A 56,705-nucleotide genomic window follows, 5' to 3' on the forward strand; every position below is an offset into this window, starting at 1 on the left:
TTCCCGGCGGGCGTTTGCATTTCAACCGCAGACACGCTCCAGCCATGACCGCCCAACTCATCGACGGCAATGCCCTCTCCCGCCAACTGCGCGCCGACGTCAGCGCGCGCGTCACCGCCCTCAAGGCCAAGGGCATCACGCCGGGCCTGGCCGTGATCCTGGTGGGCGACAACCCGGCCTCGCAGGTCTACGTGCGCAACAAGGTCAAGGCCTGCGAAGACACCGGCATGCACTCGGTGCTGGAGCGCTGGCCCGCCACCCTCAGCGAGGCGGAATTGCTCGCACGCGTCGATGCCCTCAACCGCGACGCCACCATCCACGGCATTCTGGTCCAGCTGCCGCTGCCGGCCCACATCGACGCCCAGAAGGTGATCGAAGCCATCTCGCCGGCCAAGGACGTCGACGGTTTCCACATCGCCAGCGCCGGCGCGCTCATGACCGGCATGCCCGGTTTCTGGCCCTGCACGCCGTACGGCTGCATGAAGATGCTGGAGAGCATCGGCTTCGAGCTCAAGGGCAAACACGCCGTGGTGATCGGTCGCAGCAACATCGTGGGCAAGCCGATGGCACTGATGCTGCTGCAGCAGAACGCCACGGTGACCATCTGCCACAGCAACACCCAGGACCTGAAAGCCCAGACCCTGCAGGCCGACGTGATCGTTGCCGCCGTGGGCAAGCGCAACGTGCTCACCGCCGACATGGTCAAACCCGGCGCCGTGGTGCTGGACGTGGGCATGAACCGCAACGACGAGGGCAAGCTGTGCGGTGACGTCGACTTCGACGGCGTGAAGAACGTGGCCGGCTGGATCACGCCCGTGCCCGGCGGCGTCGGCCCCATGACCATCACCATGCTGATGGTCAACACCCTGGAGTCGGCCGAGTCACTGGCCGGCTGAGGGGGCCGCCGCTTACTGAGGCTTCAGCTGCACGAAGGGCGTGGCGCCGCCCGTGACCTGAGGCAGCTTGCCGTCCCACTTCCGGATGGCATCGGATTCGTTCTCCAACTGCTTCAACCGCAGCAGGTCGGGCGTGATTTCCAGCCGCTTGGCCTTGAGTGCCTCGGCTTCGCCTCGGGCCCGGGCAAAGGCCTGCTCCGCCTCGACCTTGATCCGCTCGAGATCGCGCTCGGCCGTCAGCTTCTTCTGTTCGGCCTCCACCTTGGCTTCGATGGCCTTGTCGAACACGCTGGAGAAGTCGTAGTTCACCGCGGCCAGCGTGTCCACCACCACACCATGCCGTTTGAGGCGCTGCTCCAGCGCTTCGCGAATCTTGAAACTCACGTCGATGCGCTTGGTCACCAGCTCTTCTGCCGTGTACTGCGCAGCCACCGCCTTGGTGGCCTCCTGGGCGGAGGGTTCGATCACCCGCGCGGCCACGGCTTGCTCGTTGCCGATCTTCTGAAAGGTGTCGGCCACCAGGGCCGGATCGAGGCGCCAGTTGAGGGCCGCAGAGATCTGCACCTGCTGCAAGTCCCGCGAAGCCGCCACGCCCTTGCCCTCGTTCTTCTGCAGGCGCACGTCGATCACGTGGACGCGGCTGATGAAGGGCATGACGAAATGGATGCCCTCACCGAGCGGGACGGGGTCCACCTTGCCAAAGGTCGTCAACACGCCTCGCGTGCCCGCCTGGACGATGCGAATCGGGTTGATCATGAGCACCGCGACCACAAGGGCCACGATTCCCAGGACGATCTTGATCAGCCATGCGGCCGTACCGTTGCCCATCTTGCTCCCCTCCCGTTGTAAACCGATCACCCGGCCGAATCAGCGTTCCAGGCGTGCTTTTGAATCCTTCGACAAGCGCCAGAGCACCAGCCCTGCGCACAACCACTGGCCCAGCACCATGGCACTTCCCACCCCATGCCACAGGCGCAGGTTACCCCCGCTGGCGCGCGCCGTGACGATGTTCTGCGCCACGCCGAATTCCTGCAGCAGCGCCAGCAGCATGCCCAGCACCACGATGCCCAGTGTGGTCATGGTGGCGCCATCGGGCCGGCCACCTTGCTCATTGCCGCGCCGCAGCATGACCAGCAGCGCCAGGCCCAGCAACAGGCCGGCATGACACTGCAGGGAAAAGAGCTTGGCGGCCACCGGACCCGCCACGGCGGGGCTGCCCAACTGGGCGAACAGCGTCGGCACCGCGAGAAAACTCAGCGCCGTGATGCCGCCCCACCAGAGGGCGGCGACGAAGATGGCCACGCGGTGCAGCGGCATCGCCGTCAGGCGTAGCGCACCGCCACGATCTCGAAGCGCTTGGTGCCGCCGGGCGCCTGCACCTCGGCCACATCGCCCTCTTCCTTGCCGATCAGCGCGCGAGCGATCGGGCTGCTGATGTTCACCAGGCCCAGCTTGAGATCGGCCTCGTCCTCACCCACGATCTGGTAAGTCACCGCCGAACCGCTGTCTTCGTCTTCCAGCTCCACCGTGGCGCCGAACACCACGCGGCCGCCCGCGTCGAGCGCAGAGGGGTCGATGACCTGCGCGGCCGAGAGCTTGCCTTCGATCTCGGCGATGCGGCCTTCGATGAAGCCCTGACGGTCCTTGGCGGCGTCGTATTCGGCGTTCTCGCTCAGGTCGCCTTGCGCACGCGCCTCGGCGATCGCATTGATCACCCAGGGGCGGTCCACGGTTTTCAGGCGGTGCAGTTCGTCCTTGAGCTTTTCAGCACCGCGTTTGGTGATCGGAATGGTGGCCACTGTGATGTTCTCCTACTGCCTCCGGCTCTTCGCCGGCACAAAAGCAAACCGCCGGGCGTTGCCGCTCGGCGGTGTTCATGAAAGGGCATTATGCCGCGAAAGAAACCGATGCCCAACCCACCCCGGCCGGCGCGAAAACGCCGGGCCGGGAGGCGTGTCGGGTCAGAGCTGCGCGTGCATCTCCTGCACCGAGATCACGCCCAGCTTGTCCAGGTACTGCATGCCTTCCACCGCGGCTTCGGCGCCGGCGATGGTGGTGAAGGTGGTCACGCGCGCCAGCAGGGCCGAGGTGCGGATGGCCCGCGAATCGGCGATGGCGTTGCGGCGCTCTTCCACCGTGTTGATGACCAGCACGATGTCGCCGTTCTTGATCGCGTCCACGATGTGCGGACGGCCTTCGGTGACCTTGTTCACCGTCTGCACGACCACGCCCGCAGCGGCGATGGCCGCTGCCGTGCCGCGCGTGGCGACCAGCGAGAAGCCCATCTCGACGAGCTGGCGCGCGATCTCCACCGCACGCGGCTTGTCGCTGTTCTTCACGGTCAGGAACACCTTGCCCGAGGTCGGCAGCTTGGTGCCGGCACCCAATTGGCTCTTCACGAAGGCTTCGCCGAAGGTCTTGCCCACGCCCATCACTTCGCCGGTGGACTTCATCTCGGGGCCGAGGATGGTGTCCACGCCGGGGAACTTCACGAACGGGAAGACCGCTTCCTTGACGCTGAAGTACGGCGGCGTCACTTCGGCGCCGATGCCCTGCTGGTCGAGCGACTGGCCGGCCATGCAGCGCGCCGCCACCTTGGCCAGCTGGATGCCGGTGGCCTTGGACACGAAGGGCACGGTGCGCGAGGCACGCGGGTTCACTTCGAGCACGAAGATCACGTCCTTCTTGACGCCGTTCTCTTCCACTTCCTGGATCGCGAACTGCACGTTCATCAGGCCGACCACGTTCAGGCCTTCGGCCATGGCGGCGGTCTGGCGCTTGAGCTCGTCGACCGTGGCCTTGCTCAGGTAGTACGGCGGCAGCGAGCAGGCGGAGTCGCCGCTGTGCACGCCGGCCTGTTCGATGTGCTCCATCACGCCGCCGATGAAGACGCGGCCGGTGGCATCGCGCACCGCGTCCACATCGCATTCGATGGCGTCGTTCAGGAAACGGTCCAGCAGCACGGGCGAGTCGTTGCTGACCTTGACGGCCTCACGCATGTACCGCTCGAGGTCGCGCTGCTCGTGCACGATCTCCATGGCACGGCCACCGAGCACGTAGCTCGGGCGCACCACCAGCGGGTAGCCCAGCGCGGCGGCCTTCTCCAGCGCTTCCGGCTCGGCACGGGCGGTGGCGTTGGGCGGCTGGCGCAGGCCCAGCGTGTGCAGCAGTTGCTGGAAGCGCTCGCGGTCTTCGGCCGCGTCGATCATGTCGGGGCTGGTGCCGATGATGGGCACGCCCGCAGCCTCCAGGCCGAGCGCGAGCTTGAGCGGCGTCTGGCCGCCGTACTGCACGATCACGCCGACCGGTTTTTCCTTGTCCACGATCTCCAGCACGTCTTCCAGCGTGAGGGGCTCGAAGTACAGGCGGTCGCTGGTGTCGTAGTCGGTCGACACGGTCTCGGGGTTGCAGTTGACCATGATGGTCTCGTAGCCGTCCTCGCGCATGGCGAGCGCGGCGTGCACGCAGCAGTAGTCGAACTCGATGCCCTGGCCGATGCGGTTGGGACCACCGCCCAGCACCATGATCTTCTTCTTGTCGGTCGGCTCGGCCTCGCACTCGCCGTCGCCATGGCCTTCGTAGGTGGAGTACAGGTAGGCGGTGTCGGTGGCGAACTCGGCCGCGCAGGTGTCCACGCGCTTGTAGACCGGGCGGATGTTGTCGGCGATGCGGCGCTCGCGCACGGCCTGGTCGTTGGTCTTGAGCAGCTTGGCCAGACGGCGGTCGGAGAAGCCCTTCTTCTTCAGGCCGCGCAGCGTGTCCGTGTCGATCGCGTCGAGGCTGGTCTTCTCCAGCGCGAGCTCGATCTTCACGATCTCTTCGATCTGCACCAGGAACCAGGGGTCGATCTTGGTGAACTGGTGCACTTCCTCCAGCGTCCAGCCGGCGGCGAACGCGTCGCCCACGTACCAGATGCGGTCGGGACCGGGTGCGCCGAGCTCGCGCTCCAGCGTCTCGCGGTCCTGCGTCTTCTCGTTCATGCCGTCCACGCCCACTTCCAGGCCGCGCAGGGCTTTCTGGAACGACTCCTGGAAGGTGCGGCCCATGGCCATGACCTCACCCACGCTCTTCATCTGCGTGGTCAGGCGGCTGTCGGCGGTGGGGAATTTCTCGAACGCGAAACGCGGGATCTTGGTGACCACGTAGTCGATGCTGGGCTCGAAGCTCGCGGGCGTGGCGCCACCCGTGATCTCGTTGCGCAGCTCGTCGAGCGTGTAGCCGATGGCCAGCTTGGCGGCCACCTTGGCGATCGGGAAACCGGTGGCCTTGGAGGCCAGCGCCGAAGACCGCGAGACGCGCGGATTCATCTCGATGACGACCATGCGGCCGTCCTTCGGGTTGATGGAGAACTGCACGTTGGAACCGCCGGTGTCCACGCCGATCTCACGCAGCACGGCCAGCGAGGCGTTGCGCAGGATCTGGTATTCCTTGTCGGTCAGCGTCTGGGCCGGCGCCACGGTGATCGAGTCACCGGTGTGCACACCCATCGGGTCCAGGTTTTCGATCGAGCAGACGATGATGCAGTTGTCCGCCTTGTCGCGCACCACTTCCATCTCGTACTCTTTCCAGCCGAGCAGCGATTCTTCGATCAGCAGCTCGTTGGTGGGCGAGGCCTCCAGGCCGCGCTTGCAGATGGTCTCGAACTCTTCCGGGTTGTAGGCAATGCCGCCGCCCGTGCCGCCGAGCGTGAAGCTGGGACGGATCACCACCGGGAAGCCGACGGTCTTCTGCACGCCCCAGGCTTCTTCCATGCTGTGTGCAATGCCCGAGCGTGCGGACCCCAGACCGATCTTGGTCATGGCGTCCTTGAACTTCAGGCGGTCTTCGGCCTTGTCGATCGCCTCGGGCGTGGCGCCGATCAGCTCCACGTCGTACTTGGCGAGCACGCCGTTGCGCCAGAGGTCGAGCGCGCAGTTCAGCGCGGTCTGGCCGCCCATGGTCGGCAGGATGGCAAAGCCGCCTTTGGCCAGTGGACGCTCCTTGGCGATGATCTTCTCGACCGTCTGCCAGGTGATGGGCTCGATGTAGGTGACGTCGGCCGTGGCCGGGTCGGTCATGATGGTCGCGGGGTTGCTGTTGATCAGCACGACCCGGTAGCCCTCTTCGCGCAGCGCCTTGCAGGCCTGCACGCCAGAGTAGTCGAACTCACAGGCCTGGCCGATGATGATCGGGCCGGCGCCGATGATGAGGACGGTTTGAATGTCGGTTCTTTTGGGCATGGTTCGCTGGGGATGTGCGCCGGCTCAGGCGGTGGCGGGCACGCGGGCCTGCATCAGGTCGATGAAACGGTCGAACAGGTAGCCGATGTCGTGCGGCCCGGGCGATGCCTCGGGGTGGCCCTGGAAGCAGAAGGCGGGCTGGTCGGTGCGGGCCAAGCCCTGCAGCGTGCCGTCGAACAGGCTCACATGCGTGGCGCGCAGCGTGGCGGGCAGCGTCTTTTCATCGACCGCGAAGCCGTGGTTCTGGCTGGTGATGCTCACGCGGCCGTTGTCGAGGTCCTTCACCGGGTGGTTGGCGCCGTGGTGGCCGAACTTCATCTTGAAGGTCTTGGCACCGCTGGCCAGCGCCAGGATCTGGTGGCCCAGGCAGATGCCGAAGGTCGGCACGCCCGCTTCGACGATCTCGCGCGTGGCGGCGATGGCGTAGTCGCAGGGCTCCGGGTCGCCAGGGCCGTTGGACAGGAACACGCCGTTGGGCTTGAGCTTGAACACGTCGGAGGCCGGCGTCTGCGCGGGCACCACGGTGATCTTGCAGCCGCGCTCGCTGAGCATGCGCAGGATGTTGTACTTCACACCGAAGTCGTAGGCGACCACGTGGAAGCGCGGCGCGATCTGCTCGCCGTAGCCGAAGCCGAGTTGCCACTCGGTCTGCGTCCAGGCGTAGGGCGCGGTGGCCGAGACCACCTTGGCCAGATCGGTGCCGGCCATGTTCGGCGCGGCCTTGGCGGCGGCCAGGGCCTGCGCGCGGTGCGCCTCGGTGATCGATTCACCGGCCGGCAAGGCCAGGATGCAGCCGTTCTGCGCGCCGTGCGTGCGCAGGCGGCGCGTGAGCGCCCGGGTATCGAGGTCGGCGATGGCCACGGTGCCTTCGCGCTGAAGGTACTGCGAAAGCGTTTCGTTGCTGCGGAAGTTGGAGGCCAGCAGGGGCAGGTCTTTGATGATCAGGCCAGCGGCGTGGACGCGACTGGCTTCCACGTCTTCGGCATTGACGCCGGTATTGCCAATGTGCGGATACGTCAGCGTGACGATCTGCTGGCAGTAACTGGGATCGGTGAGGATTTCCTGGTAACCGGTGAGCGAGGTGTTGAACACCACCTCGCCCGTGGTCTGACCGGTGGCGCCAATGGAAACGCCTGTAAAGACCGTGCCGTCGGCGAGCGCGAGAAGGGCTTTCGGGTGGACGGGAAGCACGGAATTCTCCAGAGTGGGGTGGCAACGTCCTCGCGCCGGCGGCAGGTGCCGCGCAGGCTTCGCACCCGCCTCGCACCGGCCTGAGCCGGGGCAGAAACGGAGCCAAAACCTGGGGTGATGAGCCGGGGCGCGCAGGTGTTGCGCAGATTGCGGGTAAACCGTGGAATTATAGCCCGGGACCGTCGGCGAACCGGGGATTGACGCAGGCTATCGGGCTGAGCTTGCGTGCAGACAGATCGCGGCGGCGGCGGCCACGTTGAGCGACTCCTCCCCGCCGGGCTGCGCGATGCGCACGAAAGCCCCCGCCTGGGCCATCAGGGCATCGCCCACGCCCTGCCCTTCGTGGCCCAGAACCCAGGCACAGGGCCAGGGCAGGCGGGCCTGGTGCAGCCAATCGCCCTGATGGGAGCTGGTCACCAGCATCGGCACGTCCAGCGCCGCGAGATCGTCCGCCGCCAGGCCTTCGATCAGCCGCAGCCCAAAGTGCGCCCCCATGCCGGCACGCACGACCTTCGGGGACCACAGCGCAGCGGTGCCCTTGATCGCCAGCACCTGGGAAAAACCGAAAGCCGAGGCGCTGCGCAGGATGGAGCCCACGTTGCCAGCGTCCTGCAGCCGATCCAGCACCACGGTGGCCGTGCCGCCCTGCACCGCCGAGGTGGGCGGCAACGCCCACACAAAGCCCACACCGGCCGGCGACTCCAGGCCGCTGATCCCGGCCATCAGGGCGTCCGGCACGGTCACCACGTGATCGGCGGCATCGCGCAGGTCGTGCGGGGCCTGCGGCCAGAAGGACTCGGTGAACACCGCCGTCACCGGCCTGTGTCCGCGCGCCAGCAAGGCCCGGCAAAGGTGATCGCCCTCCAGCCAGACCTGACCCTGCTTGCGGTAGGCCGTGCCGTCCTGCGCCAGCAGGCGCAGGCGCTTGAGCAGCGGGTTGTCGCGCGATGTGATGGCCTGGGGCGAAGCCGTCATGGCTCGGCATCCTTGTCGGCAGCCGGCGTCACCAGGGCGCGGGCCACCGGCGCAAACGAACGCCGGTGCACGGCCAGGGCGCCATGCACCCGCAAGGCCTGCATGTGCTGCGCCGTTCCATAGCCCTTGTGCTGGTCGAACCCGTACTCGGGGTGCTGCAGGTGCAGTTCGCACAGCAGGCGATCCCGCGTGACCTTGGCCAGGATCGACGCGGCCGAAATCGAGGGCACCAGCGCGTCGCCCGACACAATGGCCTCGGCCAGCACGTCCAGCGTCGGCAGGCGGTTGCCATCCACCAGCACCTTGGCGGGCTTCAGGCGCAGGCCCAGCACCGCCCGGCGCATGGCCAGCATCGTGGCCTGCAGAATATTGAGCTGGTCGATCTCTTCCACCGAAGCCTGGGCCACGCTGCAGCACAGCGCCTTGGCGCGGATCTCGTCATACAGCTTCTCGCGCCGCAAAGCCGTCAGCTGCTTGGAATCCGCCAGACCCTTGATGGGCGCACGGTCGTCCAGGATGACGGCAGCAGCCACCACCGGCCCGGCCAGAGGGCCGCGCCCGGCTTCGTCCACGCCGGCCAGCAACCCGGGCACATCCCAGATCAGCGCGGCCTGCTCAGCCTTCAAGAACTTGTTCGATCGCATCGGTGGCCAGTTGGGCGGTATCTCGTCTCAGCGTGTGGTGCAGCTCGGTGAATCGCTGCTGCAGCGACGCGATTTTCGCAGGTGCGTCGAGCCAGTCCAGCACCGCCTGCGACAGCGCCTTGGGGGTGGCCGCGTCCTGCAGCAGCTCGGGCACCACGAACTCGCCGCAAAGGATGTTGGGCAAGCCCACCCAGGGCTGCAGTTGCTTGCGCCGCATGATCTGCCAGGACAGCCAGTTCATGTTGTAGGCGATCACCATGGGGCGCTTGAACAGCGCGGCTTCCAGCGTGGCCGTGCCGCTGGCGATCAGCGTCACATCGCAGGCGGCGAGCACCGCGTGGGACTGCCCCGGGATCACCGTCAACGCATCACCCAGGCCCGCCGCAAGGGCGGCGGCCTCGATGCGTTCACGCAACGCGGGCACCGCCGGCACCACGAACCGGATGCCCGGGCGCTCGCGCTTGAGGTGGGCGGCGGCCGCGAAAAAGCGGCTGACCAGGTATTGCACCTCCGATGCGCGGCTGCCCGGCAGGATGGCCACCACCGTGTCCTCTGCGCGCAGGCCGAGCCGGGCGCGCGCCGCCGCGCGGTCCGGCTCCATCGGAATCACATTGGCCAGCGGATGGCCGACATAGGTGGCGGCAATGCCATGCTGCGCCAGCAGATCGGGCTCGAAGGGAAAAATGCAGAGCACGTGATCGGCACTGCGCCGGATCTTGTCGACCCGGTCCGCCCGCCAGGCCCAGATGGACGGGCAGACGAAATGCACCGTGCGCACGCCACCGGCCTTCAGGCCGGCCTCCAGGTCGAGGTTGAAATCGGGCGCATCCACGCCGATGAACACGTCGGGGCGCGCCGTGGTCAGCAAGCGCTGCTGCAACTGGGCGCGAATGCCGACGATTTCGCGGTAGTGCCGCAGCACCTCGACATAGCCCCGCACCGCGAGCTTCTCACTCGGCCACCAGGCCTCAAAGCCTTGCGCGACCATTTGCGGGCCGCCGATGCCGAACGATTGGAGATCGGGCCAGCGCTGTTGGACGCCGCCCAGCAACAGGCCCGCGAGCAGATCGCCCGACGTCTCGCCCGCCACGAGGGCAAAACGCTTGGACGGGTTCATGCGAAGCTCAGCGGACGATGCCGCGCTGGGGCGACACCTGCCCGAGGAAGTCCAGCATCATGGCCACATCGGGTGCGGCCTCGGGCGTCTTGTCGGTCAGCCCGCGGATGCGGACCACCGCCTCATCGAGCTTGAGATCGTCCCGGTACAGCGCCTTGTGCATGGCCTTCACGGCCGAGATGCGCTCGGCAGAGAAGCCTCGGCGGCGCAGGCCTTCAAAGTTCATCGAGCGCGCCTGCGCGGGTTGCCCCTGGCACATCACGAACGGAGGCAGGTCGGCAAACAGCAGCGAGCACATGGCCGTCATGGCATGGGCGCCCACGCGCACGAACTGATGCACGACGGTGAAACCGCCGAGAATCACCCAGTCGTCCACCACCACATGACCGGCGAGCTGCGAGTTGTTGGCAAAGATGGTGTGGTTGCCCACCACGCAGTCGTGCGCCAGGTGCACGTAGGCCATGATCCAGTTGTCGTTGCCGACCTGGGTCACGGCCCGGTCGCCCGGCGAACCGATGTTGAAGGTGCAGAACTCGCGGATCGTGTTGCGGTCGCCGATGACCAGTTCGCAGGGTTCGCCCGCGTACTTCTTGTCCTGCGGAACGGCCCCCAGCGAGTTGAACTGGAAGATGCGGTTGTCGCGGCCGATGGTGGTGTGGCCCTCGATCACGCAATGCGCGCCGACCGTGGTGCCCGCACCGATCTTCACATGGGGGCCGATCACCGTGTACGGCCCGACGGCCACCGAGCTGTCGAGTTCGGCGGCAGGGTCGACCAGCGCCGTGGGATGGATCAAAGACACAGGCGCCCTCCCCTGCGCTCAGGCGATGGTGCGCATGGTGCACATCAGTTCGGCTTCGCAAGCCACCTGATCGCCCACGCGGGTCACACCCTTGAACTTGAAGATGCCGGCCTTGGCGCGCTCCAGGGTCACGTCCATGATGAGCTGGTCACCCGGCTCGACAGGGCGCTTGAAGCGTGCGCCGTCGATGCCCGCAAAGTAATACACCGTCTTGTCGTCGGGCGTGACGCCCATGGTGTCGAAGGACAGCAGGGCGGCGGCCTGGGCCATGGCCTCGAGCATGAGCACCCCCGGCATGACCGGGCGATGCGGGAAGTGGCCCACGAAGAACGGCTCGTTGATGGTCACGTTCTTCAGCGCCTTGATGCTCTTGCCCTTGTCCAGCTCCAGCACGCGGTCCACCAGGAGAATGGGGTATCGGTGCGGCAGCTGCTTGAGAATCTGGTGGATGTCCATCATGGCTTTGAATTGTTTTGAAGGGCTTGTTCGATCGCCTGCTCCGCGGCCTTGAGGCGCTCGCGCAGGCGGTTGAGCTGCTTGAGGGAAGCAGCGTTCTTTTCCCAGTTCGCATTGTCGTCGATGGGGAACATGCCGGTGTAATGCCCTGGCTTGAGCAGGGAGCGCGTGACCACCGAGGCCGCCGAGACATGCACACCGTCGGCCAGCCGCAGATGCCCGAGCACCACCGCTCCGCCGCCGATGGTGCAGTGCGCGCCGATGGTGGCACTGCCAGCCACGCCGACACAGCCGGCCATGGCGGTGTGCGCCCCCACGTGCACGTTGTGACCGATCTGGATCAGGTTGTCCAGCTTCACGCCGTCCTCGATCACGGTGTCGTCCAGCGCGCCTCGATCGATGCAGGTGTTCGCACCGATCTCCACGTCGTCGCCGATGCGCACCGCACCGAGTTGTTCGATCTTGATCCATTCGCCCTGATGAGGTGCGAAGCCGAAACCGTCGGCCCCGATCACCGCACCGGAATGCACCACGCCGCGCGCACCGATGACACACCGCTCGCCCAGCGTGACCCGGGGATGCAGCACGGTACCTTCGCCCACCTTCGCGCCGTCGCCCAGCACGGCGTGCGCACCGATCCGGGCGCCGCGGGCCAGATGAACATCGCGCCCCACCACCGCAAACGGACCCACGCTCGCGCCCTCGTCGACCTGCGCCGAGGGATGGATGCTGGCCAGGGGGTCAACGCCCGGTGCAGGCGCCGCTTCGTGCTGCCGCCGCCACCATTGGGTCAGCTTCGCAAAGTAGAGGTAGGGATCGTCCGAGACGATGCAGGCCCCACGCGCGAGGGCCCGGTCCAGCAAGGCCGGGGGAACGAGGAGCACGCCGGCGGCGGTGGTGTCGATCTGGCTCGCATAGCGCGCCTGAGCGACGAAGGCCAACTCCCCCGGGCCGGCCGTGGCCACAGGGGCCAGGCGGTGGATCAGCAGATCGGGTGCACCGTGACGTGTACCGCCCAGGGCTTCAACGATGTCGCCCAGTGGCCTCGACACGGGTAACCCTGCTGTGACTTACTTGCCGCCGTTCAAGCCGCTCAGCACCTTGTCGGTGATGTCGTGCTTGGGGTTGATGTACACGGCTTCCTGGATCACCAGGTCGTACTTCTCGGCCTCGGCGACCTGCTTGATCACGCGGTTGGCGCGCTCGAGCACGCTTTGCAGTTCCTCGTTCTTGCGCAGGTTGAGGTCTTCCTGGAACTCGCGTTGCTTGCGCTGGAAGTCGCGATCCTGCTCGACCAGCTGGCGCTGACGGTTCGTGCGCTGTGCATCAGGCAAGGTGGGGGATTCGCGCTCGAACTTCTCGGAGGCGGTCTTGAGCTGTGCGGCGAGGCCCTGGACTTCCTTCTCGCGCCGCGAGAATTCCTGCTCCAGCTTGGTCTGTGCCGCCTTGGCCAGGTTGGCTTCGCGGAAGATGCGGTCGGTGTTCACGAAACCGATGCGGAAGTCCTGCGCCGTGGCGGCAAAGGCCAGCAGGCCCAGCCCCGCAGCCATCAGGAAGCGTCGGTTGAAAATTCGGTAAAAAGTCTTCATCAAAAGGAGGTTCCGATCTGAAACTGGAATTTCTGGATTCTATCGCCTGTGAATTTCCGGATGGGGTTGGCGATGGCGAAGCGCAAGGGGCCGACGGGCGAGATCCAGCTCAGGCCCACGCCCACGGAAGCGCGCAAATCGGTGGCATTCGGACGGGTGTCATTTTCACCGTACACGTTGCCGACGTCTATGAACCCGAACATGCGCAGGGTGCGGTCATTGCCCGCCCCGGGGAACGGGGTGATGAACTCGGCGCTCAATGCCATGCTGCGGTTGCCGCCAATGTTGACCAGTTGACCTGCCTGGGCACCGGACATGATGGGCGAGGTGGGGCCCAGGGTACCCTGGTCAAAGCCGCGCACCGAACCGAGGCCGCCACCGTAGAAGTTCTTGAACAGCGGGAACGGGCGGCCGCCCAGGCCCTTGCCGTAGCCCAGCTCGCCGTTGAATGCGAGGGTGTACTGCTTGCTCAGCGGGATGTACTGCTGGATCTGGTAGCTGGCCTTGAGGTAGCGGGTGTCGCCGCCCACGCCCAGCTCGGTGTTGAAGCGCTGCAAGCGGCCCTGGGTGGGCACCAGGGCACTGTCGCGGCCATCGCGGGACCAGCCGATCGTCAGGGGCACCGAGGTGCTGCTTTCACCGAAGGTGTTCGAGTACAGCTGGTAGGCCTGGGGCAGACCGGTACCGGGCTCGATCTTGGTCTGTTCGACGCCGATGCCGAAGAACACCGTGTCCTGCTCGGTGAAGGGCACACCGAACTTCACGCTCACGCCCGGGGTGACAAGGCGGTAATCACCGCCCTGCTCCGTGTACGGCGTGGTCGTGCGGTAGTAGGCGTCGAAGCTGCGCGACACGCCATCCGGTGTGAAGTACGGGTCCACCGTGCTCACCACGATCTGGCGGTTGTAGTCGCTGGTGTTGACATCCACCCCCAGGTAGTTGCCGGAGCCGAACACGTTTTCCTGGCGGATGCCAGCGATGATCGAGAGCTTGTCGGCCTGGGAGTAGCCGGCACCCAGCGTCAGGTTGCCAGTGGGCTTCTCGGCCACGGTGATGGTCATGTCCACCTGGTCGGGCGTGCCCGGCACCGGCTGGGTATCGACTTCCACCGAGGTGAAGAAACCCAGGCGGTCGACCCGGTCGCGCGACAGGCGGATGCGGTCGCTGTCGTACCAGGCCGATTCCAGTTGGCGGAATTCGCGGCGGATGACTTCGTCGCGGGTGCGGTTGTTGCCTTCCACGTTGATGCGGCGCACGTACACGCGGCGCGCGGGCTGGGCTCGCAGCACGAAGGCCACCTGCTTGTTCACCCGATCGATGTCGCGCGTGGCCTCGACCTGGGCGAACGCATAGCCGAAGGCACCGAAGTAGTCGGTGAAGGCCTTGACGGTGCTGGACTCGTCTTCCGCGTTGTAGGCCTCGCCGGCTCGCAGCGTCACGAGCGACTTGAACTCCTCTTCCCGCCCCAGGTACTCGCCCTCCAGCGCCACCGACTTGACGACGTAGCGATCGCCTTCGGTGATGTTCAGGGTGATGGACATGCTCTCCTTGTCCGGCGAGATCGCGACCTGGGTGGAGTCGACGCGGAATTCGAGGTAGCCGCGCGTGAGGTAATAGGAACGCAGGGTTTCGATGTCGGCGTTGAGCTTGGCGCGCGCATAACGATCGGACTTCGTGTACCAGCTCAGCCAGCCGCCGGTGTCGAGGTCGAACAGGTTGCGCAGCGTCGACTCCGAGAACGCCTTGTTGCCCACGATGCGGATTTCGCGGATCTTGGCCACATCGCCTTCGATCACGTTGAAATTGAGGTTGACGCGGTTGCGCTCGCCCGGGGTCACGGTGGTGACGACCTGCGAGGCGTACATGCTGCGGTTGATGTACTGGCGCTTGAGCTCCTGCTCCGCGCGATCCGCCAGCGCCTTGTCGAACGGCCGGCCTTCGGTCAGGCCGATGTCGCGCAAGGCCTTCTTCAGCACGGCTTCGTCGAACTCCTTGATGCCGGAAAAGCTGACGTCTGCGACGGTCGGCCGCTCCTCGACGATCACCACCAGCACGTCGCCGTTGACCTGCAGCCGCACGTCACTGAACAGCCCGAGGCCGAACAGGGAGCGGATAGCGGTCGAACCCTTGTCGTCGTTGTACTGGTCACCGATGCGGAACGGCAGCGACGCGAACACCGTCCCCGGCTCGACACGCTGCAAGCCTTCGACACGGATGTCACGCAGGGTGAAGGGGTCCACAGCCCAGGCAGGCAGGGCCGAAAGAAGGGCTGTCGCGAGCGCAGAAAAAGTCAGGCCGCGAAGTCCGAAGGATTTTGTTTTCATGGAAAAGAAGCGTTCAGCCAGCCAGGCGGGCCACATCATTGAACAAGGCGACGGACATGAGCGCCATGAGAACCACGACACCCCCTCGCTGCAGGCGCTCCATCCAGACGTCAGACACGCTGCGCCCAGTGACACCCTCCCAAAGATAATACATCAGGTGCCCCCCATCGAGGACCGGCAGCGGCAGCAGGTTGAGCACGCCCAGACTCACGCTGATCAAGGCGAGAAACAGCAGGTAAGAGGTGATGCCGAGGCTGGCCGATTTGCCGGCGTAGTCGGCGATCGTGAGGGGACCGCTGAGGTTCTTGACCGACGCTTCGCCGATGAGCATGCGCCCCATCATCTTGAGCGTCAGCCACGACACCTCCCAGGTCCGGACCACGCCGTTGACGAGGCCGTCGACCGGGCCGTGCCGCACGGTCGTCATCTCCGGCATGGCGCCGATGTAGGCCCCGACACGGCCGATCCAGACACCGGACTGTTGCTCGGGCATGGGCCGGACCACCAGGGTCAGCAATTGTCCGCCGCGCGAGACTTCCCACCGCTGCTCGACCGGCTCGCCGGCCGGGCCGGTGGCCGCACGGATCAGGGCGCGCAGGCTTTGCCCGTCGCCCAGCGGCTGGTCGTTGACCCGGCGCACCAGGTCCCCTTCCCGCAGGCCGGCCGCGGCGGCGGCGCCGCCCTCCATCACTTCGCCCACCACCGGCGCACTCCAGGGGCTGGTGATGCCGATGCGCTGGAACAGGGCCGCATCGGCCTCTCGCACATCCAGCTGGCTCAGCGGCAGCGTCACCGGGCGCGTGGCATCGCCTTCGCGCGAAGACACCCACAGGGTCATGTCCTCGCTCGACAGCGCCGCCTGCGTCAGGCGCCAGCGCAGGTCCTCGAACGACGCGACCGCACTGGCCTCGGCGTCGGCCGCGGCGGTCTGCGCCACCCACTCACCACCCCTCAAACCGGCGCGCTCGGCGATCGAACCCGCCACGGGGCTGGCCAGCACCGGCTTGGGCTCCTCCACGCCGGTCCAGTTGACGAGCGCGTAGATCGCGATCGCCAGCAGCAGGTTGGCGGCCGGGCCGGCCGCCACGATGGCGGCGCGCGAACGCAGCGGCTGGGTGTTGAAGGCCAGGTGGCGCTCGGCCGGATCGACCAGGGCCTCACGCTCGTCGAGCATGCGCACATAGCCCCCCAGGGGCAAGGCGCAGAGCACGAATTCCGTCGGACTGCCCTTCTTGCGCCAGGTCAGCAGCGGTTTGCCGAAGCCGACCGAGAAACGCAGCACTTTCACACCGCAAGCCACGGCCACCCGGTAGTGGCCGTACTCATGCACGGCGATCAGCAGACCAAGGGCCACGACAAAGGCGACGAGTGTGAGCATGGCGGGATCGGTTGAGAGGTGAACGGACGGGGCTCCGACCGTCTGGCCATCAAGCGGCCAGGCGGTCGACCTGGACTTGCGCGATGGCGCGCGTTTCCGCGTCGATCGCCAGCAAGTCGCCCAGGCCCTGGGGCTTCGAGGGGCTCAGGGCCTGCAAAGTTGCATGGTTGACGGCGTGGATCTGGTCGAACCGCAAACGACGGTCCAGAAAGGCCGCCACGGCCACCTCGTTGGCGGCGTTGAGCACCGCCGTCGTGCCAGTCGGGCCTGCCAAGGCATCCCAGGCCAGGCGCAGACCGGGAAAGCGCCGGTCGTCGGGCTTCTCGAAACTCAGCGCCCCCAGCGAGGCGAAGTCCAGGGCAGCCGCGCCGGAAACGATGCGCTCCGGCCAGGACAGGCCGTAAGCAATGGGCCCGCGCATGTCCGGCGTGCCGAGCTGGGCCACCACGGAGCTGTCGGTGTACTGCACCATGGAATGGATCACGCTCTGCGGGTGGATCACCACCTCGATCTGCGAGGCAGGCAATCCGAAAAGATAGCAAGCCTCGATGACTTCGAGTGCCTTGTTCATCATGGTGGCCGAATCCACCGAGATCTTGCGCCCCATCACCCAGTTGGGGTGCGCGCAGGCCTGTTCCGGCGTCACCTCGTGCAAGGTGCCCGGGTCGCGCGTGCGGAAGGGGCCGCCGGACGCGGTGAGCACGATCTTGTCGACCCGGCGCGACCAGGTCGCGGGATCCTCCGGCAGCGACTGGAACACCGCCGAATGCTCGCTGTCGATCGGCAGGAGCGTCGCGCCCCCATTTCGCACCGCCTGCATGAACAGCTCGCCCCCGACCACCAGGGCTTCCTTGTTGGCCAGCAGCAGCTTCTTGCCGGCCTGTGCGGCGGCCAGGCTGGGGGCAAGACCGGCGGCGCCGACGATGGCCGCCATCACGGCATCCACCGCCGGATCGGCGCTGACGTCGCACAAGGCCTGCGCGCCCGACAACACCTCGACCGACAGGCCCAGCTCACGCACGCGGTCGGCCAGCTGCTGCGCGTGGGCCGGGCTGGCCATCACGGCATAGCGCGGCGCAAACCGCTGGCACTGCGCCAGCATCGCCTCCACCTGCGTGGCGGCGGTCAAGGCAAACACGGTGTAGCGGTCCGGATGGCGTGCGATCACATCCAGCGTGCTGACACCGATCGAGCCTGTCGAGCCCAGGATGGTGATGGCTTGGGAGCGGGTCATGGATTCAGACGGTGATGAGCATCATGGCCAGCGGCAGCACGGGCAACAGGGCATCGACCCGATCCAGCACGCCCCCGTGGCCGGGGAGCAGTTGGCTGGAGTCCTTGGCGCCGGCACTGCGCTTGACCAGCGACTCGACCAGATCGCCGACCACGCTCATGGCCACGAGGAAGACCAGCGACAGCACGGCGAGCATGGGGCCCAGCGCCCAGAGCCGCGCATACAGGCTCGCGCCCTGCCCGTCGGCCCAGAGCCAGCAGGCCGCCAGCAGAAACACCCCCAGCAGGCCGCTGATGGCGCCTTCCCAGCTCTTGCCCGGGCTGATGGCAGGGGCCAGCTTGCGCCGCCCGAAGGCCTTGCCGCCGAAGTACGCGGCGATGTCGGCCATCCAGACCAGCAACAGCACCGACAGCAGAAACTCCAGTCCCACGAGACGGGCGTGCACCATCGCGAGCCAGGCACAGGCAATGAGCACCAGGCCCACCGGAAGGCGCAGGCCGACGGGCCAGGCGCCCCACCCTTTGACGCCGCGCCCCAGCATCACCACGGCGAGCAGCACCCAGGCGGCCCCCACGGTCAGCCAGAGCGGGCGCAACGTGAGGCTCAAACCGCCGGCCCACCAGACCAGGGCCATCAGGACCCCCAGGCCGAAGCCAAGACCCAGCGACAGGGAAGAACCACAGCCATTGAGGCGGGCCCACTCCCAGCCGCCCGCCACGATCAGCAGCAGGGTCAGGGCAGCGAACGGCTCGATCGATGGGTAAAACAGGGCGGGAAGCAGGACGGCCAGCAACAGCAAGGCCGTGATGATGCGCTGCTTAAGCATGTCGCTGGCTCATTGCCGCCGCCTCGGGTTCCACCTCGGCCCGTTGCTCGGCGGTTTGGCCAAAGCGGCGCTCGCGCCGCGCGAATTCGACCAGTGCGCGGTCCAGTTCAGCCGCATCGAAATCGGGCCACAGGCAGTCGGTGAACAGCAGCTCGGTGTAAGCCGACTGCCAGAGCAGGAAGTTGCTGATGCGCAGCTCGCCGCCGGTTCGGATCAGGAGGTCCGGGTCGTCCACATGCGCCAGGGCCATCGCGCCCGACAGGCTTTCCTCGGTGATCTCCACCCCTTGCTGGGCCAGGCGCCGGGCCGCCTGGGCGATGTCCCAGCGCCCGCCGTAGTTGAAGCACACGTTCAAGACCAGGGTGCGGTTGTGCGCGGTCTCGCGCTCGGCCGCTTCAAGCCCCTGCACGACCCGCGCAGAAAGGCCGCCCCGGTTGCCCGGGAAATGCAACTGCACGCCGCTCTTCTTGAGGCTGGGCACCTCGCGCGACAGCGCCATGGCCAGCAAGTCCATGAGACCGGACACTTCCTCCACCGGGCGGTTCCAGTTCTCGGAAGAGAACGCGAAAACGGAGAGCACCCCCACACCGCGCTCGATGCACGCCTTGACCACCTCGCGCAAGGCATCCACGCCCTGCTTGTGCCCGGCCGCCCGGGGCAACCAGCGCTTCTGGGCCCAGCGGCCGTTGCCATCCATGACGATGGCCACATGGCCTGGCAGCTTCGCCGGCACGGGGGTGGGTGTTGCAGCAGAAGACGCCATGGCGATCGGTGGGGAGGGGACGGATCAGACCGCCAGGATGTCTTGCTCTTTGGACGCCACCAGACGGTCCACCTCGGCAATCATGCGGTCGGTGAGTTTCTGGATGTCCTCCTGCGAGCGGCGATCGTCGTCTTCGGACGCCAGCTTTTCCTTGACCAGCTTCTTCACGGACTCGTTGGCATCGCGCCGCAGGTTGCGGATCGCGATCTTGGCCGCTTCGCCGTCGCCGCGCACGACCTTGGTGAGTTCCTTGCGCCGCTCTTCGGTCATGGGCGGCATGGGCACACGGATCAGATCGCCCTGGCTCGAGGGATTCAGGCCCAGGTCCGACTCGCGGATGGCCTTCTCGATCTTGGCGCCCATGCCCTTTTCCCAGGGTGCCACGCCGATGGTGCGGGCGTCCAGCAGCGTCAGGTTCGCAACCTGGGACAGCGGCAGCATGGAGCCGTAGTACTCGACATGCACCGTGTCCAGCAGCGCCGGGTTGGGCCGGCCGGTGCGCACTTTTGTCAAACCGTTCTTGAGCGCTTCCACCGATTGAAGCATCTTGTGCTCAGCGGTTTTGCGGATGTCGTCGGTGCTCATGAAAACTCCTAATGCAGCGGGAAATGGAATGCCGTGTCGGGCTCAGACGTGAACTAGCGTGCCCTCGTCGTCCCCCTGCACCACTTTGCGCAATGCGCCGGGCTTGAAGATCGAGAACACCTTCACGGGCAGCTTCTGGTCGCGGCACAGCGCAAACGCGGTGGCATCCATCACCTGCAGGTTCTTGCTCATGGCCTCGTCGAACGAGATGGTGGCGTAACGCGTGGCGCTCGGGTCCTTGTTCGGGTCGGCGGAGTACACGCCATCGACCTTGGTGGCCTTGAGCACGATCTCGGCGCCGATCTCGGCGCCGCGCAGGGCCGCGGCCGTGTCGGTGGTGAAGAAGGGGTTGCCGGTGCCGGCAGCGAAGACCACGACCTTGCCCTCTTCGAGGTACTGCAGGGCCTTGGGGCGCACATAGGGTTCGACCACCTGCTCGATGGCGATCGCCGACATCACGCGGGCGACCAGGCCGGCCTTGTCCATGGTGTCGGCCAGCGCCAGCGAGTTCATCACCGTGGCCAGCATGCCCATGTAGTCGGCGGTGGCGCGGTCCATGCCGACCGATCCACCGGCCACACCGCGGAAGATGTTGCCGCCGCCGATGACGATGGCCACCTGGACGCCCAGGCGGGTGACTTCGGCGATTTCTTCCACCATGCGCACGATGGTGGCCCGATTGATGCCGAAGGCATCATCGCCCATGAGGGCCTCTCCCGACAGTTTCAGCAGAATCCGTTTGTAGGCAGGCATGAGACGACTTTCAGGAATTCAAAAAACAAAGATTCAACCGGCAAGTGTAGCGAGGAGCCCGCGACCACCCGCCGTTTCGAGGCGTAAATAAGCCCCATACGGCACAACGGGCCTTGCGGCCCGTTGTCTCATCCAGTCAAGGCAGGATCAGGCGCCCTTGGCGGCCGCCACTTGCGCAGCAACTTCCGCCGCGAAGTCGTCGACCTTCTTCTCGATGCCTTCGCCGACCACGTACAGGGTGAAGCCCTTCACGTTGGTGCCGGCTGCCTTGAGCATGGCGCCCACGGTCTGCTTGCCGTCGGCGGCCTTCACGAAGACCTGGTCGAACAGCGACACTTCCTTGAGGTACTTCTGCACGGAGCCTTCCACCATCTTGGCGACGATGTCGGCGGGCTTGCCCGATTCAGCGGCCTTGGCGGCAGCGACCGAACGCTCGCGCTCGATCAGCTCGGCAGGCACATCGGCCGAGGTCAGCGACACCGGCTTCATGGCGGCCACGTGCATGGCGACGTCCTTGGCGGCCGCGGCATCGCCGTCGAACTCCACCACCACACCGATGCGGGTGCCGTGCAGGTAGCCGGCGAGCTGGCCACCGTTGGCCCAGCGCTTGAAGCGGCGGAAGGACATGTTCTCGCCGATCTTGCCGATCAGGCCCTTGCGCACGTCTTCCAGGGTCGGGCCGAAGCCGTCCTGGCTGTAGGGCAGCGCGCCCAGCGCGTCCAGATCGGCGGGGTTGTTCTCGGCCACCAGCTTGCTCGCCGCATTGGCCAGCGCCAGGAAGCTGTCGTTCTTGGTGACGAAGTCGGTTTCGCAATTGACTTCGATCAGGGCGCCGGTGGTGCCGCTGATGAAGCTGGTGACGACGCCTTCGGCGGTCACGCGGCTGGCGGCCTTGCCGGCCTTCGTGCCCAGCTTGACGCGCAACAGCTCTTCCGCCTTGGCCATGTCGCCATCGGCCTCGGTCAGGGCTTTCTTGCACTCCATCATGGGTGCGTCGGTCTTGGCGCGCAGTTCGGCGACCATGCTTGCGGTAATTGCCATTTCAGTTTCTCCATTCGCCGTTGCGCCCCGGCGGGCCGAACGGTCAGTTTCAATGATCGGGTTGCATTATGAAAAAGGGGCTACACGAGCCCCTCTTTCATGCAAGAGTCACGCTCAGGCGGAAGCCGCGTCCTTGACTTCCACGAACTCGTCGGCAGCGGGAGCAGCCTTGACCGATTCGGTCACGGCATTGCTGCGGCCTTCGATGATGGCGTCGGCGATGCCACGGGCGTACAGGGCCACGGCGCGGGCCGAGTCGTCGTTGCCGGGGATGACGTAGTCAATGCCCACAGGCGAGTGGTTGGTGTCGACCACGCCCACCAGCGGGATGCCCAGCTTCTGGGCTTCGAGCACGGCGATCTTGTGGAAGCCCACGTCGATGATGAAGATGGCGTCGGGCAGCGCGTTCATGTCCTGAATGCCGCCGATGTCCTTCTCGAGCTTTTCCATTTCGCGAGCAAACATCAGCTGCTCTTTCTTGGTCATGCTGTCCAGGCCGGCTTCCTTCTGGGCTTGCATGTCCTTCAGGCGCTTGATGGAGGTCTTGACCGTCTTGAAGTTGGTCAGCATGCCGCCGAGCCAACGCTGGTCCACGAAAGGCACGCCAGCGCGGCGGGCTTCCTGGGCCACGATGTCGCGCGACTGGCGCTTGGTGCCCACCATCAGGATGGTGCCGCGGTTGGCGGAGAGCTGGCGCACGAACTTGGCGGCCTCTTCAAACAGGGGCAGCGTCTTTTCGAGGTTGACGATGTGGATCTTGTTGCGGTGGCCGAAGATGTACGGAGCCATCTTGGGGTTCCAGAAGCGGGTTTGGTGACCGAAATGGACACCGGCTTCCAGCATTTCGCGCATGGAGATAGACATGAATTCACTTTCCAGAGGTTGAGTCTAAAATCCAGCCCCGATCACCTGTGCATTGGCGGGCCGTTGACGGCCCCGGTGCTTCAGGCAACACCCGGTTGGGCTGGTTTGCGATTTCGCTCTGCAGGGACGACTTGAACGGAATGTTCCAGCCCGTCTTCTGCAAAGCCTGTCGATTATAGCAGTCCGACCGATCCCGTCCTCCTTTCGCATTCTGGAACCGCGCCCGCCCGGGAATCGCATCCAGGGTGCTTCTGCGCCACGTTCCATGCCCGATGCCCCGCTGACTGTCGAGACCCCACGCCTCATGATCCTCGCCGGAGGGATATCTTGAAGATCGCGGTGGTGGGCGCGGGCGTGATTGGCACCACGACCGCGTTCGAGCTGACGCGAGACGGCCATCAAGTCACGGTGTTCGAGCGCCGCAGCACCGTCGCCGAGGAGGCCAGCTTTGCCAGCGGCGCCCTCGTCGCACCAGGGTGGACCGCACCCTGGCTGCAGCCCGAGCGCAGCCTGAGCAAGCCCTGGACCGCCCGGCACGGGGGATTGAAACTGGCCCGGATGCCCCGGGGCGGTGAGTGGCGATGGCTCTGGCGCTGGTTGCAGGCCGGCCAGGGTCCGCGCCAGGCCGAACACCACCGGCAGGTGCACCAATGGGTGCAGTACAGCCAGCAGCGCATGCTCGCGATCACGGAGGAGCAGAGTCTGGAGCACGACCGCAGCCAGGGCATGCTGGTGCTCTGGCGCCATGCGCGCGAAGCGGAGCAGGCCCGCCCCGCCCTGCAGCAGATGAAGGATCTCGGCATCGCCTGCCGCGAGCTCTCCGCCGACCAGGCTCGCGCGCTGGAACCGGCCCTGAACCCTGAAACACCGCTGCACGGCGCCGTCGAACTGGGCGGGGAAGCCGCTGCCAACTGCCGGGAGTTCGCCATTGCGATCCGCGTGGAAGCCCAGCAACTGGGCTGCCACTTCGGGTTCGGCACCACAGTGGAGGCCATTGAAACCCTCGGCCCGACCGGCGGCGTGAACCTGAGGGTCTCCCATGCCGCCACCCCGGGGAGCAGCGAGGTGCAACGATTCGACGCGGTGGTCGTGTGCGCGGGTGTGCACAGTGCGCGCCTGTTGCACCCGCTCAGCCTGCGCCTGCCCTTGCAGCCGGTGTACAGCCACTCTCTCAGTGCCGCCGTGCGCGAGCCGCTGGATGCGCCGCTGTCGGCGGTGCTGGACCCGGCCCACGGCATCTCGATCGCTCGCCTCGGCCAGCGGATCCGCGTGGCGGGCGGCAGCGAGTTCGGCGCCGAACCCGGCCAGCTGTCGAAGCTCACGCTCAAGCGGCTCTATGCGGTGTTGGCCGACTGGTTTCCGGGCGCGGTGCGCCTGGGCGGCCCTCGGGGCAGCGTGCAGGAATGGCAAGGCGCACAGGCCACCCTGCCCGACGGCCCTCCCTTGTTGGGCGCCACCCGCCTGCCAGGCGTGTGGGTGAACGTCGGTCACGGCGCCGCGGGCTGGGCCATGGCCTGCGGCACGGCACGGGCCCTGGCAGATCAACTCGCGGGGCGGGCCACCGAGCTCGACACCGCCGGCGCTTCGCCCCAGCGCCTCGGCCTCTAAGACAGTCGCCAACCATGTTGAAATGCGCATGAAGCGCGCCGGGCCAGCCTGGGCCGACGCCCCATCTTCAAAAGGAGCGAGACCTTGGTCATGCGCAGTTTCACGCCGGCCACTTCCTTGCGCCCGGTGTCCGGCGGCGGCCGCGAAGCCTTGTACGGCTGCGCCGCCACCCGCCAGATCGAACAACAGGCCGCGGCCAGCCTCCCCCACCACACCCTGATGTCGCGCGCCGGCCTGGCGGTCGCACGGCTCGCCCGCGCCCTGGCGCCGCATGCCCGCTGCATCTGGGTCGCCTGCGGCCCGGGCAACAATGGCGGTGACGGTCTGGTCGCAGCCACCCACCTGCATCAATGGGCGCAGGAACGGGGAGCTGCACCTGAAGTGATCGTGACGCACGCGCTGCAGGACGAGGCCCGGATGCCGGCCGATGCACGCCAGGCGCTGCACGCAGCGCGCGCCGCAGGCGTGCCTTTCAGCCCCCAGCCGCCGGCACACTTCGACCTCGCCATCGATGCCCTGCTTGGCATTGGCGCGCAAAGGGCTTTCGAGGGGACGCTCGCCCAGTGGCTGGGCATGCTGCGCGCCAGTGCCCAGCCTGTGCTCTGCGTTGATCTCCCCAGCGGGCTGGACGCCGACACCGGCGTGTTGGCGACCCTGACAGCGGGCGCAACCGGACTGCCCGGCCCGCGCCACACCTTGTCCCTGCTCACCCTCAAGCCAGGCCTGTTCACCGGCGCCGGACGCGACGCCTGCGGTGGTGTCTGGTTCGACGACCTCGGCGCCGAACCTGCGCCCGAGGTGCCGGTGAGTGCCTGGCTGGCCGGCCGGCCCCCCTCGACGGGGGCGCGGCCTCACGCCAGCCACAAGGGCAGCTTCGGCGACGTGCTGGTGCTGGGCGGCCAGGGCATCGCGGCGCAGGGGGCGGGCATGACCGGGGCGGCCGTGCTCGCGGCCCGGGCAGCCCTGCACGCCGGCGCCGGGCGCGTGTTCGTCGGCCTGCTCGAAGGGGACGCGGCCCATCCGACGCATTGGGACCCGGTCTGCCCGGAGCTCATGTTCCGCCGACCGAAGCGGTTGCTGGAGCCCGGTGCCCTGGAGGGGGCCAGCGTCGTGTGCGGCTGTGGCGGCGGCACATCGGTGGCCGCCCTGCTCCCTCGCGTACTTTCGGCCGCACCGACCCTGGTGCTCGACGCCGACGCGCTCAACGCCATCGCCGCCGACAGCGCGCTGCAGACCCAGCTCGGCCACCGCCACAGCCACGGCTGGACGACGGTCCTGACCCCTCACCCGCTGGAAGCCGCGCGCCTGCTGGGCAGCAGCACCCAGGCGGTCATGCTCGATCGCCTGCGGGCCGCGCAGGCGCTGGCCGATCGCTTTGGAGCGTTCTGCGTGCTCAAAGGCTCGGGCTCGGTCCTGGCCACGCCGGGCGAAGCACCGCTGATCAACGCCAGCGGCAACGCCGCTTTAGCCACTGCCGGCACGGGCGACGTGCTCGCCGGCATGATCGGCAGCGCGATCGCGCCCGCGGGCCTTTCAGGGGATCGGCTGCAGGACCGGATCGCCGCAGCGGTGCACCAGCATGGCTGGCTGGCCGATCATTGGGAAGACGACATCGCCCGAGGCCTCACGGCCAGTCGCCTGGCCGCGCGGGTTCGCCCACCGACTTGAAAAGGCCAATCAGCCCAGCAGCATCAGGCCGACCTGCAGCAGGATGATCACCACCAGCACCGACAGGTCCACCCCGCCGATCAGGGGCACCACCCGGCGCACCGGCCGAAGAATGGGCGCGCACAGGCGATCGAGCGTGCCCAGCACCGGCGATTGCGGCTGCACCCACGACAGGATGGCGTAGCCGATCAACAGGATCATCAGGCCCTGCAACAGGGTGCGCACCAGAAGCCTCACGGCCATGGTGACGACGATCGTCACCACGGCGGCGGGCGAGCCGGGCGCAGCGGAAACGCTCGCCGCCAGCAACCACCACAGGACACCGAAGGCCAGTGCGAGCACCAAGGCCGCGAAAAGACTGCCCCAATCGATGCGGCTCTGCGCGAGCGAGCGTGGCAACGCCCGGCGCAACGGTGCCACCAGCCAGTCCGTCACAGCGATCGCGAAACGCCCCGGCTGCCCCGACATGTTGATGCGCAAGTGGTTCATCCAGGCACGCAGCAGCGCCGCCGCCACCAGAAAAAAGAAAAAGGTTTCAAGCAGGAAGAAAAGAATGCGCATGGCGTGGGAACGGCGGAGGACGAAGGAACAGAGTTTAGGCTCAGGCGCCCAGGCGCAACGGCGCCCGTGGCGTGCGCGGATCGGGCTCATACCCAGCGGCCAGCCGCTCCAGCGCCGCAGCCCGCGAGGCTTCCAGGAAATCCAGCATGATCGGCGAGCTGTCGGCCAGCGCGTCGCGCCCATGGTGGAACTCCGGGTGCCATTGCACCCCCCGCGCATAGGTGCCACCGGTCCAGCGGATGGCCTCCACCATGCCGTCCAGCGTGGACACCGCCTCCACCACCACGCCCTTGCCCAGCTCCGCCACAGCCTGGTGGTGGATGCTGGTCACCCGCAACTGCGAGGCGTTCGGGTACAGCCTGGTCAACGCCGTGCCCTGAAGAAAGGTCACGTCGTGCTCCAGTTGGTCGTACAGGTCGGTGTCCACGTGGGCATGGGCGGCCGGGCACTGGGTGGCGATGTCCTGGTACAGCGTTCCGCCGAACGCCACATTGAGCAACTGGGCGCCGCGACACACACCCAGCACCGGTTTCTTCTGGGCGAGAAAGGTCCGCAGCAAGGCCAGTTCATAACGGTCGCGCACCACGTCGCCCTGCCAACGCGGGTCCATCGGCACCTGTCCGTAGGTCTGGGGCGCCACATCGGCCCCGCCTTGCAACACCAGGGCGTCCAGCTCCTGCACCACCTGCTCCACCTTGAGGTGGCGTGCCGCGTGTTTGCTGTCGTGCGCCACGGCCGGCACCATGAAAGCGACCGCCCCGTGCTCCATGATCCAGTGGGCGAGCGACTGTTCGATGTATTGCAGGATCTTGTTGCGAAACCCCAGCTCCTGCGGCGCCTGATGCAGCAGGCGCGCCGAGACGCCGATGCGCAAGGCCCGGTCGATGGGCACCGCCGCGGGCTCGCGCCGGCGCGCCACAGTGGCCCTGGGCGGCTTGTCCGCAGGGCTCTTGGTCAGGGCAGCGGCGCGGGGCATGGAGAGGCCTTGTGCCAGCGGCTCAGCGCCGGTTCTTTCGCGAAGGACTCGCCGTGCCACGGGCGCCGCCGCCCCGCGCGCCCTTGTCCTTTTTGCCGGCCGCCTTGCGCACCGCCGCCTTGACCTCCATGGGCGGCACCTGCGCATGGCGGCCCTGCGGGGCACCCTCGCTGCGGCTGCGGCGCGCCTTGCCCGCCCGTGCCGGCGGCGCCTGGTTGTCAGACGCCGGCGACATGCCCGTCTTGTCGCGCATCGCGCGCAACACGAGGTCGTCGTTGTCACTGACCAGCCGGAAGTCGATGCGCCGGCCATCCAGATCGACCCGGCTCACCTGCACCTTCACCCGCGTGCCCAGCGCATAGCGGATGCCGGTGCGCTCGCCGCGCAATTCCTGGCGCGCCTCGTCGAACCGGAAGTACTCGCCGCCGAGCTCGGTGATGTGCACGAGGCCCTCGACATACATCGCGTCGAGCGTGACAAACAGGCCGAAGCTCGTGACCGCGGTCACCACGCCGCTGAACTCCTCGCCCAGGTGCTCCCGCATGTACTTGCACTTGAGCCAGGCCTCCACATCGCGGCTGGCCTCGTCGGCGCGGCGCTCGTTGGCGCTGCAGTGCAGACCCGCGGCCTGCCAGGCCAGCGTATCGGCCGAGGGCTTCTTCACGGGCTCGCCTGCCACCGGCGGCCGCACGCGGCTGGCCAGGCGCTTGCTGAGCTTGGCATGCGCCTCGCCCGGCGTGGGCAGGTTCGGCAACTCGTAGCGCTTGCGCGCCAGGATGGCCTTGATCACGCGGTGCACCAACAGGTCCGGGTAACGACGGATCGGGCTCGTGAAGTGGGTGTAGGCCTCGAACGCCAGACCGAAATGGCCGCTGTTGACGGGCGTGTAGATCGCCTGCTGCATGGAGCGCAGCAGCATGGTGTGGATCTGCTGCGCCTCGGGGCGGTCCTTCGTGGCGTTGGCGATCGCCTGGAAATCGCCCGGCTTGGGGTTGTCGCCGATCGTCTGCGACACGCCCATGGCTTTGAGGTAATTGCGCAGGATCTCCTGCTTCTCCGGCGTCGGGCCCTCATGCACCCGGAACAGGCCGGTGTGCTTGCCCTGCTGGATGAAATCGGCCGAGCACACGTTGGCCGCGAGCATGGCCTCCTCGATCAGTTTGTGCGCATCGTTGCGGGTGCGCGGCACGATCTTTTCGATGCGGCCCGACTCGTCGCACACGATCTGCGTCTCGGTGGTTTCGAAGTCCACCGCACCGCGTTCGCCGCGCGCGGCGAGCAAGGCCCGGTACACGTCGTGCAGGTTCAGCAGATAAGGCACGAGCGCCTTGCGCTGCGCCGCCTCGGGCCCGCGCGTATTCTGCAGGATGGCCGCCACCTCGGTGTAGGTGAAGCGTGCGTGGCTGAACATCACCGCCGGGTAGAACTGGTAGGCATGCACCTCGCCCTTGGCGTTGACCAGCATGTCGCACACCATGCACAGGCGCTCGACGCCGGGATTCAGCGAGCACAGGCCGTTGGAGAGCTTCTCCGGCAGCATGGGGATCACGCGGCGGGGGAAGTAGACCGAGGTGGCACGGTCGTAGGCATCGACGTCGATCGGCGAGCCGGTCTCCACGTAGTGGCTCACGTCCGCGATCGCGACCAACAGGCGCCAACCCTTGCCCTTGCCGACCTTGGCCGGCTCGCAATACACCGCGTCGTCGAAGTCGCGCGCGTCTTCGCCGTCGATCGTCACCAGCGGCACATCGCGCAGATCGACGCGGTGCTTGTGGTCGGCGGCGCGCACGTGGTCCGGCAGCGCGCGCGCCTGCGCCAGCGCGGCGTCGGAGAACTCATGCGGCACACCGTACTTGCGCACCGCGATCTCGATCTCCATGCCAGGGTCGTCGATCTCACCGAGCACTTCCTTCACGCGCCCCACGGGCTGGCCATACAGCGCAGGCGGCTCGGTCAGTTGAACCACCACGACCTGACCGGGCTTGGCCGATCCGGTCGCGCCCTTGGGAATCAACACGTCCTGACCGTAGCGCTTGTCCTCGGGCGCCACGAGCCAGACGCCGCTCTCCTGCAACAGTCGCCCGATGATCGGGGAATCGGAGCGCTCGACGATTTCGGTCACACGGCCTTCGGGTCGGCCCTTGCGGTCCAGCCGCACGATCCGGGCCTTGACCCGGTCCTTGTGCAACACAGCGCGCATCTCATTGGATGGCAAGTAGATGTCCGCCTGGCCATCGTCACGAATCACGAACCCGTGTCCGTCGCGATGACCGGAAACCACACCCTCATATTCGGCCAACAGGCTATTTTTTTCGTTCACTTTTTTGCTTCGCTTTTTTCTCTGCTATACTTCTGGTTTTCCTGAAAGCCCAGGTGGCGGAATTGGTAGACGCACTAGTTTCAGGTACTAGCGAGTAACATCGTGGAGGTTCGAGTCCTCTCCTGGGCACCAATCATAAAGGCCTTGCAAACGTGATGTTTGCAAGGCCTTTTCTTTTGTCGTCGGAAGATGCAAAACCTGCAAGCAGGCTTTGCACTCAAGGCTGAGTTGCTTCACATTCTGAAGCGTTCGACGAGGCCGGCGAGCATTCGGTCCGGCCATCGTGTTCACCGTCAAACCGGAACCGCCAACAGGTCGTGACCCTGGGCCGCGACCACACGGGCCTTGGTGAATTCACCGACCTTCATGGTCTTGCTGATCTTCTCCGGCGGCAACAGGCGCACGACGCCATCGATCTCCGGCGCATCGGCGTAACTGCGTCCGATGCCACCCTTCTTGCCCAGGCCAGGTGCGGAATCCACCAGCACCTGCATCGTCGCGCCCACCCGCTGCTGCAGCTTCTCGGCCGACACGGCTTCGGCCACGGCCATGAAGCGCGCACGGCGCTCCTCGCGCACCGCATCGGGCACGGCATCGGGCAGCTCGTTGGCCGTGGCGCCGGGCACCGGCGAATAGGCGAAGCAGCCCGCACGATCGATGCGCGCCTCGCGCACGAAATCCAGCAGGTGATCGAACTCCGCGTCGGTCTCGCCCGGGAAGCCTGCGATGAACGTGCTGCGCACCACGATCTGCGGACACAGCTCGCGCCAGCGAGCGATGCGCTCCAGATTCCGCTCGCCGCTGGCCGGCCGCTTCATGCGGCGCAACACGTCCGGATGGCTGTGCTGCAACGGCACATCGAGGTAAGGCAGGCACAGGCCATCGGCCATGAGCGGAATGATCTCGTCCACATGCGGATACGGGTACACGTAGTGCAGCCGCACCCAGGCACCATAGCCCTGGGCCAGCTCACCGAGCGAACGCACGAGGTCGAACATGCGCGTCTTCACCGGCTTGCCGTCCCAGAACCCGGTGCGGTACTTCACATCCACGCCATAGGCCGAGGTGTCCTGGCTGACCACCAGCAATTCCTTCACACCCGATTCGAACAGCTTGCGGGCCTCGGTCAGCACATCGCCAATCGGTCGGCTCACCAGATCGCCGCGCATGGACGGGATGATGCAGAAGGTGCAGCGGTGGTTGCAGCCCTCGCTGATCTTCAGGTAGGCATAGTGGCGCGGCGTGAGCTTGATGCCCTGCGGCGGCACCAGGTCCACGAAGGGGTCGTGCGGCTTGGGCAGGTGCTCGTGCACGGCGGTCATCACCTCGTGCGTGGCATGCGGCCCGGTCACAGCCAGCACGCTGGGGTGCATCTGCCGCACCAGGTTGCCCCCGCCCTCGCCTTCGCGCGCGCCCAGGCACCCGGTCACGATCACCTTGCCGTTCTCGGCCAGGGCCTCGCCAATGGTGTCCAGACTTTCACGGACGGCGTCGTCGATGAAGCCGCAGGTGTTGACGATCACCAGATCGGCACCAGCAAAAGTCTTGGAGGTTTGGTAACCCTCCGCACTGAGTTGCGTGAGGATGAGCTCGGAATCGGTCAGCGCCTTGGGACAGCCCAGGCTGACGAAACCGACTTTGGGTGCCGCGTGGGACGGCGATGAAAGCGTTTCAGACATGGCCCGATTGTCTCAGACCTGCCCCCAGAGCGGCGTTTCGAGGCTTAACGCTTGAGCCCCAGGGCCGCCAGCATCTGCTCGCTGTTCTTCTGCATCTGCTCCTGCATCTGGGTGAAAGCCGTGCGCGACTGCTCCAGATAGGTGCCCATCATGCCCTGCATCATGGGCGACTGCACGTTCATGAACTGCTTCCAGGCCTCCGGATTGACGCCCGTGGACTGTTCGGTCATCTTGTGCTGCAGGTCCATGAAGATCTGGACGTTCTTTTCCAGGTAAGCGCCCATGAAGTCCTGCATGGCATGGCCGTAGAACCGGATGATGTTGGCCAGCACCTGCTCCGTGAAGATCGGCACCCCGGCCGTCTCTTCCTCCAGGATGATCTGCAGCAGGATGCTGCGGGTGAGATCGTCGTTGGTCTTGGCATCCCGGACCACGAAGGGCTCGTTGTCCATGACCAGCGACTTCACTTCGGCCAGCGTGATGTACGACGAGGTGTCGGTGTCGTAGAGACGCCGGTTCGGGTACTTCTTGATCACGCGCACGGCGGGCGCACGCTCGCTGCCGCTACCGGCCTTGGATTTTTGCACTGCAGGACTTTCAGGATGGGACCGGCGAACAACGCCCGTCGTCTTCGGGGAAGGATACGGCACATTCTAGAAACCCGCCCCAGCGCCGCAAGCATGGGTTTTCCCTGTGCGAGGGAGCCCTGCGAGACAGCCGAGGGATCGCACAGGCGAAAAAAAAGCAGACAACAAGGTCTGCTTTCTGTTTCCAGAGCCTGGCTGCCCTGAAGAAAAGTTTGGTAGGCGCGATTGGACTCGAACCAACGACCCCCACCATGTCAAGGTGGTGCTCTAACCAGCTGAGCTACGCGCCTACAAACGATCCGAAGCCTCGCAGTATATCAGTGTTTTGAGGCACTTTCGTGCAGACCCCGCCGATCATTTGCGGCGCACCACCCGCACGCCCGGCACATCCCCCACCACCGACATGGCCCGCGACACCTGCCGGGCGTCGGAGACCTCGATGGTGAACGTCATCCAGGCCACGTCCCTGACCGACTGCGTCTGCACCCCGATCACGTTCATCTTCTCGCGCGCGAAGACGTCTGAAATGTCGCGCAGCAAGCCCTGGCGGTCCTGCGCCTCGATGGCCACGTCCACGGGGTACACCGCCGCGCGGCCGTCGCGGTCGGGTGCGCCCTGCCCGCTCCACTGCACCTCGATCACGCGGTCCGGGTTCTTGCGCTGGAGGTGGGCGAAATCGCTGCAATCGGCGCGGTGGATGCTCACCCCCTTGCCGCGCGTCACGAAGCCGCCGATCTCGTCCGGCGGCGCCGGCTTGCAGCACTTGGCCAGCTGCGTCATGAGCGAATCCACGCCCACCACCAGCACCCCGCCGCTGGGCTGGCTGGACGACTTGCGCGGCTTCTTGAGCCACACCGGGATTTCGGACGGCGCCTCGGGTTCGGGCGGGCGCAGGTGGGTCTCGATGGCCCGCAGCGACAGCTCGTCCTTGCCCACCTGCTCGAAAAGCTCCTGCGCGGAGGCCAGCCCCATGGACACGGCGAGATCGTCGAACTTCAGCGCCGTCTTGCCCTCGCGCTGCAGCAGTTTTTCCACCGCCTCGCGCCCGCGCGCCACGGTCTCCTCCATGGCCTGCGCGTTGAACCACGCGCGCACCTTGCTCTTGGCGCGGTGGCTGACCAGGTAGCCCAGCTCGGCGTTGAGCCAGTCGCGCGACGGGCCGCCCTCTTTCGCGGCGGTGATCTCCACCGTCTGGCCGTTCTGCAAAGGCGTGTTGAGCGTGACCATGGCCCCGTCGACGCGCGCGCCACGGCAGCGGTGTCCGAGATCGGTGTGCACGCTGTACGCGAAGTCCACCGCCGTCGCGCCCTGCGGCAGTTCGACGATGGCGGCATCGGGCGTGAGCACGTAGATGCGGTCGTCGAACAGGCCTTGCGCGGTGCCGCTCAGATCGCGCTCCCAGGCCAGCAGCTGGCGCAGCACCGCGATCTTGGCGTCGTACTCGGAACTGGCCGAAACACCCGCATACCCCTTGGCGCCCGCTTCCTTGTAGGCCCAGTGCGCCGCCACGCCGTGCTCGGCGTGGTCGTGCATGGCCTGGGTGCGGATCTGGATCTCGAAGGCCCTGCCCTGCTCGTCGCGCACCACGGTGTGCAGCGACTGGTAGCCGTTGGGTTTGGGCTTGGCGATGTAGTCGTCGAACTCGTCGGCCACCGGCAGGTAGTGGGCGTGCACATGGGCGAGTGCGGTGTAGCAGTCGTCCCGGTCCGGCACGATCACGCGCAGCGCCCGGATGTCGAACACCTGGTCGAAATCCAGCGACTTGCCGCGCATCTTCTTGACGATGCTGTAAATGTGTTTGGGTCGCCCCTGCACGGAAGCGGCCACGCCCTGGCGCAGCAGCTCGCTCTCGAGCTGCTGGCGCACCTGCTCCACATGGGCTTCGCGCTCGGTCCGCTTCTCATCGAGCAGCCGCGCCACCTGCTTGTAGGTCTGCGGCTCCAGGAAACGGAAGGCCAGGTCCTCCATCTCCCATTTGATCTGCCAGATGCCCAGGCGGTTGGCCAGCGGCGCGAAGACATGCAGCGATTCGCTGGCCAGCGCATCCCCCGGCTCGCCCTTGCTCGCAGCGAAGTAGCGCAGGGTCTGAAGGCGGGACGCCAGGCGCAGCATCACCACGCGCAGGTCGCGCGAGAAGGCCAGCAGCATCTTGCGCACGTTCTCGGTCTGGCTCGCCGCCAGCTCCGACACCGGCGTCTTGCCCGGCGTGGTCACCGGCAGCGCCTGCTCCTGAGCGGCCAGGCGCTCCTCCTCCTTCTTGGCCAGCACCTCGGCCGACTTGATCCGGGCCTGACGCTGCAGCTGCACCAGCTTGGTGGTTTCCAGGGCCAGCGCGGCGAAGTTGTCGCCGAAGGCCTTGGCGATCACTTCTTGCGGGCGGTTGAGGTGCTGGCAGGCGTACACCAGGTAGGCCGCCGCCTGCATCGCCTCGGAGCCGCCGATGTCGTGCAGCACACCGGCCACGGCGTCGGCGTGGGCCAGGGTGTTCTCGCCCGTGTCGAGCTGCTCGCTGCCGAGCAGGGGCTCGGCGAAGGCGCGGGCACGGGCCAGGGCATTCGCCTGCTTGGGCAGGCTGTCGGAAGTGGCCGCCACGATCGCGGACGGCACCACCGGTGCGCGCTCGGCAAGGACGGCGGCGTTCGCGCTATCGGACGGGGTCAGGGACATCACACGTTTCATGAATCGCTCAACAACCAACCGCTCAATCGGACCAGAGGAAGTCCCGAACAGCGGCCACCTGATCATCGGACACCAGCGTCGGCGCGTGGCCGACGCCGTCAAAAACCACACAGCGCGCCCTGGGACCTCGCTGCCCCATCTCGATCGCGGTCGCCTCGGAGAGGAGGTCCGACTGCCCACCGCGCAGCAGCAGGGTCGGTGCGGTGATGGCGTCGTAGAGCTGCCAGAGCATGGCCTCGCCATCCCGGGCGACCTGCCGGGCCTGGGCTTCGTCGGCCATGCCGGTCAGGGCCTTGACCGGCATGGCGATGGCCGGGTCGTAGTGCAGCCACCAGCGCCCATCGCGTTCCCGCAGCAAAGGCAGGGACAGGGCCCGCCATTGCGCCGGCGTGTGCGGGCCGAAGCCGGTGGAGATCGACGCCAGGTAATCCATGGCAGCCTGCTCGCTGTCGAAAGAAGGGTTCTGCCCCAGGTAGGTGCTGATGCGCTGCAGCGCCTCCCACTGGATGGAGGGGCCGACGTCGTTGAGCACCAGCCGGCGCGGCGCCAGCGCGGGCTGGGCCGCGACCGCCATGCCGATCAGGCCGCCCATGCTGGTGCCGACCCAGTCGATGATGGCTTTCGGGTTCGCGGCCCGCAGGTGCATCAGCAGGGCCGCCAGGTCGGCCGCGTAGGTGGGCACCTGGTAGCCCATGGGATCGGCCAGCCAGTCGCTGTGGCCCCGTCCGGTCACATCCACCGCGATCACGCGGCAGCGCTCGCTCAGCGCGCGCGCCAGGGTGTCGAAGTCGCGCCCCTGGCGCGAGAGGCCGTGCACGCAGACCACCACGTGGTGGTCGTTGCCCGAGGTGCTGGCCCAGTCCCAATAGGCCATTCGGCGCGGTTCGCCGGTGCGGGCTGCGGGGCCTTGGACGGGAAGGTATCGGAGGTTCGGTTCTTGCATGGTGTGACAGTGCGAAACGGGCGCTTGGGGCGTCCGTGATAATGCCTTGAGTGCTTTTCAACCCATCGTACTGGAACTGGAGTTCACCTCATGCTTGCCAACAAGACCGCCCTCGTCACCGGCTCCACCAGCGGCATCGGCCTGGGCATCGCCAAGGCCCTGGCGCGCCAGGGTGCCAACATCGTGCTCAACGGATTCGGCGATGCCGAAGGCCCCAAGGCTGAGATCGAGGCACTGGGCGCCAAAGTGGCCTATCACGCTGCCGACATGAGCAAACCGGCCGAGATCGAGGCCATGATGGCCTTCGCGGCCAGCACCTTCGGCCAGGTGGACATCCTGGTGAACAACGCCGGCATCCAGCACGTCGCGCGCGTGGAAGATTTCCCGGTCGATCGCTGGGACGCGGTCATCGCCATCAACCTCAGCAGCGCGTTCCACGCCAGCCGGCTGGCCCTGCCCGCGATGCGCAAGGCCAACTGGGGCCGCATCATCAACGTGGCGTCGGTGCATGGCCTGGTGGGCTCCGCCGAGAAATCGGCCTACGTGGCCGCCAAGCACGGCATCGTGGGACTGACCAAGGTCACGGCGCTGGAAAACGCCACCACCGGCGTCACCTGCAACGCCATCTGCCCGGGCTGGGTGCTCACCCCCCTGGTGCAGAAGCAGGTGGACGCCAAGGCCGCGGCCCAGGGCATTTCCAACGCGGAAGCCACGAAGCAACTGCTGGGCGAAAAGGAGCCGTCCATGCAGTTCACCACCCCCGAAGAGCTGGGTGAGCTGGCGGTGTTCTTCTGCTCCCCGGCCGGCAACAACGTGCGCGGCGTGGCCTGGAACATGGACGGCGGCTGGGCGGCGCAGTAAAGACCCCGCCCCAAAGAAAAAAAGGCCCGCGATGCGGGCCTTTGTCATGGCGGCGAATCACCGCAGCTGGATCGAGCCCGACACGGTGACGTTGACCGTGGACTTGCCCGCTTCCACCGGCACGGCGGCGTCCGACATCGCGGCCTTGGCCTCCATCGCCATCGCACGCGGCTGGAACGGGCGCACCTCCTGGTCCGCCGAACTCACCGACACCTCGCGCAAGGTGTAGCCGGCGAAACCGAAGCCCTTGCTGACCTCGTCGGCACGGGCCTTGAAGCGTTCGATGGCCAGCGCCTGGACGTCGGATTCGAGCTTGCGGCGCGCATCGCGCGAGAGCGAGAAACTGGTGCCCGACATGGTCAGGGTCTGGATCTTGCCGGCGGTGGCGCTGATGAGCGCGAAGTCACGCCCTTCGAGCACCAGCTCGGTGCTGCCCTGCCAGCCGTTGATCTTGCCGTTGCTGCCGTAGCGCGGGTACAGGCTGAACTGGCCGGTGCGCACCTCAAGCTGCTGCGGCTTGGCGTTCGCGCGGGCCACCGCCAGCGCGGCGTCGAGCGCCTGCTTGAGCTGGTTCTGCACCGTGACGGCATCGCTGCCCTCCCGCGTGGTGTTCAGGCTCATGCTCAGCCAGTCCTGGGGCACTTCCAGGAAACCGCTGGCGGCGATGTTCACCACATTGGCGGGCACGGGCACCGTGACCTGGGCCATCGCCGAAGCGCTGAAACCCAGCCCGAGGGCCAGAACGGAGGAGAGAAGAAGACGGGACGAGGAGCTTGAGAGGCGACGCGAGGAAGACAGGGTCATGGTTTGAATTTGAAGTCGTAGTGCGGCTGGTCGCGAAGCTGTTCGCGCAAGCGCTGGCGCTCTTCCACCGAAAGTCGGTAGGGTTTGCGGCTGTCGTTCATGTCATCGAAGGGCTGCCGCAGCGCATCGCGCAAGCGCATCGTGCTGCGTGGGTCGCTCTCGTCGGCCGAGATCGGCATGACGGCCACCGGCGTGTCCGAAGGCATCGGATGCGCACGCTGGTCGTCCGGCGCGGCGAACGCCGAGCCCATGGTGACAAGCAACAAACCACTCGACAGATACGATTTCATGGTGCACTCAAGTATGGTCAATTCGCCGATTGTGTGATGTGGGCGAGGTGAAGCTACGGAGTATCCGGGCAACATCTGTAACAGCGTGTCATAAAAATAAAAAATGAGTGCTGACAAGCACTTGGCGCTGCCACAATCGCGTTTGTTACATTTAACGGAAGTTGCTCCCATGCCACAAACCACTGTCCGTCCCAACAAAGTGCTGGTCGTCGACGACGACGTCCGCATCCGCGACCTGCTGCGCCGCTACCTGATGCAGGAAGGCTTCGAGGTCATGCTGGCCGAAGACGGCAAGGCCCTCAACCGGGTGTTGCAGCGCGACTCGGTCGACCTGATCGTGCTCGATCTGATGATGCCCGGCGAAGACGGCCTGTCGATCTGCCGCCGCCTGCGCGCCAACGGCGACCGCACGCCCATCATCATGCTCACCGCCAAGAGCGAGGATGTGGACCGCATCGTCGGCCTGGAGGTCGGTGCCGATGACTACCTGGGCAAGCCTTTCAACCCGCGCGAGCTGCTGGCCCGCATCCACGCCGTGCTGCGCCGCCGCCCACCCACCGAGGTGCCGGGCGCGCCGTCGCAGGACCAGGAAGTGGTGAAATTCGGCCCGTTCGAGTTCGACCTGAGCCTGCGCACCCTGCGCAAGGAAGGCGCCGACCTGCCCCTGACCACCGGCGAGTTCGCCATGCTCAAGGCCCTGGTGCGCCACCCGCGCCAGCCCCTGTCGCGCGAAAAGCTGGCCCAGCTGGCGCGCGGCCGCGAGTTCGAGCCCTTTGACCGCAGCCTGGACGTGCAGGTCTCCCGCCTGCGCAAGCTGATCGAAGAAGACGCCGCGTCACCGCGCTACCTGCAGACCGTCTGGGGCGTGGGTTATGTGTTCGTACCCGATGGCAATGCCTGATGTCCGACGAGTCACGCGTTCCGTTCGAGACCCAGCCGGCCTCGCTGGAGACGGCGCCCGCCCCGCTGGACATGCGTCCCTCGCGGGGCGTGAGCCTGTTCTGGCGCACGTTCTTCTTTCTCGCCCTGCTGCTGGTCGGCTGCACCGTCGCCTGGCTGCAGACCTTCCGCGCACTGGAATATGAACCGCGGGCGCTGCAGAGCGCCAACCAGCTCGCCTCGCTGGTCAACCTCAGCCGGGCCGCCCTGGTGCACTCGGACGCCATCGCCCGGGTCTCGCTGATCAAGACCCTGGCCAGCGAGGAAGGCCTGCGCATCGCCCCACGTGAGCCCACCGACACCTTCCGCCTCTACAACACCGACGCGCTGAGCCGCAACGTGGCCGAGCGGCTGCGCGGCCGCCTGGGCCCCGACACCCTGGTGGCGCGCGAGGTCAACGGCGCGCCCGGCCTGTGGATCGGTTTCACCATCGACGGCGACCCCTACTGGCTGCTCACCGACCCGTCCCGCATCGGGCCGGTGGCCGGCACCACCTGGCTGATCTGGCTGGGCACCGCCGCCCTGCTCTCGCTCACGGGCGCGGCGCTGATCGCGCGCCTGATCAACCGGCCCCTGAAAAAGCTCTCGTTCGCCGCCAGCCGCGTGCGCGAAGGCGACTTCAATGCCAGCCAGCTCAACGAAGCCGTGGCCACCAGCGAGATCCGCGAGGTCAACATCGGCTTCAACCGCATGGCCCAGCGGCTCTCCAAGATCGAGCAGGACCGGGCCCTGATGCTCGCCGGCATCTCGCACGACCTGCGCACCCCCCTGGCCCGCCTTCGCCTGGAAACCGAGATGAGCGTGGGCGACGCGCAGGCGCGCGAGCACATGGCGGCCGACATCGACCAGGTCAACGCGATCATCGACAAGTTCCTCGACTACGCCCGCCCGGACCACCTCAACCCCGAGCGCGTGAGCCTCAACCAGGTGGTGGACGCCGCCATCTTTTCGGTCGGCCAGGACCCGAACACCTACATCACCACCAACATCCCGCGCGACACCGCCGTGATGGGCGACGCGGTGGAGCTGCAGCGCGTGTTCTCCAACCTGATCGAGAACGCCATGCGCTACGGGCGCGACCCGGAAACCGGCATCGCCAAGATCGACATCGCGGCCAAGGCCAAGGACGACGACGTGCTGGTCAAGCTGCGCGACCACGGGCAGGGTGTCAATCCCGAGCAGCTCGAACAGCTGACCCAGCCGTTCTACCGCGGAGACGTCTCGCGCTCTGCGGCGACCGGCACCGGCCTGGGCCTGGCCATCGTGGACCGCGCCATCGCCCGCATGGGCGGCCGCTTCGCGCTGGCCAACAGCAGCACCGGGGGCCTGGCGGCCCACATGAAACTGGTCAAGGCGCCGTCTTGACGAGCAGCGCCACCGCGCGCGCCTCGATCGACAGGCCCTGCCCCACGGGGCCGATCTTCTCGGCCGTCTTGGCCTTCACGTTGACCTGACCAGGCGCCAGCCCCAGCGTGCGGGCGATGCCTTCGCACATGGCGGCGATGTGGGGCGCCAGCTTGGGCGCCTGCGCGATCACGGTGCTGTCGATGTTGCCGATCTCGTAGCCCGTCTCACGCACCCGGCGCGCCGCCTCGGCCAGCAACACGCTGGAATCGGCGCCCTTGAAGCGCTCGTCGGTGTCGGGGAAATGGCGGCCGATGTCGCCCAGCGCCGCCGCCCCCAGCAGCGCGTCGGTGATGGCGTGCAGCAGCACGTCGGCATCGGAGTGGCCCAGCAGCCCCTGGCTGTGCGGAATGCGCACGCCGCCGATGATGAGCGGCCGCCCGGGCACGAGCGCGTGCACGTCCCAGCCCTCGCCGATGCGCAACGATGGAAGGGCGGTGGTGGTCATGGGCGGCTCCTGAGCACGGCCTCGGCCAATGCGAAGTCTTCGGGGTAGGTCACTTTGAAATTCTGCGCACTGCCGCGCACCAGCAGCGGCCGGTGGCCGGCCATCTCCATCGCGCTGGCCTCGTCGGTCACGCCGGCAAAGCCGGGCGCGGTGGCCGCCAGCGCGGCCTGCAAGGCCCCCAGGCGGAACATCTGCGGCGTCTGCGCCAGCCACTTGTCGCTGCGCTCCACCGTCCCCGCCACGCGCCCGCCGGCTTCGGCCTTGAGCGTGTCCGGCAAGGGCAGCGCCAGCAGGCCGCCCACGGCATCGTCCTGGCAGGCGTCGATCAGCGCATCCACCTGGGCCGGCGTGACCAGGCAGCGCGCGGCGTCGTGCACCAGCACCCAGTCGTGCGCCTGGGCGCCCTGCTCGCGCAAGGCCTGCAGGCCGTTGAACACACTCTCGGCGCGCGTGGCCCCGCCGCAGCGCGCCAGCGTGGTGCCCGCGGGCGGCGCGGCCCAGAAGGCATCGTCGGGCGCGATGACGATCACACAGCCCTGCAGGCGCGTCACGGCGCGCAGCGCATCCAGGGTGTGCAACACCATGGGCTGGCCGGCGATCGGCTGGTATTGCTTGGGGACGTCGGTGCCGGCCCGGCTGCCGGTGCCCGCACAGGGCAGCAGCGCATGGCATCGGGGAGCGCCGGGGCGGGTCAATTCGGTGTCGGCATGGGACATGGTGTGCCCGCATTCTAAAATCAGCCCTCACACCCCCGACCCGTCAGGCCGGGGGTGTTCGTCATGGCCGCACCGGTCCACCACGTCCTCAAGTCCTCCCCGCACGCCCTTCCATCTCCCATGGACTTGCCCAAACTCACCCCCGGCAAACGCCACACCGTGCCCCACCCCGGCGGCTCGGCCGATGCCCTGATGCTGGCCCAGCTGGGCGCGCGCGAGAAGGCCGAAGGCCGGCTCACCGCCATCGTCACCGCCGACGCGAACGACGCGCAGCGCCTGATCGACGAGATGGCCTTCTTCGCGCCCGGCCTGCGCTGCGCCCTCTTCCCCGACTGGGAAACCCTGCCCTACGACACCTTCTCGCCGCACCAGGACCTGATCAGCGAACGCCTGGCCACGCTCTGGCGCATCTCGCAGCGCGACAAGGACACCGGGGCCGACGTGGTGCTCATCCCCGCCACCACCGCGCTGTACCGGCTCGCGCCGCCGTCCTTCCTGGCGGGCTACACCTTCCACTTCAAGGTCAAGCAGAAGCTCGACGAGGCCCGGCTCAAGGGGCAGCTGACGCTGGCGGGCTACCAGCACGTGACGCAGGTCGTGAGCCCGGGCGAGTACGCGGTGCGCGGCGGCCTGATCGACCTCTTCCCCATGGGCAGCCTGGTGCCCTACCGGGTGGACCTGTTCGACGACGAGATCGACAGCATCCGCACCTTCGACCCCGACAGCCAGCGCAGCCTGTACCCGGTGAACGAGGTGCGCCTGCTGCCCGGGCGCGAGTTCCCGATGGACGATGCGGCGCGCGCCAAATTCCGCAGCCGCTGGCGCGAACTGCTCGAAGGCGACCCGACCAAGAGCCGCATCTACAAGGACATCGGCAACGGCGTGGCCACCGCCGGCATCGAGTACTACCTGCCGCTGTTCTTCGACGACACGGCCACGGTGTTCGACTACCTCGGCACGGACGCCACGGTGGTGCTGCACGGCGACCTGGAACCCGCCTTCCAGCGCTTCTGGCAGGACACCAAGGACCGCCACCGCCTGCTGCGCGGTGACGCCGAGCGCCCGGTGCTGCCGCCCGAAGCCCTGTTCCTCGCCACCGAGCAGTTCTACACCCGCGCCAACGAGCACGCGCAATACGTGGTGCGCCCGGCGCAGCAGGACATCGAGCACGGCGCGCACGTGCAGAAGCTGGGCGACCTGTCCGTGGTGCGCGGCGCCGAAGACCCGCTCGCGCGCCTACAGGCCCACATCCGCAACACCGCGCACCGCGTGCTGTTGCTGGCCGAAAGCGACGGCCGGCGCGAGAGCCTGCTGGACTTCCTGCGCGCCAGCGGCGTCCACCCGCCGGCCTTCGACTCGCTCGCCGAGTTCCAGGCCAGCGACGAAAAGACCGGCATCGCCACCGCCGCGCTTGCGGTCGGCTTCTCCTGGCTGGACGATGGCATCGACTTCGTCACCGAAACCGAACTCTTCGCTGCCGGCCCGACCACGCGCCGGCGCAGGAAACAGGAACAGGTCAGCGACGTCGACGCGCTCATCAAGGACCTGTCCGAGCTCAACGTCGGCGACCCGGTGGTCCACAACGCGCACGGCATCGGCCGCTACCGGGGCCTGGTGAACATGGACATGGGGGAGAAGAACCCCGACGGCAGCCCGGCGCTGCAGGAGTTCCTGCACCTGGAGTACGCCGACAAGGCCGTGCTCTACGTGCCGGTGAGCCAGCTGCAGCTGATCGGCCGCTACACCGGCGTGAGCGCCGACGAAGCACCGCTGCACAAGCTGGGCAGCGGCCAATGGGACAAGGCCAAGCGCAAGGCGGCCGAACAGGTGCGCGACGCCGCCGCCGAGCTGCTCAACATCTACGCCCGCCGCGCCGCGCGCCAGGGCCATGCGTTCCGCTATTCGGCGCAGGACTACGAAGTGTTCGCCAACGACTTCGGCTTCGAGGAGACCGCCGACCAGCGCGGTGCCATCCACGCCGTGATCCAGGACATGATCAGCCCGCGCCCGATGGACCGGCTGGTCTGCGGCGACGTGGGCTTCGGCAAGACCGAGGTCGCCCTGCGCGCCGCCTTCGTGGCCGTCACCGGGGGCCGCCAGGTCGCCTTCCTCGCGCCCACCACGCTGCTGGCCGAGCAGCACTTCCAGACCCTGTCCGACCGCTTCTCGAAGTGGCCGGTGAAGGTGGCCGAGATGAGCCGCTTCCGTTCGGCCAAGGAGATCACCGCCGCCGCCAAAGGCCTGGCCGACGGCTCGGTGGACATCGTGGTCGGCACGCACAAGCTGCTCAGCGAGAGCGTGAAGTTCAAGGACCTGGGCCTGCTCATCATCGACGAGGAGCACCGCTTCGGCGTGCGCCACAAGGAGGCCATGAAAGCGCTGCGCGCCGAGGTCGACGTGCTCACGCTCACCGCCACGCCGATTCCGCGCACCCTGGGCATGGCGCTCGAAGGTCTGCGTGATCTGTCGGTGATCGCCACCGCGCCGCAACGCCGCCTGGCCATCAAGACCTTCGTGCGCAACGAGGGCAACGGCGTGATCCGCGAAGCCGTGCTGCGCGAGCTCAAGCGCGGCGGGCAGGTCTATTTCCTGCACAACGAGGTCGAGACCATCGAGAACCGCCGCCAGAAACTGGAAGAGATCCTGCCCGAGGCACGCATCGCCATCGCCCACGGCCAGATGCCCGAGCGTGAGCTCGAACGCGTGATGCGCGATTTCGTGGCTCAGCGCTTCAACGTGCTGCTGTGCTCGACCATCATCGAGACCGGCATCGACGTGCCCACAGCCAACACCATCGTGATGAGCCGCGCCGACAAGTTCGGCCTGGCGCAACTGCACCAGCTGCGCGGGCGCGTAGGCCGCAGCCACCACCAGGCCTACGCCTACCTCATGGTCCCCGACATCGAGGGACTGACCAAGCACGCGGCCCAGCGGCTGGACGCGATCCAGCAGATGGAAGAACTCGGCAGCGGCTTCTACCTGGCCATGCACGACCTGGAGATCCGTGGCGCGGGCGAAGTGCTGGGCGAGCACCAGAGCGGCAACATGCTCGAAGTCGGCTTCCAGCTCTACAACGAGATGCTCAGCGAAGCGGTGAGCTCGCTCAAGGCCGGGCGCGAGCCCGACCTGCTCTCGCCGCTGTCGGTCACCACCGACATCAACCTGCACGCCCCGGCCCTGCTGCCCAACGACTACTGCGGCGACGTGCACCTGCGCCTGTCGTTCTACAAGAAGCTGGCCACCGCGAAGAGCACCGACCAGGTCGATGCCCTGCTGGAGGAGATCGTGGACCGCTTCGGCAAGCTGCCGCCCCAGGCGCAGACGCTGATCGACGTGCACCGCCTGCGCTGCATCAGCACGCCCTACGGTGTCGTCAAGGTCGATGCGGCACCGGGGGTGACGAACATCACCTTCCGCGCCAACCCGCCGTTCGAGCCGATGCGCATCATCGAGCTGATCCAGAAGAACCGCCACATCAAGCTGGCCGGCAACGACAAGCTGCGCATCGAGCGCCCCCTGCCCGAGGTGAAAGACCGCGTGCAGCTGGTGCGCGATGTGCTGCGCAGCCTGGGCCAGCCCCACAAGAACCCCGAAACCGCCTGACCTTCAACATGACCAACGCCACCGAAATCGCCCCCGGTCTCACCGTCCAGGGCTTCACCCCGCCGCTCAAGCTCAGCGACTTCAAGCTCATCGCCTTCGACATGGACTCCACGCTCATCAGCATCGAGTGCGTGGACGAAATCGCCGACGCCGTGGGCAAGAAGGCCGAGGTGGCCGCCATCACCGAGGCCGCCATGCGCGGCGAGATCACCGACTACAAGGACAGCCTGCGCAAGCGCGTGGCGCTGCTGCGCGGCGTGACCATCGCCGACATGGAGCAGGTCTACACCGAGCGCCTGAGCATCAACCCCGGTGCGGCCGAACTGGTGCGGGCCTGCAAGACCGCCGGCCTGAAGGTGCTGCTGGTCTCTGGCGGCTTCACCTTCTTCAGCGAGCGCGTGCGCCAGGTGCTGGGCATCGACTTCACGCGCGCCAACGTGCTCGAAGTGGAAAGCGGCCCGAACTGCGGCCAGCTGACCGGCCGCATGGTGGACCAGCCCTGGGGCGACATCTGCGACGGCGCCGAGAAGCGCCGCGCCCTGCTCGAAGTGGCCTCGCTGCTGGGCATCGAGCCTTCGCAGTGCATCGCCATGGGCGACGGCGCCAACGACCTGCCCATGATGGGCGTGGCCGGCCTGTCGGTGGCGTACCACGCCAAGCCCGCTGTGCGCGCGCAGGCCATGGTGGCCATCAACGAAGGCGGGCTCGACCGATTGCTGGAAGTGCTGCGCTGAGCCTCAGCCGCCCGCGCGCTTGACCGTGTGGCCCTGCGCCTTCAGCGCGGCCATCACCTTGTCGATGTGGTCGCCCTGGATCTCGATCGCGCCGTCCTTCACCGTGCCCCCCGTGCCGCAGGCCGCCTTGAGTTGCTTGCCCAGGGCGGTCAGGGCCGCAGCGTCCAGCGCCAGCCCCTTGACCAGCGTGACCGCCTTGCCGCCACGGCCCTTGGTCTCGCGCGAGACGCGCACCACGCCGTCACCCGCCGGCGCCACCCTGGCCAGCTGCTTGCACACACACTGAGCCACCGGCTGACGGCAGCCGGGGCACATGCGGCCCGCATCGGTGGAATACACCAGGCCACCGGTCGAAAGCTTGTTTTTCATGGGGTTGCATCGTACCCGGGCCGGTACACTGCCCCGATCCATGCCATTCACCGCCCTGGGCCTCGCGCCCGCCCTCGCCCAAGCCGCCGCCGAACTCGGCTTCACCACGCCCACCCCGATCCAGCGTGAGGCCATTCCGGCCGTGCTGGCCGGCCACGACCTGCTCGCCACCGCGCAGACCGGCTCCGGCAAGACCGCCGCCTACGCCCTGCCCCTGCTGCAGCGGCTCAGCCAGGGCGCGGCCCCGCATTCGCCGCGCCGCGTGCGCGCGCTGGTGGTCGTGCCCACGCGCGAACTCGCGGCGCAAGTCGGCGAGGCCGTGCGCGCCCTGGCGCAGCACCTGCCGCGCCAGCCCAAGGTGGCGGTGGTGTTCGGCGGCGTATCGATCAACCCGCAGATGATGGCGCTGCGCGGCGGTGCCGACGTGGTGGTCGCCACGCCCGGGCGCCTGCTCGATCTGGTGGAGCACAACGCGCTGCGCCTGTCGGCCGTGGAGCTGCTGGTGCTCGACGAGGCGGACCGTCTGCTGGACCTGGGTTTCGCCGACGAACTTGCCCGCGTGCTGGCCCTCCTGCCCGCCCAGCGCCAGAACCTCTTTTTCTCCGCCACCTTTCCCGTGGCGGTGCAGGCGCTGGCCGATGCCTTGCTGCACCAGCCCCAGCGCATCGACGTGCCGGCGGCGCCGACCGACTCAGCGGTGATCCTGCAGCAGGCTTTTCTGGTCGACAGCACGCGCCGCACGCAGCTGCTGCGCCAGCTCATCCAGGACCAGGGCTGGCAGCGCGTGCTGGTGTTCGTGGCCACGCAGTACGCCGCCGAGCGGGTGGCGGCCAAACTCCACCAGGGCGATCTCTACGCCACCTCGTTCCACGGCGGACTGAGCCAAGGCGCGCGCCAGCAGGCGCTGGGCGAGTTCAAGGACAAGCGCTGGGATGTGGTCGTCACCACCGACCTGGCCGCGCGCGGCATCGACATCGAACAACTGCCCGTGGTGGTCAACTACGACCTGCCGCGCTCGACCGTGGACTACGTGCACCGCATCGGCCGCACCGGCCGCGCGGGCGCGGACGGTCTGGCGGTGAGCTTCGTGAGCCCGGCTACCGAGGCCCACTGGCGGCTGATCGAGAAACGCATGGGCCTTTCCCTGCCGCTGGAAGTGCGACCCGGCTTCGAGCCCACCGAAGCCGCACCGCCCCCCGCCCCGGGTGGTGGCGGGATCAAGGGCAAACGCCCCAGCAAGAAGGACAAGCTGCGCGCGGCGGCAGCCGGGCGAAAGCCGGACTGATTCAACCCGGCGCCGCCGCCTTGCCCGCGCGCCGGGCACCGCCGCCGCGCTGCCGCAACAGATCGAGAAAGGTGGCCGCCGCCGGCGACAGCGACTGCCCCTTGCGCTGGTACACGAAGTACTCGCGCTGGATGGCCGGTGCGCGCAACGGCACGAAGCGCACGCCGAAGTTGTCGGCGAACGAGCGGGCGTACTCCGGTGCCAGCAGCACGCCCATGCCATTGCCGGCCAGCGCCATCGCCGTGGTGAGGAACCCTACGTCGCTCGCCGTGTTCAGCGAAAAGTCGTGCCCGTGGGTGTGCAGCGCCCGCTCCACGTGGCGGCCGAACTCGTGGGAATAGCTGATCCAGCGTTCATCGCGCAGCTCCTTCCAAGACACGCTGGCGCGGTCGTAGGCCGGGTGCCCTTTGGGACACACCAGGCGGATCGGCACATTCATGAGGAAGCTGCGCGTCACATCGTCGCCGGTCAATCGCTCCGGGCCGATGCCCAGCTCCACCGCCCCGTGGCGCACGGTGTCCACCACGTCGTCGGCCACCGCGTCCTTCAGGCGCAGGCTGATGCCGGGGTGCTCCCGGCCGAACTCGGTGAGCACCGAGGCCACCCAGGTGCAGGCCATCATCTGCGAGGTCGACACGCGCAGGAAGCCCCGGCGCAGCGCCCGGATCTCGGAAGCCCCCTCCACCACCTGCCGCACATCCTCCAGGATGCGCTGCGCCAGCGGCAGCAGGTTCTTGCCAGCCTCGGTGAGGGTGATGGCCGTGCGGCTGCGGTCGAACAGCTGCAGGTGCAGCTCCTGCTCCAGCTGCTGCACCAGCATGCTCACCGCCGACTGCGTGAGGCTGAGCTGGCGCGCCGCGCCGGTGAAGCTGCCGCTCTGTGTCACGGCCGCGAAGGCCCGCATCTGTCTCAAGCTGATGTTCATGCCATGCACCCATCTGGTTCGTCGGCGGTGCCCGGCGAATGTGCATGCACCACCATCAAATTTCATGATGAATGTATCAAAAGAATTCGTTTGTTTGATGCAAAGGGTGCTCCCTAGAATGCCGCGAGACAACCCCGTCCCCCATCCAGAGAAACCGCTGATCCCATGCACATCGCCGTTGTAGGCACAGGCATCGTCGGCGCCTGCACAGCCGCCTGGCTGCAGCGCGACGGCCACCAGATCACCTTCGTCGACCCGCTCGAACCGGGCGAGGCCTGCTCGTTCGGCAACGCCGGCTCGCTCTCCCCCAGCGCCTGCCTGCCGGTGGGCATGCCCAACATGTGGAAGAAAGTGCCCAGCTGGCTGCTCGACCCGCTGGGTCCACTGACCATCCGAACCGCCTACCTGCCGCGCGTGCTGCCCTGGCTGCTGCGCATGCTGCAGCATTCCACGCCGCAGGAAGTGACGCGCATCGCCACCGCGCTGCAGACCCTGTTGCGCCCGATCTTCGATTGCTACGGCCCCCTGCTCGACCACGCCGACGCGAACGCGCTGGTGCGTCGCAGCGGCTGCCTGTACGTCTACTCTTCGCGCGAGGCCGCCGACCAGTGGAAGTGGGGCATGGCCCTGCGCAAGTCGCTCGGCGTGAACCTCGTCAACGTCGAGCGCGACGAGCTGGAAGAGCTCGAGCCCGACCTGAAGGGGCGCTTCCGCTTCGGCATCCTGGCACCCGACAACGGCTCCACGCTGGACCCGTCGCAGTTGGTCAAGGCCCTGGTCGCACAAAGCGTGCGCGACGGCGCCCGCCACGACCACCGCTCGGTCACCGGCTTCGAGCGCGAAGGCCGGCGCGTCACCGGCCTGCGCATGGACCGCGGCGAGCCGCTGGCGGTCGACGGCGTGGTGGTGGCCGCCGGTGCCTGGTCCGGCCAGCTCGCGAAGCAGCTCGGCGACCGCGTGCCGCTGGAAACCCAGCGCGGCTACCACGTGACCGTGCGCAGCTCCAACCTGAAGCTGCGCCACACCGTGATGGCGTCGGAAAACAACATCATGGTCAACCCCATGGCCATGGGCCTGCGGCTGGCCGGCACGGTGGAGTTCGCCGGCCTGAGGCGAGCGCCCAACTACGAGCGCGCCCAGGCCCTGCTGCGCCAGGGCCAGCTGCTGTTCCCGCACCTGGACACCTCGGAAGTGACGCAGTGGATGGGCCACCGCCCCTGCATGCCTGACAGCCTGCCGGTGATCGACCGCAGCCGCGACGCCGACAACGCCTGGCTCGCCTTCGGTCACGGCCACATGGGCATGTGCATGGGCGCCAGCACCGGCCGCGAGGTCGCCCACCTGGTGGCGGGCCGCGCCACGCAGGTGGACCTGTCACCCTTCAGCGCGCGGCGCTTTCGCTGAAAGGCCGGCATGAGCACACCGAGCTGGGCCATCGGCATCGACATGGGCGGCACCTTCATCGACGTGGTGGCCTGCGCCTCGGACGGCACGCTGCGCAGCCTCAAGCACCCGCGAGAGGCCGGGCAGCTGGTGCAGCCCATCCTGCAGGCCGTGCGGCGCATGCTCGATGAAAACGGCATCGCGGCGGCCCAGGTCGCGCGCATCGTGCACGGCTCCACCGTCGTCACCAACCTGCTGCTGGAGCAGACCGACGGCCCCGTGGCCGTGATCACCAACACCGGCATGCGCGACATCCTCGCGCTGGCCCGCCAGGACCGGCGCGACCTGTACACCGCCGCCGTGCTGCCGCCCACGCCCGAGCGCCGCCTGTTTCCCGCCGCGCACCGCTTCGAGATCGCGGGGCGGGTGGACGCGCACGGCAGCGAGATCGAACCGCTGGCGCACGAGCAGGTCGCCGCCCTGGCCCACCGCATCGCCGCCTCGGGCCTGCGCTCGGTCGCGGTCTGCCTGCTGTTCTCGCACCTGCGCCCGGCGCACGAACAGCAGGTGCGCACCTGGCTGCTCGAAGCCCGGCCCGAGCTGATGGTCTCGCTCTCCTGCGAGGTCGATCCCAAGCCGCGCGAATTCGAGCGCTTCCTCGCCACCGCGTTCGACGCCTACAGCAAACCCATGGTGCAGCAGTACCTGCAGTCGCTGGGTGGCGCGCTGGCCGAGCGTGGCCTGCCTGCGCCCGCGCTGATGCGCTCCGAAGGCGGCATCGCGCCCTGGCAGGATGCCGTGGCGCGCCCCATCGGCCTGGCCATGTCCGGCCCCTGTGCCGCGCTGCAGGGCGTGGCCGCGAGCCTGCCGGACAGCGATGCGGCGCAGGTGGTCATGTCCATCGATGTCGGCGGCACCAGCACCGACATCGGCATCCTCGAAGCCGGTCGCCCCCTGTTCACCGACACCCTGCTCTGCGGCGACCTCACGCTGCGGCTGCGCTGCGCCGATGTGGAGTCGCTCTCCATCGGCGGCGGCAGCCTGGCCAGCGTGAACGCCGGCGGCGGCCTGCGCCTGGGTCCGCGCTCGCAAGGTGCCTGGCCCGGCCCGGCGGCCTACGGCCTGGGCGGCACGAACGCCACCCTGACCGACGCCCTGCTGCTGCTCGAGCGCCTGCCGCGCCGGCTCTCCGGCGGCGTGGTGCTGGACGCGGCGCTGGCCGAAGCGGCCGTGGCGCGCGACGTCGCACAGCCCCTGGGCATCGCCACCATCGACGCGGCGAAAGCCATCGTGGTCACCGCCGCCACGGCCATGGCCGAGAGCGTGAAGATGCGCGCCTTCCAGCGCGACATCCACCCCGCCGACTGCCTGCTCGTCGCGGCGGGCGGCGGCGGCGCCCAGCACGTGGCCGAGGTGGCCGAACTCGCGGGCGTGTCGCGGGTGCGCGTGATCGCGCACGCCGGCGTGGTCGCCGCGCTGGGCCTGCTGGCCTCGCCGCCCACGCAGACGGTGGAAAAGGCCTGCTCACTGCCGCTGAATGCCGACGGCCTGGCCGCGCTCACCGGCCTGCGCGACGCATGGCAGCCCGCCACCGACTGCGCGGCCATCCGCTGGAGCCTGGAGATCCTGCACCGCGGCCAAGGCAGCCCGGTGGAAGTGGGCTGGTTGCCCGAGGACGACCTGCCCGCGCTGCAGGCGCGCTTCGCCGCGCGCTACGAAGCCCTGCGTGGCCAGATGCCCGCGCGCAGCGATGCACTGGTGGGCCTGCTGCGCGGCGTCTTCGAGCAGGCCGTGCCCCAACCCGGCGTCAACGCCCACCACCTGCGGCCCGACCCCGCGCTCTGGGCCGGTTGCGCGCTCACGGGTCACGGCCCGCAAGCCCTGTTCGCGGCCACCACCACGGTGTGGGTGCCGGCGGGCTGGCAATGGGTGCAGGAGGCCGACGGTTCCCTGCTGCTGACGCAGACCGAGGAGGCGCGCGCATGAACGAACACCTGATCCTCATGGAGCCCGTGCGGCTGGCGCTGCAGGGCATCGTCGACCGCATGCAGAGCCGCATGATGCGCGCGGCCTACTCGTCGATCGCGCGCGAGGGCGGTGACTGCGCCGCCGCCGTCTTCCTGCCCGACGGCCGCCTGCTCGCGCAGGCGCGCTCGCTGCCGCTGCTGCTGGGTTCGCTGATTCCCGCCGTCGCCGGCGTCCTGAAGCGTTTTCCCGCGCCGCAGATGGCCGAGGGCGACGCCTACCTCATGAACGATCCCTGGTCGGGCGGTACGCACCTGCCCGACCTGATCGTGGTGCGGCCCATCGTCCGCGACGGCGTCACCATCGCGCTGGCCGCCGCCATCCTGCACCATCAGGACGTGGGCGGCATGGCGGCCGGCTCGATCCCGCCGAACGCCACCGACATCCACCAGGAAGGCCTGCGCATCCCGCCGGTGCGCTGGCGCGCGGCCGGCGTGGTGGACAGCAACGTCGAGACCCTGCTCACCGCCAACAGCCGCACGCCGGGCAACCTGGTCGGTGACCTGAACGCGCAGTGGTCGGCCGTGAGCCTGGGTGCGCGCGAGACCGCTGCGCTGCAGCTGCGCACCGGTGCCGCGTTCAACGCCGTGTGCAACGCCCTGCTCGCGCAGTCCGAGCGCATGACGCGCGACGCCCTGCGCAAGGTGCCCGACGGTGCCTGGCAATGGGAAGACCAGCTCGACGGCGACGGCATCGACGACGCCCCGGTGCGCATCGCGGTGAGCCTGCGCAAGCAGGGCGATGCGCTCACGATCGACTTCACGGGTTCGTCGGCGCAGACGCGTGGGCCGGTGAACGCCTCGCCCTCGAGCATGATGTCCGCCATCCTGTTCTTCATGCGCTCGCTCGCGCCGCAGGCGCCGAACAACGCGGGCTGCCTCGCGCCCGCCACCTGGGTGCTGCCCGAAGGCAGCGTGGTCAACCCGCGCCTGCCCGCCGCGGTGAACGCGCGCACCGCCACGCTCAAGCTCGCCTGCAACGCCATGCTCAGCGCGTGGTCGCTCGGCGCCTCGCGCGACCCGCTGGCCTCCAACGCGGGCGTGGCCACGGTGCTCTCGCTCGGCGGCACCGGTGCCGACGGCCAGCGCTGGCTGCTCACCGAAATCATCGCCAGCGGCGCGGGCGCGAGCGCGCAGGCCGACGGCACCAGCGGCATTTCCACCGACGTGGGCAATGCGCGCAACACGCCGGTGGAGGTGATCGAATCCGAAGCGCCGCTGCGCGTGAGCACCTACGCGATCCGCGAAGGCTCGGGCGGCGTGGGCCGCTTCGCGGGCGGCCATGGCGTGCGGCGGGTATACCTATTGCTAGAAGGACAGGGCAGCGTCTCCTACCGGGGCGAACGCCATGTCAGCCGCGCACGCGGCAGCCAGGGCGGCGGTGACGGGTCTCCGTCGGCCGCCCGCATCGAAAGAGCCGATGGACGCATCGACGTGTTGCCCGCCCGGGCGCGCGTCGAGTGGTCGGCGGGGGACAGGCTCGTCATAGAAACGGCCGGAGGAGGCGCTTGGGGTGCACCAGACCACACGCTGGTGACACCAGAGAACCAACCCACATGAAAGTGATTTCGCCATGAACCGCATCGCCACCACCTTCGCCCTCGCGACCACGCTCGCCGTGGCCGCGCTCGCGCCCTCGCTCGCTTCGGCGCAGGCCTACCCCAGCAAGCTGGTGCGCATCGTCGTGCCCTTCCCGCCCGGCGGCAGCACCGACCTGCTCGCGCGCAAGCTCGGCGAGAAACTCACCGTCACCTGGAAACAGACCGTGGTGGTGGACAACCGCGCGGGCGCGGGTGGCACCGTGGGTGCGGACCACGTCTCCAAGTCCGAGCCGGACGGCCACACGCTCTTGCTGGGCGTGACCGGCAGCAACGGCATCGCCGGTGCGCTCTACCCCAACCTGCCCTACGACATGGTCAAGGGCTTCACGCCGGTCACGGCCGTGGTGAGCGCGCCGTTGCTGATCGTGAAGAACCCCAACCTGCCGGCGAAGAACCTGCAGGAGCTGATCGCCGCCGCGCGCGCCAAGCCCGCCTCGATCACCTACGGCTCGCCCGGCAGCGGCACCTCGATGCACTTGACCGGCGAGATGTTCAAGCTCGCCACCAAGGCCTCGTTCCTGCACATCCCCTACCGCGGCAGCGCCGGCGCGCTCACCGACCTCATGGGCGGCCAGATCGACCTGATGTTCGGCGACGTGCTGGTGGTCATGCCGCAGATCCAGGCCGGCAAACTGGTGCCCCTCGCCGTCACATCCAAGGAACGCCACCCGCTGTTCCCCAGCGTGCCCACCGTCGCCGAGAGCGGCTACCCGGGATTCGAGGCGCTGTCGTGGCAAGGCCTGTTCGCGCCGCCCGGCACGCCGGCGGCCATCGTGGAGAAGATCAACAAGGACGTGAACGCCGCGCTCGCCAGCCCCGACATCCAGGAGTACTTCGTCTCGCGCGGCTTCAAGCTCGGCGGCAGCAGCGCCACCGAGTACAAGGCCTTCATCGAATCGGAAACGAAGAAGTGGGCCTCCATCGTCAAGGCCTCCGGTGCCAAACCCGACTGACCGCCCCATGAGCCCCAACCCCGGCATTGAACACATCGGACCGCCCGTGGAGCGGGCCGGCCAAGTCCAGCCCATCTCGCCCGCGGTGGTGGTCGAGGACCGGCTGGTCTTCGTCGCGGGCCAGGTGCCCATGCGCAACGGCCAGCCGGCCGGCGAGGACATCGCCAGCCAGACCCACTACACCCTGGACCTGATCGAAGCCATCCTGCAGCGCGCCGGCTGCACGCTGGCCGACGTGGTCAAGACCACGGTGTGGCTGGTCAACGCCAAGGACTACCCCGGCTTCAACGCGGCCTACGCCGAGCGCTTCCCGGCCGCCACGGCGCCGGCGCGCTCGACCGTCATCTCGGGCCTGATCGCGCCGGTGCTGGTGGAGATCGAAGCGGTGGCCCTGCGCCGCCCCGGCTGACCCCGTGCCGGGGGGCATCCTGTGCGCACCAGAATGGCGCGCCTGCTATCATGAAATCCCACTTTTCAGCGCGTTGCGGCCGCCTGCGGCCCGCGCGACTCCGGACCATGACAGCTGCAGATTCCCCGGCGCGTCGCCCACCCGGCGACGCCACCCCGACGCTTGCGCGCCCCGCACGCGCGGTGCGGGAAAGCCGACAGCGCATCCTCGCCGCCATCCGCGAAGCGGCCACCGAAGAGTTCAGCCTGCACGGGCTCAAGGGCACCTCGACACAGGCCATCGCCGAGCGCGCGGGCCTGACCAAGCCCCAGCTGCACTACTACATCACCGGCAAGGAAGAGCTCTACAACGAGCTGCTCGACTCGGTGATGATGGCCTGGAAGATCGAGTTCTCGCCCCCCGGCCTGACCGAGCCGGCCGACATTCTGGGCGACTACATCCGCCAGAAGCTCGACCACGCCTTCGACCAGCCCCGGGTCTCCCGCATCTTCACGCGCGAGATCCTGGACGGTGGCCACAACCTCGGGCGCTACTGGCCCAACGCCCGGACCTGGGTGCAGAAGGAAGTGGGCATCATCAACGGCTGGATCGCGCGCGGCCTGATGCGCCCGATGAACGCGCACCTGCTGCTCATGCACATCTGGGCCATGACGCAGCACCATGCCGACTTCGCGCTGCAGGTGCGCCACATCTGCGGCCCGCTGGACCGCGAAGCCGTCGCGAACGACCTCATCCCGTTCATCCTGCGCGGCTGCGGTCTGCTGCGCGACTGAGCGCCCTGTGGCGCCGGCGACACGGCGCGCTTCCCCGAGAGAAATTCAAGGGTTTTTACGGTTTCATCGGGGTGTCTTTTTCTTATACTGACCAAACAGTCAAATTAAATGGTCAGAAATTGAGCTCGATCAATACGCCCGCGGCCCCCACGCTCCATGCCAGCCTCACGAACGGCCCCACGCCCCGCGGTGACCTGACCATCCGCGTCGCCCGCGTCGTGCGCCACACCGACGAGGTGAACAGCTACGTGCTGGAGCGCATCGACGGCCTGCCCCTTCCGGCCTGCGAGGCCGGCGCGCATGTGGACGTGTACTTGCCCGGCGGCCTGGTGCGCAGCTATTCGCTCTGCGGCAACCCCACGCGCACCACCGAGTCGTACGAGATCGCGGTCAAGCGCGAAGACACGGGTCGCGGCGGCTCGCGCGCCGTGCACATGTGGGTGCGCGAAGGCGAGATCCTGCGCATCGGGCTGCCACGCAACCAGTTCCGCCTGGCGCCGAACGCCGCCCACCACCTGCTGCTGGCGGGTGGCATCGGCGTGACGCCGCTGGTCTCCATGGCGCACGCGCTGCATGCGCTGGGCGCCTCGTTCACGCTGGCGGTGTTCGCGCGCAGTTCCAAGCACCTGGCTTTGTGCCACACGCTCGACCATGCGCCCTGGCGGCGCAACGTGCAGGTGCACTTCGACAGCGTGCCTTCGCCCACCCGACCCTCGTCCGTGATCGCCCAGGCGCCGGCCGATTCGCACGTCTACTTCTGTGGCCCCGAGGGCTTCATGACCCACGTGCGCGAGGCCTGCCAGGGCTGGCCGGCTGAGCGCGTGCACTTCGAGTACTTCAGCGCCCCGACCAGCACCGCGCCAGCGGCGGCCAAGGAAGGCTTCGAGGTGCTGCTCGCGCGCCGCCAGCAACGCCTGCACGTGGCGCCGGGCAAGAGCATCGCCCACGTGCTGCAAGGCGCGGGCGTGGTGGTCGACACGGTGTGCGAGCAAGGCATCTGCGGCTCCTGCCTCACGCCGTACCTCGACGGCACGCCGGACCACCAGGACGTGTGCATGACCGAAGCCGAGCGCGCCACGCACGTGGCCATCTGCTGCGCCCGCAGCCACTCGCCCACGCTGACCCTCGACCTCTGAGCGCCCACGACATGCAGCAGCCCCCCGCCAGCCCCGACTTCATCGCCAACGCGCGGCTGCCGCGCTGGCTGTTGCCGACCGACTGGCCCACCGACGGCGCCGCACCGGCCCTGGCGCTGATGGAACTGGCGCAGGGCCGTGTGACCCGCACCTCGCCCATCACCGGCACCGTCAAGGTCACCGGCCAAGGCTGGGATGTGCAGGGCGCACCGGTGCTGCCCGGCATGGTCGACGCGCACACCCACCTGGACAAGGCCTTCATCCTGCCGCGCATGGGCACCGTGAAACCGGGCCTGCTCGGCGCGATCGACGCGGTGATCGGCGACCGCGCCCACTGGACCCACGCCGACCTGCGCGAGCGCGCGCAACG

General features: G+C 67.8%; 51 protein-coding genes and 2 tRNA genes (1 of these 53 running past the window's edge). 18 read left to right on the forward strand and 35 right to left on the reverse strand.

Annotated elements, in window-relative coordinates; genetic code table 11:
• The first annotated feature begins 44 nt into the window (after positions 1-44).
• Complete coding sequence (gene folD / locus AC07ZS_RS17630; RefSeq protein WP_494799825.1) at positions 45-896, forward strand: bifunctional methylenetetrahydrofolate dehydrogenase/methenyltetrahydrofolate cyclohydrolase FolD; 852 nt, start codon at positions 45-47, stop codon at positions 894-896.
• Positions 897-908: 12 nt separating this feature from the next.
• Here folD and AC07ZS_RS17635 read toward each other — a convergent pair whose 3' ends face one another.
• From AC07ZS_RS17635 to rpsB, 21 genes are all read right to left on the reverse strand, one after another.
• Positions 909-1,724, reverse strand: coding sequence for a prohibitin family protein (locus tag AC07ZS_RS17635; RefSeq protein ID WP_494799826.1), 816 nt, complete (start codon positions 1,722-1,724; stop codon positions 909-911).
• A gap of 39 nt (positions 1,725-1,763) precedes the next feature.
• Positions 1,764-2,213, reverse strand: a complete 450-nt coding sequence (locus AC07ZS_RS17640; protein WP_494799827.1) for a DUF4149 domain-containing protein — start codon at positions 2,211-2,213, stop codon at positions 1,764-1,766.
• Positions 2,214-2,218: 5 nt separating this feature from the next.
• Positions 2,219-2,695 (reverse strand): transcription elongation factor GreA, encoded by a 477-nt coding sequence (gene greA, locus AC07ZS_RS17645; RefSeq protein WP_494799828.1) that lies wholly within the window; start codon positions 2,693-2,695, stop codon positions 2,219-2,221.
• A 162-nt stretch (positions 2,696-2,857) separates the two neighbouring features.
• Positions 2,858-6,115: a carbamoyl-phosphate synthase large subunit gene (carB, locus tag AC07ZS_RS17650; RefSeq protein WP_494799829.1), complete on the reverse strand. Its 3,258-nt coding sequence runs from the start codon at positions 6,113-6,115 to the stop codon at positions 2,858-2,860.
• A 24-nt stretch (positions 6,116-6,139) separates the two neighbouring features.
• Positions 6,140-7,306 (reverse strand): glutamine-hydrolyzing carbamoyl-phosphate synthase small subunit, encoded by a 1,167-nt coding sequence (gene carA, locus AC07ZS_RS17655; protein ID WP_494799830.1) that lies wholly within the window; start codon positions 7,304-7,306, stop codon positions 6,140-6,142.
• 207 nt (positions 7,307-7,513) lie between these two features.
• A complete protein-coding gene (locus AC07ZS_RS17660) occupies positions 7,514-8,281 on the reverse strand; it encodes a TrmH family RNA methyltransferase (RefSeq protein ID WP_494799831.1) in 768 nt (255 codons plus the stop codon).
• Entirely contained in the window at positions 8,278-8,925 is a 648-nt protein-coding gene (rnhB, locus tag AC07ZS_RS17665) for a ribonuclease HII (RefSeq protein WP_494799832.1), read from the reverse strand. The genes AC07ZS_RS17660 and rnhB overlap by 4 nt, the downstream gene beginning before the upstream one ends.
• Complete coding sequence (gene lpxB / locus AC07ZS_RS17670; protein ID WP_494799833.1) at positions 8,897-10,042, reverse strand: lipid-A-disaccharide synthase; 1,146 nt, start codon at positions 10,040-10,042, stop codon at positions 8,897-8,899. The genes rnhB and lpxB overlap by 29 nt, the downstream gene beginning before the upstream one ends.
• A 7-nt stretch (positions 10,043-10,049) precedes the next feature.
• Positions 10,050-10,844 carry an acyl-ACP--UDP-N-acetylglucosamine O-acyltransferase gene (gene lpxA / locus AC07ZS_RS17675; protein ID WP_494799834.1) on the reverse strand — a complete coding sequence of 265 codons (795 nt, stop codon included), beginning with the start codon at positions 10,842-10,844 and terminating at the stop codon, positions 10,050-10,052.
• Positions 10,845-10,862: 18 nt separating this feature from the next.
• The gene (gene fabZ / locus AC07ZS_RS17680) at positions 10,863-11,303 is read right to left on the reverse strand and encodes a 3-hydroxyacyl-ACP dehydratase FabZ (RefSeq protein ID WP_494799835.1); all 441 of its coding nucleotides are present in this window, start codon (positions 11,301-11,303) and stop codon (positions 10,863-10,865) included.
• Positions 11,300-12,352, reverse strand: a complete 1,053-nt coding sequence (gene lpxD / locus AC07ZS_RS17685; RefSeq protein ID WP_494799836.1) for a UDP-3-O-(3-hydroxymyristoyl)glucosamine N-acyltransferase — start codon at positions 12,350-12,352, stop codon at positions 11,300-11,302. Before lpxD ends, fabZ begins: the two co-directional genes overlap by 4 nt.
• A gap of 18 nt (positions 12,353-12,370) precedes the next feature.
• A complete protein-coding gene (locus tag AC07ZS_RS17690) occupies positions 12,371-12,889 on the reverse strand; it encodes an OmpH/Skp family outer membrane protein (protein WP_494799837.1) in 519 nt (172 codons plus the stop codon).
• Positions 12,889-15,213: an outer membrane protein assembly factor BamA gene (gene bamA, locus AC07ZS_RS17695; RefSeq protein WP_494799838.1), complete on the reverse strand. Its 2,325-nt coding sequence runs from the start codon at positions 15,211-15,213 to the stop codon at positions 12,889-12,891. Before bamA ends, AC07ZS_RS17690 begins: the two co-directional genes overlap by 1 nt.
• Positions 15,214-15,226: 13 nt before the next feature.
• A complete protein-coding gene (gene rseP / locus AC07ZS_RS17700) occupies positions 15,227-16,591 on the reverse strand; it encodes an RIP metalloprotease RseP (protein ID WP_494799839.1) in 1,365 nt (454 codons plus the stop codon).
• Positions 16,592-16,640: 49 nt separating this feature from the next.
• Entirely contained in the window at positions 16,641-17,825 is a 1,185-nt protein-coding gene (gene ispC, locus AC07ZS_RS17705) for a 1-deoxy-D-xylulose-5-phosphate reductoisomerase (protein WP_494799840.1), read from the reverse strand.
• A 4-nt stretch (positions 17,826-17,829) separates the two neighbouring features.
• Entirely contained in the window at positions 17,830-18,651 is an 822-nt protein-coding gene (locus AC07ZS_RS17710; RefSeq protein WP_494799841.1) for a phosphatidate cytidylyltransferase, read from the reverse strand.
• The gene (gene uppS, locus AC07ZS_RS17715) at positions 18,644-19,414 is read right to left on the reverse strand and encodes a polyprenyl diphosphate synthase (protein ID WP_494799842.1); all 771 of its coding nucleotides are present in this window, start codon (positions 19,412-19,414) and stop codon (positions 18,644-18,646) included. Before uppS ends, AC07ZS_RS17710 begins: the two co-directional genes overlap by 8 nt.
• A gap of 24 nt (positions 19,415-19,438) precedes the next feature.
• On the reverse strand, positions 19,439-19,999 hold the full coding sequence (frr, locus tag AC07ZS_RS17720; protein WP_494799843.1) for a ribosome recycling factor: 561 nt from the start codon (positions 19,997-19,999) through the stop codon (positions 19,439-19,441).
• A 42-nt stretch (positions 20,000-20,041) separates the two neighbouring features.
• On the reverse strand, positions 20,042-20,752 hold the full coding sequence (gene pyrH, locus AC07ZS_RS17725) for a UMP kinase (RefSeq protein ID WP_494799844.1): 711 nt from the start codon (positions 20,750-20,752) through the stop codon (positions 20,042-20,044).
• Between the two features lie 147 nt (positions 20,753-20,899).
• Positions 20,900-21,793: a translation elongation factor Ts gene (gene tsf, locus AC07ZS_RS17730; RefSeq protein WP_494799845.1), complete on the reverse strand. Its 894-nt coding sequence runs from the start codon at positions 21,791-21,793 to the stop codon at positions 20,900-20,902.
• A 114-nt stretch (positions 21,794-21,907) separates the two neighbouring features.
• Complete coding sequence (rpsB, locus tag AC07ZS_RS17735) at positions 21,908-22,657, reverse strand: 30S ribosomal protein S2 (protein WP_494799846.1); 750 nt, start codon at positions 22,655-22,657, stop codon at positions 21,908-21,910.
• 327 nt (positions 22,658-22,984) lie between these two features.
• On the opposite strand from rpsB, the gene AC07ZS_RS17740 reads away from it, so the two are divergent.
• Both AC07ZS_RS17740 and AC07ZS_RS17745 read left to right on the forward strand, forming a co-directional pair.
• Complete coding sequence (locus AC07ZS_RS17740) at positions 22,985-24,265, forward strand: FAD-dependent oxidoreductase (RefSeq protein WP_494799847.1); 1,281 nt, start codon at positions 22,985-22,987, stop codon at positions 24,263-24,265.
• A gap of 90 nt (positions 24,266-24,355) precedes the next feature.
• Positions 24,356-25,933 (forward strand): NAD(P)H-hydrate dehydratase, encoded by a 1,578-nt coding sequence (locus AC07ZS_RS17745; RefSeq protein WP_494799876.1) that lies wholly within the window; start codon positions 24,356-24,358, stop codon positions 25,931-25,933.
• A 9-nt stretch (positions 25,934-25,942) separates the two neighbouring features.
• Here the strand turns inward: AC07ZS_RS17745 and AC07ZS_RS17750 are convergent, their stop codons facing one another.
• The 3 genes from AC07ZS_RS17750 to rnr are packed head-to-tail and all read right to left on the reverse strand — an operon-like array spanning position 25,943 to position 29,790.
• The gene (locus AC07ZS_RS17750) at positions 25,943-26,494 is read right to left on the reverse strand and encodes a YggT family protein (protein WP_494799848.1); all 552 of its coding nucleotides are present in this window, start codon (positions 26,492-26,494) and stop codon (positions 25,943-25,945) included.
• A 40-nt stretch (positions 26,495-26,534) separates the two neighbouring features.
• Positions 26,535-27,470, reverse strand: coding sequence for a gamma-glutamyl-gamma-aminobutyrate hydrolase family protein (locus AC07ZS_RS17755; RefSeq protein WP_494799849.1), 936 nt, complete (start codon positions 27,468-27,470; stop codon positions 26,535-26,537).
• Positions 27,471-27,492: 22 nt separating this feature from the next.
• A complete protein-coding gene (rnr, locus tag AC07ZS_RS17760) occupies positions 27,493-29,790 on the reverse strand; it encodes a ribonuclease R (RefSeq protein ID WP_494799850.1) in 2,298 nt (765 codons plus the stop codon).
• A gap of 47 nt (positions 29,791-29,837) precedes the next feature.
• Here rnr and AC07ZS_RS17765 point away from each other — a divergent pair.
• A tRNA-Leu gene (locus AC07ZS_RS17765) sits at positions 29,838-29,922 on the forward strand.
• A gap of 161 nt (positions 29,923-30,083) precedes the next feature.
• On the opposite strand, the gene rimO is transcribed toward AC07ZS_RS17765, so the two are convergent.
• From rimO to AC07ZS_RS17790, 5 genes are all read right to left on the reverse strand, one after another.
• Positions 30,084-31,469 (reverse strand): 30S ribosomal protein S12 methylthiotransferase RimO, encoded by a 1,386-nt coding sequence (rimO, locus tag AC07ZS_RS17770; protein WP_494799851.1) that lies wholly within the window; start codon positions 31,467-31,469, stop codon positions 30,084-30,086.
• Between the two features lie 44 nt (positions 31,470-31,513).
• Entirely contained in the window at positions 31,514-32,056 is a 543-nt protein-coding gene (phaR, locus tag AC07ZS_RS17775; RefSeq protein ID WP_494799852.1) for a polyhydroxyalkanoate synthesis repressor PhaR, read from the reverse strand.
• A gap of 213 nt (positions 32,057-32,269) precedes the next feature.
• Positions 32,270-32,346: transfer RNA gene (locus AC07ZS_RS17780), tRNA-Val, on the reverse strand.
• Positions 32,347-32,410: 64 nt separating this feature from the next.
• Complete coding sequence (locus AC07ZS_RS17785; RefSeq protein WP_494799853.1) at positions 32,411-34,723, reverse strand: RelA/SpoT family protein; 2,313 nt, start codon at positions 34,721-34,723, stop codon at positions 32,411-32,413.
• Positions 34,724-34,757: 34 nt separating this feature from the next.
• Positions 34,758-35,678: an alpha/beta fold hydrolase gene (locus AC07ZS_RS17790; protein ID WP_494799854.1), complete on the reverse strand. Its 921-nt coding sequence runs from the start codon at positions 35,676-35,678 to the stop codon at positions 34,758-34,760.
• A 90-nt stretch (positions 35,679-35,768) separates the two neighbouring features.
• Between AC07ZS_RS17790 and AC07ZS_RS17795 the strand changes: the two genes are divergently transcribed.
• Positions 35,769-36,539, forward strand: coding sequence for a 3-hydroxybutyrate dehydrogenase (locus tag AC07ZS_RS17795; protein ID WP_494799855.1), 771 nt, complete (start codon positions 35,769-35,771; stop codon positions 36,537-36,539).
• 57 nt (positions 36,540-36,596) lie between these two features.
• On the opposite strand, the gene AC07ZS_RS17800 is transcribed toward AC07ZS_RS17795, so the two are convergent.
• Both AC07ZS_RS17800 and AC07ZS_RS17805 read right to left on the reverse strand, forming a co-directional pair.
• Positions 36,597-37,343: an SIMPL domain-containing protein gene (locus AC07ZS_RS17800; RefSeq protein ID WP_494799856.1), complete on the reverse strand. Its 747-nt coding sequence runs from the start codon at positions 37,341-37,343 to the stop codon at positions 36,597-36,599.
• Positions 37,340-37,633 (reverse strand): hypothetical protein, encoded by a 294-nt coding sequence (locus tag AC07ZS_RS17805; RefSeq protein ID WP_494799857.1) that lies wholly within the window; start codon positions 37,631-37,633, stop codon positions 37,340-37,342. The genes AC07ZS_RS17800 and AC07ZS_RS17805 overlap by 4 nt, the downstream gene beginning before the upstream one ends.
• Positions 37,634-37,802: 169 nt before the next feature.
• Here AC07ZS_RS17805 and ompR point away from each other — a divergent pair, with 169 nt between their 5' ends.
• Together ompR and AC07ZS_RS17815 are read left to right on the forward strand one after the other, a co-directional pair.
• Positions 37,803-38,534, forward strand: coding sequence for an osmolarity response regulator transcription factor OmpR (gene ompR, locus AC07ZS_RS17810; RefSeq protein ID WP_494799858.1), 732 nt, complete (start codon positions 37,803-37,805; stop codon positions 38,532-38,534).
• A complete protein-coding gene (locus AC07ZS_RS17815) occupies positions 38,534-39,937 on the forward strand; it encodes a sensor histidine kinase family protein (RefSeq protein WP_494799859.1) in 1,404 nt (467 codons plus the stop codon). Before ompR ends, AC07ZS_RS17815 begins: the two co-directional genes overlap by 1 nt.
• On the opposite strand, the gene ispF is transcribed toward AC07ZS_RS17815, so the two are convergent.
• Together ispF and ispD are read right to left on the reverse strand one after the other, a co-directional pair.
• A complete protein-coding gene (gene ispF / locus AC07ZS_RS17820) occupies positions 39,921-40,424 on the reverse strand; it encodes a 2-C-methyl-D-erythritol 2,4-cyclodiphosphate synthase (RefSeq protein WP_494799860.1) in 504 nt (167 codons plus the stop codon). The genes AC07ZS_RS17815 and ispF overlap by 17 nt on opposite strands.
• Positions 40,421-41,140, reverse strand: coding sequence for a 2-C-methyl-D-erythritol 4-phosphate cytidylyltransferase (gene ispD, locus AC07ZS_RS17825; RefSeq protein ID WP_494799861.1), 720 nt, complete (start codon positions 41,138-41,140; stop codon positions 40,421-40,423). The genes ispF and ispD overlap by 4 nt, the downstream gene beginning before the upstream one ends.
• 120 nt (positions 41,141-41,260) lie before the next feature.
• Between ispD and mfd the strand changes: the two genes are divergently transcribed.
• Both mfd and serB read left to right on the forward strand, forming a co-directional pair.
• Positions 41,261-44,743 (forward strand): transcription-repair coupling factor, encoded by a 3,483-nt coding sequence (mfd, locus tag AC07ZS_RS17830; protein WP_494799862.1) that lies wholly within the window; start codon positions 41,261-41,263, stop codon positions 44,741-44,743.
• An 8-nt stretch (positions 44,744-44,751) separates the two neighbouring features.
• A complete protein-coding gene (gene serB, locus AC07ZS_RS17835) occupies positions 44,752-45,477 on the forward strand; it encodes a phosphoserine phosphatase SerB (RefSeq protein WP_494799863.1) in 726 nt (241 codons plus the stop codon).
• 3 nt (positions 45,478-45,480) lie between these two features.
• Here serB and AC07ZS_RS17840 read toward each other — a convergent pair whose 3' ends face one another.
• A complete protein-coding gene (locus tag AC07ZS_RS17840; protein WP_494799864.1) occupies positions 45,481-45,846 on the reverse strand; it encodes a translation initiation factor Sui1 in 366 nt (121 codons plus the stop codon).
• Positions 45,847-45,886: 40 nt separating this feature from the next.
• Between AC07ZS_RS17840 and AC07ZS_RS17845 the strand changes: the two genes are divergently transcribed.
• Positions 45,887-47,131, forward strand: coding sequence for a DEAD/DEAH box helicase (locus AC07ZS_RS17845; RefSeq protein WP_494799865.1), 1,245 nt, complete (start codon positions 45,887-45,889; stop codon positions 47,129-47,131).
• A gap of 1 nt (position 47,132) precedes the next feature.
• Here AC07ZS_RS17845 and AC07ZS_RS17850 read toward each other — a convergent pair whose 3' ends face one another.
• Entirely contained in the window at positions 47,133-48,056 is a 924-nt protein-coding gene (locus AC07ZS_RS17850; RefSeq protein WP_494799866.1) for a LysR family transcriptional regulator, read from the reverse strand.
• A 165-nt stretch (positions 48,057-48,221) separates the two neighbouring features.
• On the opposite strand from AC07ZS_RS17850, the gene AC07ZS_RS17855 reads away from it, so the two are divergent.
• The 8 genes from AC07ZS_RS17855 to AC07ZS_RS17890 form a co-directional block, all read left to right on the forward strand.
• Entirely contained in the window at positions 48,222-49,460 is a 1,239-nt protein-coding gene (locus AC07ZS_RS17855) for an NAD(P)/FAD-dependent oxidoreductase (protein ID WP_494799867.1), read from the forward strand.
• Between the two features lie 9 nt (positions 49,461-49,469).
• Positions 49,470-51,425 carry a hydantoinase/oxoprolinase family protein gene (locus tag AC07ZS_RS17860; protein ID WP_494799868.1) on the forward strand — a complete coding sequence of 652 codons (1,956 nt, stop codon included), beginning with the start codon at positions 49,470-49,472 and terminating at the stop codon, positions 51,423-51,425.
• Complete coding sequence (locus AC07ZS_RS17865; RefSeq protein ID WP_494799869.1) at positions 51,422-53,023, forward strand: hydantoinase B/oxoprolinase family protein; 1,602 nt, start codon at positions 51,422-51,424, stop codon at positions 53,021-53,023. The genes AC07ZS_RS17860 and AC07ZS_RS17865 overlap by 4 nt, the downstream gene beginning before the upstream one ends.
• A gap of 13 nt (positions 53,024-53,036) precedes the next feature.
• On the forward strand, positions 53,037-54,017 hold the full coding sequence (locus AC07ZS_RS17870) for a tripartite tricarboxylate transporter substrate binding protein (RefSeq protein ID WP_494799870.1): 981 nt from the start codon (positions 53,037-53,039) through the stop codon (positions 54,015-54,017).
• Between the two features lie 7 nt (positions 54,018-54,024).
• On the forward strand, positions 54,025-54,426 hold the full coding sequence (locus AC07ZS_RS17875) for a RidA family protein (protein WP_494799871.1): 402 nt from the start codon (positions 54,025-54,027) through the stop codon (positions 54,424-54,426).
• A 107-nt stretch (positions 54,427-54,533) separates the two neighbouring features.
• Positions 54,534-55,199 carry a TetR family transcriptional regulator C-terminal domain-containing protein gene (locus tag AC07ZS_RS17880; RefSeq protein WP_494799872.1) on the forward strand — a complete coding sequence of 222 codons (666 nt, stop codon included), beginning with the start codon at positions 54,534-54,536 and terminating at the stop codon, positions 55,197-55,199.
• Between the two features lie 119 nt (positions 55,200-55,318).
• Positions 55,319-56,335: a PDR/VanB family oxidoreductase gene (locus AC07ZS_RS17885; RefSeq protein ID WP_494799873.1), complete on the forward strand. Its 1,017-nt coding sequence runs from the start codon at positions 55,319-55,321 to the stop codon at positions 56,333-56,335.
• A gap of 11 nt (positions 56,336-56,346) precedes the next feature.
• Positions 56,347-56,705: the 5' portion of an amidohydrolase family protein gene (locus tag AC07ZS_RS17890; protein ID WP_494799874.1), read on the forward strand. It continues 901 nt past the right edge of the window; only the first 359 of its 1,260 coding nucleotides appear in the window; its start codon is at positions 56,347-56,349; the stop codon falls past the right edge of the window.

The sequence above is a fragment of the Hydrogenophaga sp. GW456-12-10-14-TSB4 genome (assembly GCF_059424305.1).

Excerpts from the sequence above, each read along its gene's own strand:
- bamA (WP_494799838.1), bottom strand. The coding sequence starts at position 15,213 with ATGAAAACAAAATCCTTCGGACTTCGCGGCCTGACTTTTTCTGCGCTC.
- carB (WP_494799829.1), bottom strand. The coding sequence starts at position 6,115 with ATGCCCAAAAGAACCGACATTCAAACCGTCCTCATCATCGGCGCCGGC.
- AC07ZS_RS17845 (WP_494799865.1), top strand. The coding sequence starts at position 45,887 with ATGCCATTCACCGCCCTGGGCCTCGCGCCCGCCCTCGCCCAAGCCGCC.
- frr (WP_494799843.1), bottom strand. The coding sequence starts at position 19,999 with ATGAGCACCGACGACATCCGCAAAACCGCTGAGCACAAGATGCTTCAA.
- ispD (WP_494799861.1), bottom strand. The coding sequence starts at position 41,140 with ATGTCCCATGCCGACACCGAATTGACCCGCCCCGGCGCTCCCCGATGC.
- rseP (WP_494799839.1), bottom strand. The coding sequence starts at position 16,591 with ATGCTCACACTCGTCGCCTTTGTCGTGGCCCTTGGTCTGCTGATCGCC.
- AC07ZS_RS17640 (WP_494799827.1), bottom strand. The coding sequence starts at position 2,213 with ATGCCGCTGCACCGCGTGGCCATCTTCGTCGCCGCCCTCTGGTGGGGC.
- AC07ZS_RS17850 (WP_494799866.1), bottom strand. The coding sequence starts at position 48,056 with ATGAACATCAGCTTGAGACAGATGCGGGCCTTCGCGGCCGTGACACAG.
- AC07ZS_RS17660 (WP_494799831.1), bottom strand. The coding sequence starts at position 8,281 with ATGACGGCTTCGCCCCAGGCCATCACATCGCGCGACAACCCGCTGCTC.
- AC07ZS_RS17865 (WP_494799869.1), top strand. The coding sequence starts at position 51,422 with ATGAACGAACACCTGATCCTCATGGAGCCCGTGCGGCTGGCGCTGCAG.
- AC07ZS_RS17875 (WP_494799871.1), top strand. The coding sequence starts at position 54,025 with ATGAGCCCCAACCCCGGCATTGAACACATCGGACCGCCCGTGGAGCGG.
- ompR (WP_494799858.1), top strand. The coding sequence starts at position 37,803 with ATGCCACAAACCACTGTCCGTCCCAACAAAGTGCTGGTCGTCGACGAC.
- mfd (WP_494799862.1), top strand. The coding sequence starts at position 41,261 with ATGGACTTGCCCAAACTCACCCCCGGCAAACGCCACACCGTGCCCCAC.
- AC07ZS_RS17815 (WP_494799859.1), top strand. The coding sequence starts at position 38,534 with ATGTCCGACGAGTCACGCGTTCCGTTCGAGACCCAGCCGGCCTCGCTG.
- AC07ZS_RS17755 (WP_494799849.1), bottom strand. The coding sequence starts at position 27,470 with ATGCCCCGCGCCGCTGCCCTGACCAAGAGCCCTGCGGACAAGCCGCCC.
- ispF (WP_494799860.1), bottom strand. The coding sequence starts at position 40,424 with ATGACCACCACCGCCCTTCCATCGTTGCGCATCGGCGAGGGCTGGGAC.
- AC07ZS_RS17860 (WP_494799868.1), top strand. The coding sequence starts at position 49,470 with ATGAGCACACCGAGCTGGGCCATCGGCATCGACATGGGCGGCACCTTC.
- rimO (WP_494799851.1), bottom strand. The coding sequence starts at position 31,469 with ATGTCTGAAACGCTTTCATCGCCGTCCCACGCGGCACCCAAAGTCGGT.
- AC07ZS_RS17745 (WP_494799876.1), top strand. The coding sequence starts at position 24,356 with ATGCGCAGTTTCACGCCGGCCACTTCCTTGCGCCCGGTGTCCGGCGGC.
- lpxB (WP_494799833.1), bottom strand. The coding sequence starts at position 10,042 with ATGAACCCGTCCAAGCGTTTTGCCCTCGTGGCGGGCGAGACGTCGGGC.
- AC07ZS_RS17870 (WP_494799870.1), top strand. The coding sequence starts at position 53,037 with ATGAACCGCATCGCCACCACCTTCGCCCTCGCGACCACGCTCGCCGTG.
- uppS (WP_494799842.1), bottom strand. The coding sequence starts at position 19,414 with ATGGCGTCTTCTGCTGCAACACCCACCCCCGTGCCGGCGAAGCTGCCA.
- folD (WP_494799825.1), top strand. The coding sequence starts at position 45 with ATGACCGCCCAACTCATCGACGGCAATGCCCTCTCCCGCCAACTGCGC.
- AC07ZS_RS17635 (WP_494799826.1), bottom strand. The coding sequence starts at position 1,724 with ATGGGCAACGGTACGGCCGCATGGCTGATCAAGATCGTCCTGGGAATC.
- AC07ZS_RS17855 (WP_494799867.1), top strand. The coding sequence starts at position 48,222 with ATGCACATCGCCGTTGTAGGCACAGGCATCGTCGGCGCCTGCACAGCC.
- rpsB (WP_494799846.1), bottom strand. The coding sequence starts at position 22,657 with ATGTCTATCTCCATGCGCGAAATGCTGGAAGCCGGTGTCCATTTCGGT.
- AC07ZS_RS17805 (WP_494799857.1), bottom strand. The coding sequence starts at position 37,633 with ATGAAATCGTATCTGTCGAGTGGTTTGTTGCTTGTCACCATGGGCTCG.
- tsf (WP_494799845.1), bottom strand. The coding sequence starts at position 21,793 with ATGGCAATTACCGCAAGCATGGTCGCCGAACTGCGCGCCAAGACCGAC.
- serB (WP_494799863.1), top strand. The coding sequence starts at position 44,752 with ATGACCAACGCCACCGAAATCGCCCCCGGTCTCACCGTCCAGGGCTTC.
- AC07ZS_RS17750 (WP_494799848.1), bottom strand. The coding sequence starts at position 26,494 with ATGCGCATTCTTTTCTTCCTGCTTGAAACCTTTTTCTTTTTTCTGGTG.
- fabZ (WP_494799835.1), bottom strand. The coding sequence starts at position 11,303 with ATGATGGACATCCACCAGATTCTCAAGCAGCTGCCGCACCGATACCCC.
- AC07ZS_RS17790 (WP_494799854.1), bottom strand. The coding sequence starts at position 35,678 with ATGCAAGAACCGAACCTCCGATACCTTCCCGTCCAAGGCCCCGCAGCC.
- AC07ZS_RS17880 (WP_494799872.1), top strand. The coding sequence starts at position 54,534 with ATGACAGCTGCAGATTCCCCGGCGCGTCGCCCACCCGGCGACGCCACC.
- AC07ZS_RS17840 (WP_494799864.1), bottom strand. The coding sequence starts at position 45,846 with ATGAAAAACAAGCTTTCGACCGGTGGCCTGGTGTATTCCACCGATGCG.
- rnhB (WP_494799832.1), bottom strand. The coding sequence starts at position 8,925 with ATGCGATCGAACAAGTTCTTGAAGGCTGAGCAGGCCGCGCTGATCTGG.
- AC07ZS_RS17795 (WP_494799855.1), top strand. The coding sequence starts at position 35,769 with ATGCTTGCCAACAAGACCGCCCTCGTCACCGGCTCCACCAGCGGCATC.
- AC07ZS_RS17710 (WP_494799841.1), bottom strand. The coding sequence starts at position 18,651 with ATGCTTAAGCAGCGCATCATCACGGCCTTGCTGTTGCTGGCCGTCCTG.
- AC07ZS_RS17800 (WP_494799856.1), bottom strand. The coding sequence starts at position 37,343 with ATGACCCTGTCTTCCTCGCGTCGCCTCTCAAGCTCCTCGTCCCGTCTT.
- pyrH (WP_494799844.1), bottom strand. The coding sequence starts at position 20,752 with ATGCCTGCCTACAAACGGATTCTGCTGAAACTGTCGGGAGAGGCCCTC.
- ispC (WP_494799840.1), bottom strand. The coding sequence starts at position 17,825 with ATGACCCGCTCCCAAGCCATCACCATCCTGGGCTCGACAGGCTCGATC.
- AC07ZS_RS17690 (WP_494799837.1), bottom strand. The coding sequence starts at position 12,889 with ATGAAGACTTTTTACCGAATTTTCAACCGACGCTTCCTGATGGCTGCG.
- AC07ZS_RS17785 (WP_494799853.1), bottom strand. The coding sequence starts at position 34,723 with ATGTCCCTGACCCCGTCCGATAGCGCGAACGCCGCCGTCCTTGCCGAG.